This is a genomic window from Leifsonia sp. Root227 (genome assembly GCF_001428745.1).
Lineage (GTDB): Bacteria > Actinomycetota > Actinomycetes > Actinomycetales > Microbacteriaceae > Leifsonia.
In genome coordinates, this window is the sequence record NZ_LMIO01000004.1 from 223170 (window position 1) to 278852 (window position 55683).

Here is a 55683-nt window from a genome sequence, read left to right on the forward strand (position 1 = left end):
CTGCCTCCCGCTCCTCCTCCAGATGCCCGTGTTCTTCAGCCTCTTCCAGGTGCTGAACGGTGCGCAGGGCGGTCACGCCGGCGTCGGCCCGCTGAACGCGGTGCTCGCAAAGCAATTCGGCGGCGCGACGCTGTTCGGTGTCGCTCCCCTGCACCAGAGCTTCCAGGGCGCGATGAATGCGCACCCGCAGCAGGTGGCCGTCATGGTCATCGCCGCGGTGATGGTCGTGCTGATGACCGGTTCGCAGTTCCTCACGCAGTTGCAGATCGTCTCCAAGAACATGTCACCGGAGACCAAGGCGAGCCCCCAGTTCAAGCAGCAGCGCATCCTGCTGTACTTGCTCCCCTTCGTCTTCCTCTTCTCGGGTTTCGCCTTCCCGCTCGGCGTCATGTTCTACTGGCTCACCTCGAACCTCTGGACCATGGGCCAGCAGTTCCTCGTCATCCGCAACATGCCGACTCCTGGGTCGGATGCGGCCAAGGCTCGCGAGGCTCGCCTTGCTCGTAAGGGCAAGCTCGTGCAGGAAGACGGCGCCGTCGTCCTCACTGTCGAAGAGGCCCCCAAGAAGACCACGCAGCGAGTTCAGCCTGTGAGCAAGAACCGCGCCAAGAAGCAGGCCGGAAACTAGTAGGGAATCCAGAATGACCGATGTGCAGCAGACCGAATCCGTCGTCGAGCCGGTGGTGACCGAGGATTCGGCTTCCGAGGCTTCGTTCGCCGGCGCCACCGAGGGTTCGCCGGAGGCCCAGGTTCTCGACGCCGGTGCGTCCGAAGGCCGCGAATACGCGGAGCCGACCGCCGCGCAGCTGGACCAGGAAGGCGACATCGCCGCCGACTACATCGAGGAACTTCTCGACATCGCCGACATCGACGGTGACATCGACATCGACGCTCGTAACGGACGCTCGTACATCTCGGTCAACGCTGACGAGAACGCCAACCTCCGTCTCCTCTCGAAGCCGGACACGGTAACGGCGCTGCAGGAGCTGACACGTCTCGCAGTGCAGAACAAGACGGGTTCGTTCTCCCGCCTGATCCTGGACATCGCGGGTTCGCGCGACGCCCGCCAGGCAGAGCTGGCAACGCTCGTCGACCACGCCATTTCGCGCATCGAGGAAGGCGCCGCTCAGGCTGCTCTCCCGGCGATGTCTTCGTACGAGCGCAAGCTCGTCCACGACATCGTGTCGGAGCGTGGCTTTGTGTCGAACTCGCAGGGCGAGGGCCGCGACCGCCACACGGTCATCACAAAGGCGTAGTTTCACGTGGAACGGTGGGGTTCGCGGTGAATGACGCCCTCGAAGTCGAGCCGGCTGCCGCCGCTGGTCTTTTCGGTCCGCAGATTGAGGTGGCCCGCAGGTTCACGGCCAACCTGGCTTCGCAGGGTGAAGAGCGTGGACTTATCGGTCCGCTCGAACTCCCCCGTCTGTGGTCCCGCCACATCCTGAACAGCGCAATCGTCGCTCCCCTCCTCCGCGCTGGACGTGTCGGGGACATCGGGAGCGGCGCCGGACTCCCGGGCCTGGTACTCGCTATCGCGCGTCCGGATGTCTCGTTCGTTCTCATCGAGCCGATGGAGCGTCGCGTCGCCTGGCTCAACGAGCAGGTCGCGGAGCTCGGCCTCACCAACGTGGATGTGATCAGAGCCCGTGCCGAAGACGTCCGCCTGGATGTTGCACTCGACCAGGTGACCGCCCGCGCGGTGAGCGCGTTCCGCAAGCTCCTCCCCCTCACCGCTCCCCTGCTCCGAGATGGCGGTGAACTCGTCCTGATGAAGGGCGCTGCCGCTCAGGCCGAGGTGGATGGGGCGACGAAGGAGATTCGCAAGTATAAAGTGCACGAAATCCAGGTTTTGACCCTTGGTCAGGACGTTCTGGACGAGGTCACGAGGGTGATTCGCGCGACCGTTCGCTAGCTTGAGGCGCTTAGGATCGCTCCTGTGGCGCTGAAGCGTGCGAGTTTTCGGGTGTTTATACCCTGAGTATGAGCCATATGAGGGCAGTTCACTGCCCGGAATGGACGCACGGGCGGCGGTTGGTGTTTCACGTGGAACGGTTTCGGAGCGGAGGTCAGTTCATTGCTGAGGGCCGAGTTTGAATAGGTACGATTTTCGCGAATGGGCCCGAGGTACCGTTGTTGCTTCACGGTGGATCAACTCGTCCGTGCCACTTGTCGAAGCGGCGACGGTAGCTGTGTCGCATGTGGTGGCTCGGTTTTGACGCATTCGAGGCGCGCGAAAGTTAACGCAGGGCTCAACCGACCTCAATAGAGCAGCCGCATTCCCCCGCGCTCGACCGTAGCCACTCGCGCCTGCAGCCTGAATCGAGCCACCGCGTGGATCATGACGAGCTTATGTGGCAGGCGGGGTGCGCGGGATGTGTATCGCGCCGGCGACTCGTTCTGGTCAACTCGGCACATGAACCACTGCCCATCTACTGGTGGCGTTTCACGTGAAACAGAGCGTATTGGAAAAGGAACCTCGAAGTAGTCCCGCTTCTGTCGGATGAATTCATCGCCCGTAACGGCCAGCTCAACATTCGGCGTCCGGGTCGGACGCTCCCTGCGCAGTTGCCCAGCACGATTGCACTCGCCTGCGGAGATTCCGCCCTGCAGCGTGATGCCGGTTGTGGACGGCGCCGCTGCCTTCGTGCGTTCGGCCGTGCCCGCTCGGTTGCCTCTTCCCCATCCGTCTTACGGCTTGCAAGCTTTGACACAGACCTCGGACTTTGCGCAGATCTACTGTCTCTCGAATGGTACGGCGCAGTTGCAGCGGGCCTCGCCGGCCCTACCCTCGCCGGACCCTGAGCCCTATCCTGCGTCCGCAGCGGCAGTCGGCGCAGAAATCGCGCAGGTGGATCACAATCGGAGCGGACTCCGAGATGATTGAGTAACCCTTGCATCCAGCGCCGCCACAAGTCAGTTGATTGCGGGGAACGGCATCCAGCTCGGCCTATGCGCGAATGCGTTGATTGGCGCGGGCGCCAGCTCTCCGCACCAGCAAGCGTGGGGCGCGGCCGACCTGGAGTAGCGACTTCGTCATTGGACCTCGTCCGCGAGTTCGGACGCGGGCCGGGGGATCGTTCGCCTGGGCGCGGGCCGTGGATTTCAGTATGTCGGCGCGGCCTTGATACGCCGATATTGGCCCACTTTGGCCAACTTTGGCGCGGAAGGGGCGAGGAAAGGAGGAACAGCGAGCGGTATCGAAACTGCGACGAGCGCGTGGGGTGGGTGAATGAATCCGCAGGGAGGGGGCGGACGTGGAAGGAGTGGAAGGCGCGGTGATGGATCTCGAAGGGCGGGGGAATGCGGCCTGTGGAGCGTAGCGAAACTGGATGCGCCGTTTCACGTGAAACCTCGCCTGCCGCCTGCCGCCTGCCGCCTGCCGACTCCGCACTGCGGGCTGCCCACGCCGCGTATCGCGAAAGGCAACTAGTTCGCCCCCTGCTTGCTGGCCCATGTCACGCGGGCCGGGAGCGTCGCCGTCGATCTCACCTACGGAACCCACGCGAACGAGGGCGCAACTGTCCACAGGATGCAGATATCCACAGCGCGCCGCGCAGCGGATCGGAGCCAGCCGCATCCGAGATAGAGTTGATTGACGGTCGCGGAGCGCGCGGCCTCCCCCGCACTTACTCCAGACACCCGGTGCCGTGCACCACGATCGAGCGACAAGGTTTCACGTGAAACAACCGGACCAGGATGCCCAGGTCGGAACGAGCCCTGCGAGCTTCGACGCATCCACGCCGTTGGCGCAGGAGATCCACGAACTGACGCGGCGCCGGGAGGCCATCGCGTCGGAAACGCTCCCCCTGCCGTCGCGCACCCGTATCTTCACGATCTCCAATCAGAAGGGCGGCGTCGGAAAGACGACGACCGTCGTGAATCTCTCGGCTGCGCTCGCCAAATCGGGGGCACGCGTGTTGGTGATCGACCTCGACCCTCAGGGGAACGCATCCACTGCTCTCAGCGTGGAGCACCGTGAGGGCACGCCGAGTGTGTACGACGTGATCGTCAACGACAAAGAGCTGGACGAAGTCATTCAGAAGTGCCCGGAGTTCGACGGGCTCTTTGTTGTTCCGGCCACGATCGACCTGGCCGGTGCGGAAATCGAGCTCGTTTCCATGGTTGCCCGCGAACAGCGGCTCGGTCGGGCGCTCACTCGGTTCCTGGAAGAATACGACTTCGATTACGTCCTGATCGACTGCCCGCCGTCGCTGGGACTCCTGACGATCAACGCATTTGTTGCTGCCACCGAGGTTCTGATCCCGATTCAGTGCGAGTACTACGCCCTCGAAGGCCTGAGCCAGCTCCTCAAGAACATCCAGCTCATCGAGCGGCACCTCAATCCCAAGCTGCAGGTCTCGACCATCCTCCTCACCATGTACGACTCGCGCACGAACTTGGCGCACCAGGTGGCGGAAGACGTGCGGGACCACTTCCCGAAGGAAGTTCTCAAGACGATCATTCCGCGCTCCGTCCGCATCTCGGAGGCCCCCAGCTACGGGCAGAGCGTCATCAGTTACGACACGAACTCGTCGGGGTCGCTTTCCTACCTGGAGGCGGCCGCGGAGATTGCACGCAGAGGAGCACCCCGCTAATGGCAGCGAAGCGCACAGGATTGGGCCGAGGAATCGGCGCCCTCATCCCCACCACCGACCAGTCGGCGCGGCCGGTCGACGTGTTCTTCCCCGAATCGTCCGGTGTGGCGGTCAAGGAAGACCTCGTCGCGGTTCCCGGAGCGCGTCTGGCGAACCTCTCCCCCGCGGACATCGTGCCGAACGCCGTTCAGCCGCGTACAGAGTTCGACCGCGAGGCGCTCGATGAACTCGTCGCGAGTATCCGCGAGGTGGGTGTGCTGCAGCCGGTCGTGGTGCGGCCCATCCCCGGCCAGACGGACAAATACGAGCTGATCATGGGCGAGCGCCGGCTGCGCGCGACCAAGGAGCTCGGTCTCGACACCATCCCGGCGGTCGTCAAGGACACCGCGGACGAAGACATGCTCCGGGATGCGCTGCTTGAGAACCTGCACCGGTCGCAGCTCAATCCCCTTGAAGAAGCCTCCGCCTACCAGCAGCTTCTCGCGGACTTCGGCATCACGCAGGAAGAGCTGGCCTCCCGGATCGGGCGCTCCCGGCCCCAGATCACCAACACGCTGCGCCTCCTGAAGCTGCCTTCGGCCGTGCAGAGCCGGGTCGCCGCGGGCGTTCTGAGCGCTGGACACGCGCGAGCCATCCTGTCGGTCGGCGACGAAGAGGCGATGAAGCACCTCGCGGACAAGATCGTCAACGAGGATCTGTCCGTCCGTGCAGCGGAGGCGGCGGCGAGCAAGAACCCGAAGCCGGTGCGCACCAAGGCCACGGCCGGGAAGCACCGCGGCCACCTCGATGAGATCGCCGACAAGCTCGGAGACCGGCTCAATACGCGAGTGAAAATCTCACTCGGAGCACGAAAAGGCCAGATCGTGGTCGATTTTGCGACGATTCAGGACCTCAACCGCATCCTGGATGAGATCGGCCAGCCGAGCTTCAGCGGGCCTACCTTCCGCTAGCCGGGAAGGCGAACACCACTCCCCTACGCGTCCGCGATAGCTGCCAGCGCAAGCGCTGCGTAGACATCCCCCAGGTCCCGACCCGCTGCGGCGATCGCCTGCGGCATGATCGAGGTCTCGGTGAGTCCGGGGAGAACGTTCGCCTCCAGGAACCACGGCACCCCGTCCGCATCCACGATCAGGTCGATGCGCGACAGGTGCCGCAGGCCGAGCGCGACGTGAGCGGTCGTTGCAGCCTCCGCGACCGCGGCGGCGGTCGTCTCGTCCAGTCGCGCCGGGGTGTAGAAGCGCGTCTCCCCGGCGTTGTACCGGGCATCGAAGGTGTACGCCCCGCCCACCGGCTCGATCTCGACCGCGGGAAGCGCCTCGGGACCCTCTCCCGTGTCCACGACGGCCACGGAGACCTCGATGCCGGAGACCTTGCGCTCGATCAGGGCCACATCGGCGTACGTGTACGCATCCACCATCGCGCGCGGCAGCTCGTCCGCCTTCTCGACGATCGTCACGCCCTGGGCGGAACCGCCCTGCGCCGGCTTCACGACGAGCGGGACGCCGAGGCCGTCGAGCACCGTCGCCAGCACGCTGTTCGCGCCCAGCTCCCTGAACGTTTCCTTCGGCAGCACGACGGATGCGGGCGTCGCCACCCCGGCGCGCGCCACGACCGTCTTGGCGGCGGGCTTCGACCAGGCGAGACGCGACGCGTCGGTGCGCGAGCCTACGAACGGGATGCCGGTCAGTTCCAGCAGTGAACGCAGCGCGCCGTCCTCGCCGCTCGCGCCGTGCAGGGCCGGCCAGACCACATCCGGCCGGTTCTCGGAGAGGAAGGCGAGCAGAGACGCATCAGGGTCACGGAAGGTCACCCGGTGCCCGAGCGAGTTCAGCGCGTCGGCGACGCGGCGACCACTGCGGAGCGAGATGTCGCGCTCGTGCGAGATCCCGCCGGCCAGCACAACGATGTCGAGAGCGGCGTTTTGTGCCATGATCAGCTCTTTCTTTGAGAACGAAGCGGGTTTGATGTCACGTCGCGGATGCGCGCGGGCGGCGATCAGCGCAGGTCGGTGGGCGGGTTCGGACTGTTCGTCTCACGACGAGATGAGAACAGCGGGCCGGTTCCGGCGAAGGTGTCCAGCAGGTCCTGCTCGCCGTTGATCACGTTCGCAAGCCTGCGCACCCCGACCCGGATACTCTCTGGCGTCGGGTAACAGAACGACAAGCGGATGTTCTGGGCGCCCGAGCCGTCCGCGAAGAACGCCGTTCCCGGCGTGTACGCGACGAGCTCCGTGACAGCGCGCGGGAGCATCGCCTTCGAGTCAAGGTGCGACGGCAACGTCAGCCACACGTAGAAGCCGCCATTCGGATTGGTCCAGGTCAGCTCGGGCAGATACTCCTCCAGCGCGGAGATCATCGTCTCCTTGCGTTCCCGGTAAACGCCGCGGAAGGTGTCGATCTGCGCCTTCCAGTCCGCGTCGCGCAGATACTCCGAGATCACCAGCTGGCTGAACGAGCTCGGGCTCAGTACGGCCGCCTCGTTCGCCAGGATCAGCTTCTCGCGGATCGCGTGCGGCGCCAGCGCCCAGCCAACCCGGAACCCGGGGGCCAGCGTCTTCGAGAACGTGCCGAGGTACACCACGCCGTCCTGCTCCACCGAACGCATCGCTTCAGGCGGGCGCGAACCGAAATAGAGCAGGCCGTACGGGTTGTCCTCGAGGACGAGGATGTCGTTGGCCTTGGCGATCTCCAGAATCTCCAGGCGGCGCTCCCAGCTCAGGGTCACACCGGCCGGGTTGTGGAACGTCGGCACCGTATACAAGAACTTCACCTTGCGGCCCGCGGCCTTCAGGCGCGCGATGTGCTCGCGGAGCGCCTCGGGGATGAGACCGTGCTCATCCATCGGCACGTGGTCCACCTCGGCCTGGTACGAGCGGAAGATCACCATCGCGGTGACGTAGCTCGGGCCCTCGGCGAGCACCACATCCCCCGGGTCGATGAACAGCTTGCTGAACAGCTCGAGCGCGTGCTGCGAGCCGGTGGTCACGACCACGTCGTCAGCGCTCGCCTTGATGCCCTCTAGCGCCATCACGTCCAGGATCTGCTCACGCAGCGCCGGAACGCCCTGACCGGAGCCGTACTGCAGGGCCACGGGACCCTGCTCGCGCATGACCCTGTCCATCGCGCCGACGACCAGATCCTCCGGGAGCGCCGCGACGTACGGCATGCCGCCGGCCAGGGAGACCACCTCCGGCCTGCTGGCGACGGCGAACAGGGCTCGGACCTCACTGGCGGCCAGGCCGCTGGTGCGCTGCGCGTAGTGGTTGTACCACGGGTCCAGATTGTTGCCGCGTGAAAGCGGGCTGCCCTGTTCAGTCACTTGTCTTCCGTTTCTTACGCCGTTTGCCAATGCTATTTGGGTGGTGCGCCGAGCCCGAAATCGGGGGATGCGCGAGAGTGCACGACCGAGTACAAAAAAAGACCCGCCCGGCATGTGTGCCGGACGGGTCTGTGAAGAGCTGGTCGGCTACGCGAGGTAGGCGGCCAGGTCGGCTTCGAGGGCAGGCTTCGGCTTGGCGCCGATGACGGTCTTGACGACCTCTCCGCCCTGGTACACCTTCATCGCGGGGATGGAGGTGATCTGGTACTTCGCAGCGGTCTGCGGGTTCTCGTCGACGTTGAGCTTCACGATCTCGATCTTGTCGGAGTGCTCAGCGGCGATCTGGTCGAGGATCGGGCCGACGGCGCGACACGGGCCGCACCACTCTGCCCAGAAGTCGACGAGGATCGTCTTCTCGCTGTTGAGGACGTCGCTCTCGAAAGAGGCGTCCGTGACCGAACGTGCTGCAGACATTTCTAGTTTCTCCTTATGCGGTGGTGGTGAGTTCGAGATCGCCGGACTCGACCTCGACGGTCTGGTCCAGCAGGTCTTTGGGGAGGGTCGTGAGGTAGTGCTCCGCGTCGAGAGCCGCCACGGTTCCGGATGCGGCTGCCGTGATCGCCTGACGGTACGACGGGTCGATCACATCACCGGCAGCGAACACACCGGCGACCTTGGTCTTGGACGAGCGCCCGGCGACCGCGATGGTGCCCTCCGGTGTCAGGTCGAGCTGACCGTGCACCAGGTGGACGCGCGGGTCGTTGCCGATCGCGATGAACAGGCCCTGGAGCTCCAGCGTGCTCTGCTCGCCGGACAGCACATCCCGAAGGGTGACGCTCTGCACGGTCTCCTCGCCGTTGATCGCGACGACCTCGGAGTTCCACACGAACTCGATCTTCTCGTTCGCGAATGCGCGGTCCTGCATGATCTTGGATGCACGCAGCTCGCCCTTGCGGTGGATCACGTAGACCTTGTCGGCGAAGCGAGTGAGGAAGTTGGCCTCCTCCATTGCAGAGTCGCCGCCGCCGACGACCGCGATCGTGCGCTCCCGGAAGAAGAAGCCGTCGCAGGTGGCGCACCAGGACACACCGTGTCCGGACAGGCGCTCCTCGTCGTGGAGACCGAGCTTGCGGTACGCGGAACCCGTGGCGAAGATCACCGAGAGGGCCTCGTGCTTGGCGCCGGAGCCCAGGGTGACGCTCTTCACGTCGCCGGTGAGGTCGACGGACACGACGTCGTCCAGGACGACCTCCGTGCCGAATCGCTCGGCCTGCGCCTGCATCTTGAACATGAGGTCGGGGCCCATGATGCCATCGGGGAAGCCGGGAAAGTTCTCGACCTCTGTGGTGTTCATGAGTTCGCCGCCCGCTTCGACGGAGGAAGCGATCAGCAGCGGCCGGAGGTTGGCGCGCGCGGCGTAGATGGCCGCGGTGTAACCGGCTGGGCCGGAACCGATGATGATGATCTGCCGCACGGCGGGAGCTCCTTGCACTATCTGTAACGGTCCAGAACCGGACCGCTGAGGTGTAGAACACATCCTAGGCGGATGCTATTCCGTTTCACGTGTGAGTTCGGAGCGGACGCCCAAACGGTTCAGAACCGGCGCAACACCGGCCTGCAGGTCGCGCGAACGCAGGAGTGTCAGGATGCCGATGTACACCACGAGCATCACCACTCCGACGACCGCGGAGGACACGACGGCGCCGACGATCCCGCTCACGGGGAAGGCGCCGGCATCCACCCCGCCCATGATCACGAGGAAGCCGCCGCCGGCCACCATCGCCGCCAGCGCGGCCACCAGGAAGCGCCACAGCCCGCTCAGGATGCGCCGCCCGTCAACTCCCCCGGTGCGGCGGCGCAGCAGAGCGAAGGCCAGAGCCGCCTGGGCGACGCTCGCCAGCGACACCACCAGGGCGACGGATGCGGCGCGCACCTCGGCGGGCACAGCCAGGCACACGAGCACGCCGATCACGATCACGACGACCTGCGCGAGCGTGAAGAAGAACGGTGTGCGTGTGTTACCCAGTGAATAGAAGGCGCGCTGGGCCATGAACACGAGCGAGAACGGCACAAGGCCCACCAGGTACGCGATCAGCACCCACCCGAACGCCTGGTAGTCGACGGTGAACACCCGCGCCACGGGGAACGCGACGACGACCAGCGCGGCGGCCGAGAAGGTGATCAGCAGCATGATCGAGCGGGTGGCGGAGGAGAAGTCCCTTCGGAAGGACGCGACGTCCCTCTGATGAGCGTGCTCGGCCATCCTGGTGTAGAAACTGGTCACGATCGAGACGGCGATGATGCCGTGCGGGAGCATGAAGATCAGCCAGGCGTTGTTCATCACGAACGGTCCGGCGTTTCCCGTGCCGGCCGAGTTGGCGACGTTGGTCTCGACCAGGCCGGCCACCTGCGTTGCGATCAGCATGGCGAACGTCCAGCCTGCCGCTTTGCCCGCGTGGCCGAGATTCACACCACGCCAGCCGAAGTCGAACCGGAACCGCAGACCGATGCGCCGCCAGAAGAAGAACAGGATGAGGGCCTGCACGGCCACGCCGAGCGTCGCACCACCGGCGAGCAGGGCGATCATGCCCGCCGTCCAGTCGTGGCTGCGGGTGCCGCTCGGGTCGGCGCCGAACGTCATGATGAACGCGACGAGCATCCCGATCGCGATGACGTTGTTGACGACGGGCGCCCAGGTGAACGGGCCGAACGACTTGCGGGCGTTGAGCACTTCGCCGAGCAGCGTGTACAGCCCTAGGAAGAAGATCTGCGGGAGCGACCAGTATGCGAACGCGGTCGCCAGGTCGGCTTTTGCGCCGCGGAGGCCGAACAGCGCGATCAGCACGGGCGACAGCAGCGTCGCGACGAGGGCGACGGCGGCGAACACGACGATGCCCAGCGTGACCAGCTTGTTGATGTACGCCTTGCCGCCGTCCGCGTTGACCGATGCGCGCACGATCTGCGGCACCAGGATCGCGTTCAGGATGCCCTGAGCGATGATCGCGTAGATGCTGTTCGGCACGATGGTCGCCGTGGCGTACGCATTGGACGCGAACGCGACGGCCCCGATCGCCTGCAGCAGCAGCCACGCCTTCGCGAAGCCCAGGATGCGCGAGACGAGCGTCCCCGAGGCGAGCACGGCGCTGGCGCGGCCGATGCTAGCCACGGGCGCCTCCGTCTGGCGGGGTCGTGGGGTCAGTGGGGTGCGCGGGATCGGCGGGGTGCTCTGGATCGGCGGGGTGCGCGGGATCGGCGGGCTGGGCGGCCGCGTCGTCGGCGTCGTCCGCGTCGCTCTCCGCATCCCCTGCCTGCTCCTTGCGGCGCTGGTCGCGGCGCCTCAGGATGTTGCGCACGATGCCGAAGCCGAACAGCAGCACGAGCAGGATGCCGAAGATCAGCGCGCCGATGCCCTCCCAGTCCGCGTGCACATCCACCGTCACGGCGCTCGGGTCGCCGATCGCCACGCCGGTGGGGCTGTAGAGGCGCAGGGACAGCACCACCTGGCCGTTGCCCAGCTTGGCCTTGACAGGAACCAGCATGGTTGCGCGGGAGTCCTGGGGGATGCGCTTTGTCGCGTTCTGGTCGATCTCGAGCCTGCTGTTGGATGGCGACGCGGTGAGCACCAGGTTCGCAGCCTCGTCCTTCAGCTCGTTGCTGACCGTGAACGGGATGGAGCCCTGCGCGCTGACCAGGTTGACGTTCTCTGTCGGCAGGATCTTGATCGAGTGCAGGGTGTCGGTCGTCGACTTCCTGGAGGCGGCGACCGCGGCCGTCCAGTCGGTGCGCGGATTCTGCCAGGACACGGCGAACAGCGTGAGCAGCTGGGCGCGGGTGCGACCCGTCATCGTCTCCGGCTTGTCGAGGACCGTCGCGAACGCGTCGATCGACTGCTCGTCCTGCACCAGCGCCTTGATGTTGTCGGTGCGCGTCTGCGGCTCGGGAGCGTCCGTCAGGGCCAGCCCGGAGGAGGACGGAGCAGACGACGTGGACGGCAAGGTTGACGGGGTCGACCACGGCGACGCGAACAGCGACTCCAGGGTGCGGCGCAGCTGAGTGCCGCTCGACGGCCAGGAGCGGTCGAACGAGACGAGCAGCTGCTTGGACTGCGAGCCCTCGGCGCTGATGAGTTCGAGCTGGGCGTTGACCTTCGACATGGCCGTGTTCCAGGCGACATCGCTCGGCGCGGACTCCGCCTGACGGATCGCGGTCGACAGTGCCTCGTCGGAGACCAGCATCTTGCCGCCGTCGAACGACAAGGTCGCGTTGGGAGTGCTCTCCAGCGTCTTCTGGTTGGTGTTCGATCCGGAGACGATCACGCTGCGCAGCCCTGCGGCGGCGAGCGGGCCGAGATCCGCTGCGCGCACCGTGTTGTCGCCAGGCCAGCCGATGCCGGTGAGCGAGTACTTCCAGGCCACCAGCTCGTCCAGCGTCGGCAGGGTGACGTCCGTGCCGTTGGTGGGCGTGGGCGTGGGCGTCTCCGCCGGAGGGGTGGGGGTGGCCGTGGACGGCTCTCCGACCGGCGTGGGGGACGGGGTGAAGTTCTTCGGGTCGAGCGCGTATGCGAGCGAGGTCGGCGCGAGCGGGGCCGGGATGCCCGCCTGGAGCTGGCCGGTGACGTCGGCGTCTCCGAAGCCGAGCGAGAAGGTGTCGTTCGGCAGGCCGGCGAGGCGGTTCAGCCAGTCGCTCGCGGTCGGCGGCGCCGCGTTGCCGAGCGCTCGGATGGACGCGACGATCATCGGGTCGATGCCGACCGTGACCGTGCTGTGGCCGATCAGGCCGTCCAGGTCACGGGTCAGGACACCGTTCGGTGCGGTGTACGTGGTGAGGTCGGCGGCCGAGATGAGTCCGTCGGAGGTGGAGGGGCTGACGATCGGCATGACGACGCTGAGCTCCGAGCGGGTGCCTGCGACGCCGGGGTTCCAGGTGACGCTGCCCCGCGCATCCACTGTCTTGTCGCCGGCGGAGACCGTGGCGCCGATGCCGTATACGGCCGAAGCGGGGTTGGTGCCGAACGGCACGGTCGCTGCGGGCACGGTGACTCGGACGACCGTGCTGGTGCCTGGCTCGAGGACGGTGACGGGGGCCTCGCCGATGGTCGTCTTGCCGGAGACGGCCGTGGTGGAGGTGAGCCAGGAGTCGAGCGAGGCGCGCGACTTCTGCGCGGCAGGGTCGAGCCAGAGAGTGACGGAACCCGCGGCGTATGAGCTGTCGGTGGGGTTGGTGACGGTGACGGAGACGACGAGATCCTGCGTCGGGGAGAGGACGCCGCCGTTGTCTGCGGCGAGGGAGGCGGAGATGTCGTCGGTCGAGGTGGCTGCGGCGACAGTGGATGCGGCGCCGGCGGTGATGCTGCTGCCCACGGCGGTGCTGTTGCCTGCTGCGCTCGCACCCGCATCCCGCACGGCGGCACTGGATGCGCCGGCCGGCACGAGCGCGACGGCAACGGTGGCGCAGACGAGCGCGGCGAGGCCTCTCACCCTCTGAAGTCGGGTGAATCGGGGTGCGCTCATGCGACGATGCACGATCCCGACTCGGCCTCCATGTCGACGATTCTAGAGGCCGCCCGCTGTGAGACCCCGACGAGCGCGCCAGCGGGAGCGCCCCTATTAAACTGGTGCACCATGCACAGCGTCGCCGATTCCCTCGCTCGCCTCGGCGACCTCGCCCGTTCGGCGACGGTCTCGACGCTGGCCTCCGCGTTCGCCGGAGCGGGGTACGAGCTCGCCCTGGTCGGCGGTCCCGTGCGGGATGCGCTGCTCGACCGCCCGGTGCACGACCTCGACTTCACGACCGATGCCAGGCCGGACGACATCCTGCGCGTCGTCTCCCCGCTGGCGGACGCAGTGTGGGACATCGGACGCCAGTTCGGCACGATCGGCGCCCGGTTCGGCGAGGACACGGTCGAGATCACCACGTACCGCACGGACAGCTACGACGGCACGACGAGGAAGCCGGACGTCGAGTTCGGCGACACGCTCGAGGGCGACCTCCTGCGCCGCGACTTCACCGTGAACGCGCTCGCCCTGCGCATCCCTGAGGTGAAGCTGGTCGACCCGTCCGGCGGGGTGGAGCACCTGCTGAGCCGTACGCTCACCACGCCGAGCACGCCGGCCATCTCGTTCGGCGACGACCCGCTGCGGATGATGCGGGCGGCCAGGTTCACCTCGCAGCTCGGTTTCACCGTCGACGACGAGACCAAGGATGCGATGGCCGAGCTGGCCGAGCGCATCGAGATCGTCAGCGCGGAGCGGGTGCGCGACGAGCTCAGCAAACTGCTCTGCACCGACGACCCCCGGCCCGGCATCGAACTGCTGGTGTCCACGGGGCTCGCTGCGCAGGTCATCCCCGAGATCCCGGCGCTGCGGCTGGAGATCGACGAGCACCACCACCACAAGGACGTCTACCAGCACAGCCTCACCGTGCTCGACCAGGCGATCGGCTACGAGAAGGAACGGCACCCTGGGGAGGCGCCCGACCTCGTGCTGCGGCTCGCCGCGATCCTGCACGACATCGGCAAGCCGGCGACGCGCAAGCTGGAGCCGGGGGGCGTCGTCAGCTTCTACCATCACGACGTGGTCGGGGCGAAGCTCGCGAAGAAGCGGCTGACCGCGCTGCGGTTCGACAAGGCGACCATCGACTCGGTGTCCAGGCTGATCGAACTGCACCTGCGGTTCTTCGGATACGCGGACGCCAGCTGGACGGACTCGGCCGTTCGCCGCTACATCCGGGATGCCGGGCCCGAGCTGGAGCGGCTGCACATGCTCACGCGCGCCGACGTCACCACCCGCAACCGGCGCAAGGCCGACAGGCTCGGGTTCGCGTACGACGATCTCGAGGCGCGCATCGCCGAGCTGAAGGAGAAAGAGGAACTGGATGCGGTGCGTCCCGACCTCGACGGCGAGCAGGTCATGCGCATCCTGGGTCTCAAGCCGAGCAGGGAGGTGGGGCTGGCGATGAAGTTCCTGCTGGAGCTGCGGCTCGACGACGGCCCGCTCGGCGAGGAGGAGGCGACCAGGCGTCTGCTGGCGTGGTGGGACGAGCAGCACTGACGGACGGTTCTGACGGGCGGCGCCTGGCGGTTTTCCACAGTGTGCCCGCCGGGCGGGTTGTCCACGGTTCCCTGACCCGCTGTTCCAGCCTGAGCGGTTCCCCATGATGGTGGATGCATGACCAACGCACTCCTCGAAGCCCCGTCCCCTGCCGCCGACTGGCGCGACACGCCCGCGTCCGCTACGCTGGACAGGTTGTCTGGGCAGACGTATGCCCGCACGACAGATGTAGAACCCTCCTGCTACAGACCGTCTGTAGCCGCCAAGTCCAAAGGAGGTGGGTTAGTCATGCATCAGTACGAGTTGATGGTCATCCTCGATCCAGAGATCGACGAGCGCACCGTTGCTCCCAGCCTTGACAAGTTCCTCAACGTCGTTCGCGACGCAGGTGGATCCGTCGACAACGTCGACATCTGGGGCCGCCGTCGTCTCGCCTACGAGATCAACAAGAAGACCGAGGGCATCTACGCCGTCGTTCAGCTGACCTCGAACGGTGAGACCACCAAGGAGCTCGACCGCCAGCTGAAGCTGAGCGAGGCCGTCATGCGCACCAAGGTCCTCCGTGCGGAAGAGGCGATCGCTCAGGTCGCCGCCGCTGCGAAGCTCGCCGACGAGAAGGCCGCCCGCAAGGCTGCCGCTCCCGCCAAGGCTGCCGCCGCCGACAAGGCTGGCGCCTAGTCCCATGGCTGGCGAGACCGTCATCACCGTGGTGGGCAACCTCACCAGCGACCCGGAGCTGCGTTACACGCAGAACGGGCTCGCGGTTGCCAACTTCACCATCGCATCCACACCCCGCACGTTCGACCGTCAGGCGAACGAGTGGAAGGACGGTGAGGCTCTCTTCCTGCGTGCGAGCGTCTGGCGTGAATTCGCCGAGCACGTCGCCGGTTCGCTGACGAAGGGGTCGCGCGTCATCGCGCAGGGCCGTCTGAAGCAGCGTTCCTACGAGACGAAGGAAGGTGAGAAGCGCACCTCGATCGAGCTCGAGATCGATGAGATCGGCCCGTCGCTGCGCTACGCCACCGCTTCGATCACGCGCGCGCAGTCGTCTGGCCGTGGCCCTGGAGGTTTCTCCTCCGGTGGCGGCGCCGTCGAAGAGCCGTGGGCGGCATCGGCGCCCGCAGACGCCTCCTCCTCAGGAGCAGACGTCTGGAACACGCCGGGCAGCTACAGCGACGAGACTCCCTTCTAAGGGTCACCAACATTCACCAGCTCCATCGGGCTTCGATGAGAGCGGAAAGCAAAGGAAATCATGGCTGGAAAGTCGAGCGGCGACCGCCGCAAGCCGATCCGCAAGGGCAAGGACGGCAAGAACGCCGCTCCGGCGAAGTCGATTCGCGTCGGCGTCATTGACTACAAGGACGTCGCGACCCTGCGGAAGTTCATCTCGGAGCGTGGAAAGATCCGCGCCCGCCGCATCACCGGTGTCTCCGTCCAGGAGCAGCGCCTCATCGCCCGTGCCGTCAAGAACGCACGCGAGATGGCACTCCTCCCCTACGCCGGCTCGGGCCGTTAGGAGATACGGATATGTCGAAACTCATTCTGACGCACGAGGTCACCGGCCTCGGCTCGGCCGGAGACGTCGTCGACGTCAAGAACGGCTACGCACGCAACTACCTCATCCCGCAGGGCTTCGCTATCGCGTGGACCCGCGGTGGTGAGAAGCAGGTGGAGCAGATCAAGGCGGCTCGTGTCGCTCGTGAACTCCACACCGTCGAGCAGGCGCAGGACCTCAAGGCGAAGCTCCAGGCCACCAAGGTCAAGCTGACCGTGAAGGCCGGCCGCGAAGGTCGCCTCTTCGGTTCCGTCAAGACGTCCGACATCGCGGAGGCCGTCAAGGCCGCCGGGATCGGCGAGCTGGACAAGCGCAAGATCGAGATCACGTCGCCCATCAAGGTCGTCGGTGACCACGAGGCCACGGTTCGTCTTCACGACGACCTGTCCGCCGTGATCACCCTCCAGGTGGTCGCTGCCAAGTAGGCACGATAAGCAGAAAGTGTAGCGGCGGGCCGATGCCCGCCGCTACACCTGTTAACGGGCTATTTCCGCAGCTTTGTACACAGGGCGAAACGCCCGGGAAACACGTTTCACCACAAGAATGGAACTGTTTTCTACACACAGGGTGTGGAGAGAAAAAGCTCAGGTCAAAAACGATTTACGTGCCGAGATTCTTTTTTAGTCCACACCTTTCCCCACAGGTTGTGCACAAGCAGCGCGGCGTTTCGCGCAGATTCTCCCCAACGTTATCCACAGGCCGAGTTGTGGCCCGTGTGTGCGCTCCTTAGGGTGGAGCGAGGTCGGCGGAAGCCGACGACGGGGAACCCGGCAATGTCGGTGGCCACCCCCAAGATCCTGATAGCAGCGAGCCGTGCCACGCAGTGTGGCGTGAGCGAGGTTCACTGGTACCGGGATGCTCTGGATGCGCGGGGTCGTAGGCCCTGTGTCGCCCGTGCACCGTGACGAAACATGAAGAGGAGACATCGTGTCGATCGCCCATCTGGGTCTCGCAGACCAACGCGAACCGGGCGAACCACGCACGTCGGAACGAACGCCTCCGCACGACCTCCTGGCGGAGCAGAGCGCGCTCGGCGGAATGCTCCTCAGCAAGGACGCCGTCGCCGACGTGGTCGAGGTCGTCCGCGGCCCCGACTTCTACATCCCCAAGCACGAGATCATCTACGACGCGATCCTCTCCCTCTACTCCCACGGAGAGCCCACCGACGTCATCACCGTCACCGACGAGCTCACCAAGGTCGGCGAGCTCTCACGGGCGGGTGGCGCCGAGTACCTGCACACCCTCACCAGCCTCGTGCCCACCGCGGCGAACGCGGGCTACTACGCCAACATCGTCGCCGAGAAGGCGTTGCTGCGCCGTCTGGTCGAAGCGGGCACCCGCATCACGCAGATGGGCTACAAGGCAGAGGGCGAGGTGCTCGACCTCGTCAACAACGCGCAGGCGGAGATCTACTCCGTGACCGGCTCGCAGGAGACGGAGGACTACGTCCCCCTCACGGACGCGGTCACCGTCGCCATCGACGAGATCGAGGCGGCGAAGCACAAAGACGGCTCGATGACCGGCGTCCCCACCGGCTTCGCCGAACTGGACGAGCTCACCAACGGCCTCCACCCTGGCCAGATGATCATCGTCGCCGCGCGACCAGCGCTCGGAAAGTCGACCCTCGCGCTCGACTTCGCGCGAGCGGCCGCCATCAAGCACGACATGGCCACCATCTTCTTCTCCCTCGAAATGGGCCGGAGTGAGATCGCGATGCGCCTCCTCTCCGCAGAGGCCTCCGTTCCCCTGCAGAGCATGCGAAAGGGAACGGTGGACAACCGCGACTGGACGACGATCGCATCCACTCGTGGTCGCATCAACGACGCCCCGCTCTACATCGACGACAGCCCCAACATGACCCTCGTCGAGATTCGCGCGAAGTGCCGCCGCCTCAAGCAGCGCGTCGGCCTCAAGATGGTCATCATCGACTACCTGCAGCTCATGACGAGCGGCAAGCGCGTCGAGAGCCGCCAGCAGGAGGTCAGCGAGTTCTCCCGAGCCCTCAAGCTGCTCGCCAAGGAACTCCAGGTCCCCGTGATCGCCCTCTCCCAGCTGAACCGTGGCCCGGAGCAGCGAGCCGACAAGCTCCCCGCCCTGAGCGACCTCCGCGAGTCCGGCTCGATCGAGCAGGACGCCGACATGGTCATCCTCCTCCACCGCGAATCCGCATACGAGAAGGACAACCCTCGCGCCGGCGAGGCCGACCTGATCGTGGCCAAGCACCGCAACGGCCCCACGCGCACCGTGACGGTCGCCTTCCAGGGCCACTTCTCGCGGTTCACGGATATGGCGCCGGTGTAGCCAGGCCGCTTGGACCGATGACGGCACTCACTGACGTCACTTCGTACTACCCCATCCGGCGCCGAGTTCTGATCAGGACCACCGCGGCGAGGAACACGAGGAACGCGGCAACGATGACGAGCGGTAGCCACCACGGCGTGAGTGTCGTCATCTGCACGGTGTCGTCGCACGACCGGCCGCTCGGCGGTGTGGTCGCACAGGATGCCCAGAGGATGAGCGGCGACGATGTCAGCATGTCGACAGCTTGCCAGGGGATGGTGCCATAGGGAAGCCGGCAGCCATAGGGCCGTGTGCAGCAACCTACCCGGCGACGGCTCCCTGAACAGCATCCAACGGAGCTACCTCCGATCGATCGGATCCAGCCGTCGACCGACGTTCGGTGACGGGTCTGCATTCGAGACGCTTCCCGTGTCATAGGGTCAGCTCATGAGGAGCTATGCCGTTGTCGCACTGTTCGATCCGCTCGAAATCAATGCCACCATCAGCCGCAGCGAATGGCCGGCACACGTCACCCTCGCCTCCAACTTCACCGCCGCCTCGACCCTTGATCGGCTCCTCGATCTTGTTACCCAAGCGGCCGCGGCAGCCGAACCTCTGAACGTTCGCTTCGGTGAACAGGCGCTGTTCGGACCGAACCACGATGTGCGAGTCCGGCTCGTGGATTCGGAACAGGCGGTCGGCGTGCACATACGCCTCGCTGATCTACTTGAATCCCTGCCAGGTTTCGCCGCCGAAGAACCGGCGTACTGGCGGGAGGTATACCGGCCCCACCTGACCCTGGGCCCATCGGTAACGGCGGCGGAGGGCGACCGCGAAACTGCGAACTCGGTGGCGGTCGTCGAAATTCTCGGTAGCGACGCCAAGGTCCTCGCTCTGTTGCGTCTGCGGGGCGCACGCTGACCGATCCCGCCGCGCGCACTCTCGATTGCGCGTCACTTCCAATGGGTCAGTCGTGAGGAGGATCCAATGGGTCAGTCGTGAGGAGGACGTCGCAGTCGCTTGACGTCGGTGCGCCGCTTCTTCGCTTCCAAGCGTCGCTGCTTGGCCCCTCGACTGGGCCTCGTCGGTCTTCGCGGGGCTGCCGGCGGCAGGAGGGCGTCGGCCACGATGCCGGCCAGTCGAGCGCGCGCAGCCTCCCTGTTGCGCAGTTGCGCGCGATGCTCGGATGCCACGACCGTCAGCTTTCCGTCGACGACACGACCGCTCAGACGCTGGAGGAGCCGCTCCCGCTGCAGCGGAGAGAGCACGGCGGACCCTGCCACATCCCACACGAGCTCCGCGCGAGAGTCGGCAGTGTTCACCCCCTGTCCTCCGGGACCGGATGACCGCGAGAACCGCCAGGACAGCTCGGACTCGGGGATCGTGAGTCCGGAGTCGACCCGAAGGCCGGGACGGTGGGCAGCGGGCATGGGTCCATCATGCTCCGTCAGCCCGTGGACATGCCGACTGGGGCCGCGCCTCGATGGCCAGATGCCGCCTCACCCTTCCCCCAGCCCCGCCTGAAGTGCGCGGATCAGCTCGCCGAGCCGACCCCTCGCGAGCAGCCCGGGGCCGAGTGGCCCCGAGGTGTCTTCGCCGAGACGCGGCAGGCGGCGGAGGGCTGCCCTGGCCTCCGGGGAGAGGTGCGCGAGCTGCCAGCGTTGCTCGGCCTCTGCCGCGTCGGGCTGGTCGGGCGCGGCCAGACCCAAAGCGCTGGCCGCGTACGCCGCCGCTCCGAGCGCGTGCGCTCCCATGTGGGCGACGCCCGCGGCCTGCGCGCACGCGCTGGCGGCCGCCACCGCTCGCGGAGACGTGACAGCGTGCGCAGCGCGGCCCGCCACGAAACGGCGGCGGATCTCGCCTGCGGCGTCGAGCTCGCCGCGGGAGAACGCTCGCGCCCGCTCGATGGCGTCCCGCGGGCGGTCGTCGTCCGGGGCCTCCGCCTCGAACAGCGGCAGCACGCGCTCGGCGCAGTCGGCCGCCCACGCGGCCACGCGGCGCCGGTCCGTCTCGCTCAGCGACTGTGCGGACACCACGCCGTCACCGCCCCTCCGCGCGACGGGATGCGCGTGCCGCCGCCGCGTCGTGCGCCGCTCGCAGCAGCGTGGTCACCGCATCCACCGTCCGCTCTCCAGCGGTTCACCACCGAGACCCACCCGGATGCGCCGTACAGCGGGTGGGCGAAGAACGCGTCGGTCTCGGCCGGGTCCACCTCGGTAGGGCCCACGAGCCGTGCCGCCTCGTCCCGACCCACGTGGATGTTCACCCGGAACCGGCCGGGGGCGTCCAGCCGCGAGGCGTGGTCGTCCGGGTAGTTCTTCGTGATGATGGTCGCGTACGGCTGGGTGCGTTCCGGTATCAGCCCGTCCGGTGCGAAATAGAAGTACGCGTCCCCCCACGACAGCTCGGGGAAGCCGCTGTGCTCATCCGGCAGCAGCACGAGCGAACCATCGAAGGACTGGACGATGTCGACGGTCTCCTGAAACTCCATTCTTCAATCGTGGCCCTGACGTGCTTATGTGGACTTCGTGGAGGAGAAATCAGGGAAGCGACCGGCAAACCCTCAAGAGCGTGCGCTGACGACCGTGGCGATCGGCCGCCTCGCGGGCTACTCGACGCAGCAGGTGCGCGACCTCGAACGGCTCGGCGCGATTCCGCCCGCCCAGCGCAGCGCGAACGGCTACCGCCGCTACGACCACCGCCACGTCGTCGCGCTCCGCGCATACCGTGCGCTCGCCGCCGCCGCGGGGCCGGTCCTGGCCAGGCAGCTCATGCCCGTGCTGCTCACCGGGACGGTCGACGAGGCGGCGGAGCGGATCGACGAACTGCACGCCGCCATCGCCAGGGGGCGGTCGCAGCTCCGCGAAGCGCGCAGCGGGCTCGTCGCCGTGCTCGTGGAGAAGGGGGAGGTGTTCGAGGAGCGCGACGCGATGACGATCGGCGAACTCGCTCAGGCGCTCGACGTCCGCCCGTCCGCCCTGCGGCACTGGGAGCGCGAAGGGCTCGTGCGCCCCGACCGCGCATCCCCCGTGCGACACTACGGCGCCGGCGCGATCGCCGAGGCCCGCATCGTCGCGGCCCTGCGAAGCGGCGGCTACCGCATCCCCGCGATCGCGCGCATCCTGGATCAGCTCCGCAGCCAGGGGCTGACCGCAGAGGCCCGAGAGTTGCTCGACCAGCGGCTGGCCGAGCTGACCAGGCGCAGCATCGCCCTCCTGGATGCGGCCGGTCACCTGCACGAGTTCCTCAACCAGTTGTACCAAACAGCGACGGAGGCGCATCCAATCGCCTGATTGGTATGGTGGGGCTGTGAAAACTCCCACGATCACCACCCGCGTCTCCCGGGAGCTCGGCATGGCCATCAACCACGGGATCTACCAGCCGGGAACCCGGCTGCCGGGCGAGCGGCTGCTGGCGGAGAGCATGCACGTGAGCCGGAGCACCATCCGGATGGCGCTGGAGGATCTGGAGCGGCAGGGCCGCGTCGCGCGCTCGCCGCAGCGCGGCTGGTTCGTGCCGAGCCCGACGGTCGGCGAACCGCCGAGCACGCTGGAGAGCTTCACCGAGATGGCGCGGCAGCGCGGCCACACCCCCACCGCAGAGGTGCTGGAGAAGTCGGTGCGTTCCGCGACCCTGGATGAGGCCAACCGGCTCGGGATCGCGCCGGGCACCGAAGTGCTCGAACTGGTCAGGCTGCGTGGGATGAACTCGACGCCGATCTGCGTCGACAGGAACGTGCTGCCGCTCACCATCGCGCACGCGCTGCTCGACCTCGACCTCACCGACGCCTCCCTCTACGAGACCCTGCAGACGCACTGCTCGGTGAGCATCTTCCGCAGCGCGTACAGCGTCCAGGCCGAGACGCCGACCGCGGAGCAGGCCACCCTGCTGCACATCCCGCAGGGCAGCCCCGTGCTCGTCGGGCGCGAGATCGCCTACGACAGGGCTGGTGCGCCCGTGCTCCTCGGACTGAACACCTATCGCGGAGACGCGTACCGGTTCCACGCGGACCTGTACCGCGCGGAGTAGGCGCCGCCACACGAGACGAGGCCCCCGACCCTTGGATGGAGTCGGGGGCCTCTGTTCGTACTGGCTAGTGCAGCGGAGGAAGGATGTCCTTCTGCAGTTCCAGGAACTCGTCCAGCATCGCAACCGCGCGGTTGTGCGAGTCCACCACAGGGTCGAGCAGGATCGCCTGCAGCAGCTTCGCCTTCGACTGCTCCGCGTACGCCTGCACCAGCAGCTTGTGGATGCTCCCCTGCAGCCGCACCATGGCGAGCACGCCCTCGGGGAACTCCTCCAGCGGCACAGCGACCAGCTCGCCGTCCACGACGCGTCCTGGCACCTCGACCACCATGTCGTCCGGCAGGCCGGGGATCGCGCCGCGGTTCGGCAGGTTCACCGCGGGCAGGTCGCGCTCGACGCCGCAGGCCACCCACTCGATGATCGGGATGGCGAGCTCCTCGGACGACACGATCGGACGGTTCTCGAGGGTGTCCTCCAGCGTCTTCTGCGCGTGCTTCGCCGGCTGGTACGGGCGATCGGTGTCCGCGAACCGGATCTCGTAGTACCACTCGGGCGTCGTAGCGCCCTCCTGCCAGGGCGAGCCGTCGGCGGGGTCGTGGAAGTACTGGAGCTGGGCAGGCACGTAGTCCTCGGCCCAGGACAGGTACTCGCCGATGTGGTTGGCGCTCGGCGACGGCCACAGCCCGAAACGACGGAACAGGATGCGCGAGAGCCCGACCTCGTGCCAGTCCGACACCCAGTTCGCCTCGTGCTCGAGCTCGCGCAGGCGCGGGTACAGGTCTTCACCGGTCTTCCTGTCCCTGATGCGCTGGAACCAGGCGAAGTGGTTGATCCCGCCAGCGGCGAGGTCGAGCTGGTCGAGCGGCGTTTCCAGCAGCGCCGAGATCTGGCGCGCGCCCTGGAAGTAGCCGTGGCACAGCCCGACGACCTTCACAGAGGTGAGGCGCGTGATGGCCTCGCAGACCTTGTGCTCCGGGTTCGAGAAGTTGAGGAAGAGCGCATCCGGCGCCAGTCGCTCGATCGCGCGGGCGATCTCGAGCAGCGGGCCGAACTGGCGGAGGGCGTGGAACAGACCGCCTGGGCCGCCGTTCTCACCGTAGATCTGGCGGAACCCGTACTTCCTCGGCACCGTGAAGTCCTGCGACCAGTAGTGGTAGCGGTTCACCTCGATGGCGGTCACCACGAAGTCGGCGCCGGTGACGGCCTCGTCGAGGTCGGTCGTCGTCGTGATGGTCGCGGCGTGGTCGAGCAGCCTTGTCAGGTGCCTGGCGTATCCCTCCATCTCGGCGAGGGGAGCCGCGGCGATGTCCATGAGCGTGAGGTCGAGACCCTTCTTGGCGATCGGTGCGCTCAGGAGGAGGTCGCGAATGATGGTTCCTGCGAACTCCCGGCTCCCTGCTCCAATGAGTGTTACTTTCATCTGCTACTTGTCTCCGATCTGGATGGTGTTGACGTTCTGGTCCTGTGCGATCCGGCGAGCCACCGCGACGGCTCCGAGCACAGGGGGTCTGTCGAGGATGGTGAGTGCTAGTCCAGGGTGGTCTTTCTGGAGTGCGGCACCGAACGCATCCTGTAGTCGCGGCTGACGCTGGATGACCGAACCGCCCGCCACGACGCCGTCCGCGGGGATTCCGCGTTCGAGGAGCTGATGGACCAGCCAGGCGAGCTGTTCACCCGCGTCGCCGATGACCTCGTCGGCGATGACGGAACCATCGTCGGCCGCGGCGAAGACCTCTGGCGCGTGCCTGCCCCACTCCTCAGCGGACGCGGCGTTCGTGACGGCCAATGCGAGCCCGTCGCCGTCGCTCGCGGCGAAAGAGGCGAGCAGCCGCCTGCCGAGCTGATCGAACGACCCGCCCCGATCCAGATTGCGGAGCACGGCCCTCGTCGCGTCGCGGACGAGCCCGGCCGCGCTTCCCTCGTCGCCGAGGAGCCAGCCCCAGCCGCCGGCGCTGACCAGCTCGCCGTCAGCATCCCTGGCGGTGGCGATGGCGCCTGTGCCGACCACGACGCCGATCGCGCGTTCCTGGTCCATCGCCTGGGGGATGAGCTCTGAGTCGTTCATGACGGCGACGGGGCCGCTGAACCTGGCGCGCATGGCACGCTCCAGCTCGTGGCACTGGGCCGTGTTCTCGCAGCCGTGCGCGCCGACGGCGAGCGGCGAGCTCAGTGCATCCTGGCCGATGTGCTCGACCAGGAGGGCGCGCAGCCCGGTGGCGTCGGCCTCGACATCGCCGAGGCCACCGCGCCAAGAGGCGGACGGCACCACGATGTCGCGCAGCTCGGATGCGGTCTCCGCGCGCGAGTCGGAGGGAGCGACGACGATGTGCGTCTTCGTTCCCCCGATGTCCACCCCGACCACTCGGCTCATCAGTTTTCTTCCCTCGCAGTCGGTCTCGTGGTGTGGTCCACCAACGTCGGCGGCGCCTCCACGCTAATCACACGCAGCCCAGTTATGCCAGTTCGTGGGCGATTAACAACCAGATCGCGGACTGGTCCGGTTCCATCGGGCCCGTTCAGGGGGCTGTCAGGTGAGGTGTTGGAGTGTTGATGCCTCGAATGAGCCAGCCTGCCACGGAACGGCGGCCAGGGTTTACCGGACCAGTAGCCGGAATGGTTGTTATTTCGTCCCCAAGTGGACTAACTGAGCTGGTTAAGAATAGCGTTGCTCCCGCGCTGCATATCGGCGTGAACGACAGGGCGACGAGTTAAAGGAGACTCGCATGAAGAAGCGGCACCTCGCTGGAGCGATTGCTGTAGCTGCCGGATTGGCCTTGGGCCTGGCGGGCTGCGCACCGGGCGGATCCACGGCGGCGGACTCCTCCCGTCCCGTCTCGAAAGACGTGTCGGGCAAGGACGTCACCATCAAGATCCTCGACTTCTGGCAGAACGACGAAGGCAAGTGGATGGACGCCGTCGTCAAGGACTTCGAGAAGCAGCACCCGAACATCACCATCAAGCGCACCACCCAGGACTGGGGCCAGGTGATGAACACGCTCAACCTGCGCCTCGCAGACGCGAACGGCCCGGACATCGCACTGGTCAACAACGGCTGGCAGTCGATGGGCACGCTGGCCAAGGGTGGCCGCATCCTGAACCTCGACGCGTACTCGAAGCTGTACGGCTGGGACAAGGAGATCCCTGACACCATCTCCCGCCAGCTCGAGTTCACCCCGGACGGAAAGCAGATGGGTACGGGCTCGCTGTTCGCCACCCCCGCAGCGCGCTCCTCCCTGATCGGGCTCTACTACAACAAGACCATGCTCGACCAGCTCGGCCTGCCGGTGCCGACCACGCTCGCCGAGTTCGAGAAGGACGCCGCGGCGATCAAGGCGGCAGGCAAGACGCCGATCGCGTTCGGCTCCCAGGACAAGGGGTCGGCGACGTCGATCCTGTTCGCCACGCAGAACCTCTACGCCCCCGCAGACAAGATCGGCGACTTCGTCTACTCCAGCGGCAACGTGCCGATCACGGACACCGGGATCGTCGACGCGGCGACGGACGTGAAGAAGTGGGCGGACGACGGCTGGTTCACGCCGAACTACCCCGGCATCCAGTACGCGGATGCGCAGAACGACTTCCTGACCGGCAAGGCGGCCTTCCGGTTCGAGTACACCGGCTCTCTGGCGTTCTCCGAAGCGCAGAAGCAGACCTTCGGCTACGTTCAGCTTCCGCAGGTGGAAGGCGACAAGGTGGTCGGCACCGGAGCATCCGCTGCCAACCTGGCCATCTCGTCGAAGTCGAAGAACCCGGATGCTGCCGCAGCGTTCCTGGACTTCATGGCCAGCAAGACGGCCGCTCAGGAGGCGGTGGACCACGGGTTCCTTCCGCTGCTGCACTCCGACCTGAGCATCCCGAGCGGCAACCCGGAGCTCGCCAGTGAGATCACCGCGCAGCAGGCGCTCGACAAGGGCAACGGCTACGTGCCCTACTTCGACTGGTCGACCCCGACGATGCTCGACACGATCGGCGGCCAGCTCCAGCAGCTCTTCGCCGGCCAGGTCACGCCGCAGCAGCTCGGCGAGGCAGGACAGAAGGACTACGACGCCTTCCAGGCCCAGCGGGCGAAGGGCTGAGCCGATGACCTCGTCCGATCTGGTGCAGCGGCAGGAGACCCCCGCCGCTGCACCGGCGGCGCCGCGTCCCCCACGCAGCGCTTCCACGAGGAAGCGCAGGCTGTCTCCCCTCGCGCGCCGCCGCAGGTGGCTCGGCCTGGCGTTCGCTGCGCCGGCGCTGCTGTTCTACGGCTTCGTCGTGCTCGTCCCCATCCTGCAGAGCGTGAACTACTCGCTCTACAGCTGGGATGGGGTCAGCGCGGCCCGCTGGGTGGGGTTCAGCAACTACGTGTCGTTCTTCACCGACCCTGAGCTGCTGGAGTCGCTGGGGCACGTGCTGGTGCTCGTGGTGTTCTTCTCGCTCATCCCGATCGCGCTCGGCCTGATCTCCGCTGCTCTGCTCGGACGAGGGAAGACGACGGGCAGCGGCGTCTACCGCTGGCTGCTCTTCCTTCCGCAGGTGCTCACCAGCGTGGTCGTCGCCGTGATCTGGAAGCGCATCTACGGCCCGGACGGCCCGCTCAACTCCGCCCTGCGCGCCGTCGGTCTCGGCGACCTGGCCAAGAACTGGCTGGGCGACTTCACCTGGGCGCTCCCCGCCCTCGGCGTGATCGGCACCTGGACGGCGATGGGCCTCTGCATGGTCCTCTTCGTCGCCGGTGTCGCCGCCATCCCAGGCGAGCTCTACGAACAGGCCCGCATCGACGGGGCAGGACCGATCCGCGAGTTCTTCTCGATCACGCTTCCGAGCCTGAAGGGACAGGTCGCTGTCGCGCTGACGCTCACCGTCACCGGGGCGTTGCGCGCGTTCGACCTGGTCTGGGTGACAACGCAGGGCGGGCCAGGCACGTCGACCACGACCCCGGCGCTCCTGCTCTACCGCAAGGCCTTCCTGAACCCCGACGTCGGGATGGCCGCCGCGATCGGCATCATCATCGCGGTCGTCTGCCTCCTGGTCGCCCTCGTCATCACCCGACTCTCCGAGGAGAAGAACGCATGATCTCCCGCTCCGAGCGCGTGCTCAACCACACCGTCCTCATCGCGGTTTCCGTCTTCGTCCTCTTCCCCGTCGTCTGGTTCCTGTTCACCGCTCTCAGCCCGTCGCGGAGCGGTCAGCTCGACCTCCTGCATCCACAGTTCGGCAACTTCGTGACCGCCTGGAACGCCGGGGGCTTCGGCTCCGCGATGCTGGCCTCCGCCGTCATCACCATCGGCGCCGTGGTCGGCCAGACCGTGCTCGCCGTGCTCTCCGGCTTCGCTTTCGGCGTGCTCGGGGTGGCTGGCCAGAAGGTGATCTTCCCCCTGGTGCTGTTCGGCCTGATGATCTCGGCCGAGGTCTTCATCATCCCGCTCTACTACACGTTCCAGTCGATGGGCCTCACCAACTCGTGGCTCGGCCTCATCATCATCCAGATCGGGATGGGCGTCCCCTTCGGCGCATTCTGGATGCGGGCGACCTTCCGCGCCGTGCCTCCGTCGCTGATCGAGGCGGCCGAGATGGACGGCGCGCGGTCGTGGCGCGTCCTGTGGCAGGTGCTGATGCCGATCGCCAGACCGGCCGTGCTCACCCTCGCCCTGCTGTCGTTCATGTGGACCTGGAACGACTTCTTCCTCTCCCTGGTCTTCATCGCCGACCCGGCCATCCAGCCGGCCACCCTGGCGCTCGGCGTCTTCCAGGGGAAGAACACCCTCGACGTGAACCTGCTGGCCGCCGGGTCGCTGATCGTCGCCGTCCCCGTGCTCATCCTCTACGTGTTCTTCCAGCGCCACTTCATCAGCGGCGTGCTCAACGGCGCGATCAAGGAGTGAGCGGTTCCCGCTCAGCCTGATCCGTTCCCCAGACAAGGAGTCTCCATGCGCATCGCGCCCGAAATCCTCGACACCCCCGACGACGTCGGCCGTGCGGCCGCCGAGCAGATCGCCGACGCGATCGTGGCCGCGAACGCGGAGGGCCGCACGTTCGTGCTCGGCTGCCCGACCGGGCGCAGCCCGCTGACCACCTATGAGCAGCTCGCTGTCATCGTCGCCGAGCGCGATCTCGACCTCAGCACCGTGGTCATCGCCCTGATGGACGAGTACGTGGAGCAGGCGGGCGGAGAGCTGGCAGGCGAGGAGTTCCGGGCGGTCGACCCGGCTCTCGCGCACAGTTGCGTCGGCTACGGCGAACGCGACATCCTCGGCAGGCTGAACGCGGGTGCGCGGCCGGAGCACCGCATCCCGGAGCAGAACCTCTGGCACCCCGACCCCCGCGACCAGGACGGTGCGTACGACAGGAGGCTGGCAGAGGCGGGCGGGATCGACCTCTTCCTCCTGGCCTCAGGCGCATCGGACGGCCACGTCGCCCTCAACCCGGTCGGAGCAGCGGCGGACACGGTCACGCGCGTCGTCGCTCTCGGCGACGACACCCGCCGCGACAACCTCGACACCTTCCCGACGCTGGGCAGCCTCGACGAGGCCCCTCGCTACGGGGTCACCGTGGGCATCTCGACCATCCGCGAGCTCTCCCGCTCGGTGATCATGGTGGTCACCGGCGAGCACAAGCAGCCGACCGTGCGCAGGCTCGCCGCGGCGGACGCCTACGAGCCGGAGTGGCCGGCCACCGTGCTCACCCAGTGCGCCTCCCCGCGGTTCCTGGTGGACCGCAGCGCCGCCGCGCTCCTGCAGACCGCGCGCTGACCGCCGCGCGCTGATGCCAGCGCCTCACCCCTGCCCCTCGCCGCCGTCACCCTCCCGGAAGGTTCCCCCAATGCACGTCCCCCCGTTCGATGTCGACCAGGTCCTCGCCGCGCTGACCCTGGAAGAGAAGGCGTCGATGCTCTCCGGCGTCGACGACTGGTTCACGCAGACCATCGACCGGCCGGGGCTTCCGGCCGCCGTGCCGGCCATCGAGGTCGGCGACGGACCGCACGGCCTGCGCAAGGAGACCGGCGTCGACATGGTCTGGGTGCCTGCGACCGGTTTCCCGACGGCCTCGGCGATGGGCGCATCCTGGGACAGGGACCTGATGCGCAGGGTGGGCGCCGCGATCGGCGAGGAGGCCAGGGCTGAGGGGGTGCAGGTCGTGCTCGGGCCCGGCGTCAACATGAAGCGCTCGCCGCTGTGCGGACGCAACTTCGAGTACTTCTCCGAAGACCCGCTGCACTCCGGCGAGCTGGGAGCCGCATACGTCGACGGCGTGCAGTCGACCGGCGTCGGCACATCGCTCAAGCACTTCGCCGCGAACAACCAGGAGATCGAGCGGACCAGGATCTCGGTCGTCGCGGACGAGCGCGCGCTGCGCGAGACCTACCTGTCCGCGTTCGAGCGCGTCGTCCGCCGCGCGGAGCCGTGGACGGTCATGTGCTCGTACAACCGGCTGTTCGGCGTGCACGCGTCGCAGAACCGCTGGCTGCTCACGGAGGTGCTGCGCGACGACTGGGGCTACCAGGGCGCTGTCGTCTCCGACTGGAACGCCGTGCATGACCGCGTCGCCGCGTTGCGGGCGGGACTCGACCTCGAGATGCCGGGAACCGGCGGACAGACGGACGCCGAGGTGGTCGCGGCGGTCCGCGACGGCTCGCTCGCGGAGTCCGTCGTCGACGCGGCCGCCCGCCGCGTGCTGACCCTGGTCGCACGCGCATACCCGGGCGCCGGGCTGGTCGACGGACCCGTGATGTCCCTCGGCCACAGCGCCGGCGACCGGCTCACGCCGGAGCAGCTCACCGTCCTGCGGGCCGACGAGCATCATGCGCTGGCCAGGGAGGCCGCTGCCGGATGCATCACCCTACTGCGCAACGAGAACGCTCCCGGCTCGGCCGCGCCCACCCTGCCGCTCTCGGAGACGGGCGGCACCATCGCGGTGATCGGGGCGTTCGCCGAGCACGCGCGCATCCAGGGCGGCGGCTCGTCCGGGGTCGATCCGACCAGGATCGACGTGCCGCTGGAGGCGATGCGGAACATCGCCGGACAGCGCGTCGTCTCCGCTCCCGGCTACGTGTACGCGACCAAGAACGCGTACCAGGACGACAACCTCGCGATCCTGGCCGCCCACGGAGTCAGCCATGACGAGGACAAGCCGAAGGTCGCCAGGCGCTCGGCGACGCTGGCCAAGGAGCTGCAGCTCGCCGAGGCCGTCCAGCACGCCGGCAGGGGGCCGCTCTCCGAGACGGCTGAGCGGCTGATCGCCGAGGCCGTCGCGGTCGCGGAGCAGGCGGAGTCGATCGTGGTGTTCGCCGGCCTCCCGCTCTCCTACGAGCAGGAGGCGAACGACAGGGACTCGCTCGCCCTGCCCGCAGACCAGCTCGCGCTGCTCGCCGGGCTCGCCGACGTGCGCGAGCGGACGGGCGCATCCATCACGGTGGTGCTCTCCAACGGCTCCCCGGTGTCGATGGACCCGTGGCACGACAGGGTCGACGCGATCGTGGAGGCTTGGCTGAGCGGCCAGGGCACAGGGCACGCGGTCGCGGACGTGCTCTTCGGGCGCACGAACCCATCAGGCAAGCTCGCCGAGACCTTCCCGCTCGCGGTCGAGGACACCCCCGGCTTCCCGAACTGGCTCGGCGAGCGGGGAACAGTGCTCTACGGAGAGGGTGTGTTCATCGGCTACCGCTGGTACGACGCGCTCCACCGCGCCGTGCGCTACCCGTTCGGGCACGGCCTGTCGTACACGACGTTCAGCTATCGCGACCTCGACCTCGCGGTGATCGACGCCGACACCGGGCGGGTGCGCGTGTCCTGCACGATCGTCAACGACGGCGACCGTGCGGGCGACGAGATCGTGCAGCTCTACGTCGGCGATCCGGATGCGGAGGTGCAGCGGCCGGTGCGCGAGCTGCGCGGCTTCGAGAAGGTGAGGATCGAGCCCGGCGCGTCCGTGCGGGTCGACTTCGAGCTCGAGAACCGTGACTTCGCATACTGGGATTCCGCCGCGGAGCGACCGGATGGAAAGCGCGGCCTCTGGCGGCGCGAAGGCGGCGAGTTCCGGATCGAGGTGGGCGCGTCGTCGCAGGACATCCGACTGGCCACCGCGATCGAGCTGCCGGACGACCCCTCGATCCCCGCGCTGATCCGGGATGCGGATCTCATCGACATCGCCGCATCGCGATTCGTCGACGGGCACGCCGGCTGAGCCGTCCGTCACCCCGTTTGTCATTCTCCGGAATGATGCGAACGCATCCAGGAACGGCGTTGAATGGATCCATGAACGTCAACCTGCTTCCGCTCGTCCAGGGCGCCGGCGCTGTCGCGCTGGCCGTCGTGGCGTTCTCGTTCGCGCTCACCTGGCCGTCGCTGATCGCCACGATCCAGGGCTTCCGGTCGGAGCGCGCCAGGCTCGGCGCCTTCGTCGGGCTCGGCGTCGCGATGATCACGGCGGCGAGCCTGCTCTACCTCGTTCCCGGCCTGCTGCTGCGCGACGAGCTCGCCCTGCTGATCTCGTTCCCGCTCGGCGCGACCTGGCTGATCGCCGCAGTCGCACTGATCGTGCGCGGGATGCTGCTCGAAGGCGCATCCCGTGTCATCTCGTACTCGTTCGCCGTGGTGTCCGTGAGCGGGCTCGCGGCCGGCATCGTCTCCGCACTGTGCGCTCAGCACAGGATCGCCGACACGATCACCCCGACCGGGGCGTTCCTGCTCGCGCTGACCGCCGTGGCCGGAGTGGTCTTCTGGTCGAACAGCGTCGACAGGATGGCGCGGGCGTAACGCCTAGTCGCCGTCAGCGGGCAGCGGCCGTCCGCCGCGCCAGCGCCTGGACACCCACACCACGCCATAGCCGACGCACAGGATGACCGCGGCGATCAGCAGCACGTAGAACGCCACGGAGAGGTAGCCGTTGGGCGACATCTGCGGGTTGAGGAACGGATACGGGTACCAGGGCTGCTTGCCCGTCACGGGGTCGGCGCCGAACGGGGCGCGGATGAGGGTGTAGATCGCCCAGACGATCGGGAAGCCGACCACCCACCAGAGCACCCGGCGGCGGAGCGGAGCGCGGCCGGGAGCGAACAGCCAATCGAGCAGCAGATACGAAGGACCGACGACGTGCAGCACCTCGTTGGACCACTCGACGGTCTGCCCCTGCGGCAACGGGATGTTGCGCAGCAGCAGGTTGTAGACGACGCCCGTGGTCACCATGTACGTCGTGATCACCGCCCGGAGAGCCGTGAACCACTCCGGGTCGTCTCCTGTGCGTGCGAACAGCAGATACGCGCCGATCGCGAGCACCACCACGTAGCCCACGTTCGAGTCGATCGTGAAGAAGCTGAAGAAGTTCACAACGTAGCCGGCGATATTGCCGCCCTTGCCGGAGATGAAGTTCACACTCGTCGCGAACTGGGCGATGATCGCCACGATCGTCAGCAGAGCCATCGCCGCGCGGACGATCCCGAAACCGATCCGCATCCGGACCCCTTCGTCTGGTGGTGCGAGGACAGGAGACAGGGCGAGCATACCGACCCGGCAGCCGCGCACGCGGCAAACGCGCAGGCGCACCGCGACTAAACTAGCGGGGAAACCCGTACGAGAGAGGTCGCCGAGTGGCACCCGCAGTTCCTGCACCGAAGTCCAACCGGTACTGGGTCGTCCCCGCCGTCCGTGCCGTCGTCGCACTGGCAGCCACCGCCGTCATCACGTTCACGCGGGATGCGCACACCGCCGAGTTCGGACTGATCGTCTTCGGCGTGTTCGCCATCGTGGACGGCCTCGCGACGTCGGTCCTCACCGCGACCTCCGGGCTCCGCGGCACCACGCGCACCCTGTTCATCGTGCAGGGCGCCATCGGCGTCGTCGCCGGCGCGCTCGCGCTCGCGCTGATGAACAGCGGACTCGGCCTCTACCTCTACCTCGTGACCGTGTGGGCGGCGCTCACCGGCTTCCTCGAGCTCTACAGCGGCATCCGCAACAGAGGGCGGGATGCGGCCGCTCGCGACTGGCTCATCACCGGTGCGCTGACCGCTGTGCTCGCCGTCGCCTTCCTCCTCATCCCGTCCGACGCCCTGCTCTCGATCGGCCTGTTCGGCGCGTGGGCCGTGATCGTTGGCGTGTTCCAGGGGATCGGCGCGGTGTCGCTGCGGAGCGCATCCCGAGCCGTTGCCGCTGAGCAGAGCACGGGGAGCGGATCGTGACCAAGCGCGACAAGAAAGACCCTGGCGTGACCACTGACTCCCGTTCCAAGCTCCAGCCGAGCCGCAAAGACCGTTTCCTGCCGACCGAGCTGCTCGGCATCTCGGCGGCGCTCGCCGTGTTCGTCGGCCTCATCGTGCTGATCGCGACCCGCGAGTTCCTGCTCGCCGGGGTGAGCTTCGGTATCGCGTTCATCGTCGCCCTGGTGCTGATGGCCCTGTTCGCGCTCGCGTTCAAGCCCAATGCCGCCGAGGTCCACGACCTCGAGGAGCAGAACGGCGAGTCCCCCACCGACAAGCCGTCCGGCCACTAACCCTCCCCCGGCCCCGCTTAAAATCGAGTCCGAAGTTGTTCACGCCCGCGCCCGGCGCGTCGCATGAACAACTTCGGACTCGATGGTTTCAGAGGTGGTCGACGAGGGCGGACGCGAGGCCCGTGTATGTCTGGGGGGTGAGGGCGAGGAGGCGGTTCTTGGCGGCCTGGCCGATGTCGAGGCCGTTGACGAACTCCGCCAGCGCTGCGTGGTCGACGCGCTTGCCGCGGGTCAGCTCCTTGAGCAGCGCGTACGGGTCGGTGATCTGCGAGCGACCGGCGGAGACCTCCGCGCGGATCACCGTCTGGATCGCTTCGCCGAGGATCTCCCAGTTGGCGTCGAGGTCGGCGGCCAACAGGTCGCGGTCGAGCGCGATCTGACTCAGGCCGCGCTGGATGTTGTCCAGGGCGAGCAGCGAGTGGCCGAGACCGACGCCGATGTTGCGCTGCGTCGTCGAGTCCGTGAGGTCGCGCTGCAGGCGGCTGGTCACCAGCGTGGCGGCGAGCGAGTCGAGCACGGCGGAGCTCAGCTCCAGGTTCGCCTCCGCGTTCTCGAAGCGGATCGGGTTGACCTTGTGCGGCATGGTCGACGAGCCGGTCGCGCCAGGCTCAGGTGTCTGCCGGAAGTAGCCGAGCGAGATGTACGTCCAGATGTCCGTGGCCAGGTTGTGCAACACCCGGTTGGCGTGCGACACCTTGCCGTACAGCTCGGCCTGCCAGTCGTGCGACTCGATCTGCGTGGTCAGCGGGTTCCAGTCGAGCCCCAGGCTGGTGACGAACTCGCGCGAGATGCGCGGCCAGTCCGCCTCCGCGTCCGCCACGACGTGCGCGGCGAAGGTGCCGGTCGCCCCGCTGAACTTGCCGAGGTAGTCGTTGTGCTCGATCTGCTTCTGGATGCGCTCCAGGCGGTAGACGAAGACGGCGAGCTCCTTGCCCATCGTCGTCGGCGTCGCCGGCTGGCCGTGGGTGCGGGCCAGCATCGCGTCGTCGCGGTACTCGATCGCCTGCGCGCGCAGCTCGGCGATGACGGCGCGGAACTTCGGCAGCCACACCTCGTTGACGGCGCTGCTGACCGTGAGCGCGTACGACAGATTGTTGATGTCCTCGCTCGTCGCCGCGAAGTGGGTGAGCTCGGCGATGCTGTCGAGGCCGAGAGCGTGCAGGCGCTCCCGCACCAGGTATTCGACCGCCTTGACGTCGTGCTTGGTCGTGGCCTCCAGCTCGGCGAGCCTGTCGATCTCCGGCTGGCCGAACTCGTCGACCAGCGCGCGCAGCGAACGCACCTGCTGCTCGGTGAGCGGCGTGGACCCGAACATCCGGTGGCTCGTCAGATAGATGAGCCATTCGACCTCGACCTGCACACGTGCCCGGTTCAGGCCGGCCTCCGACAGGTGGTCGCCGAGACCGAGCACCGCCGAGCGGTAACGGCCGTCGAGTGGGCTCAGCGGCTGGGGAGGCAGCGCGGTCATGGGTCTCCTTGCGTGGTGGGGTCTGTCCTATTCTCCCGCATCCACGCTGTCAGCGTCGCGTGAGCGGACGGAGGATGAGCCCCATCAGCCAGGCGATGATCGCCAGTACCAGCGCGCCGAGCACGCCCCACCAGAATCCGGCGATGTAGAGGCCGAAGCCCATCAGGCCGCTGATCCACGCCACCAGCAGCAGGAGCAGGCCGTTCACGATGAACGAGATGAGCCCAAGCGTGAGGATATAGAGGGGGAACGCGACGATCCGGATGGCCGTGCCGACGATGGCGTTGACGACGCCGAAGATCAGCGCGATCAGCAGGTAGGTGAGGATCGTCGGCAACTCGCCCTCCGCATAAGGGCGGACGGTGACGCCGGACACGATCAGCGTCGTGAGCCAGAGCGCGAGAGCGTTGATGATGAGTCGTACGAGGAATCTCATGCGTCCATGTTCCCAGGTGGGGCCCCTCCGCGGCGAGGGGTCGCAGGAGAATTCCCGCCGCGGTATGCGGCCGCGGGTAAGTTAGGGGCGTGAGTACCGAACACACCCGTGGCGTGAGGCTGCGCCCCGAGATCGTCGCTGTTCCCGCATACAAGCAGGGGCGGGCCGCTCCCGCAGACGGCTTCAAGCTGTCCAGCAACGAGAACCCGTTCCCTCCTCTCCCCTCTGTGGTGGATGCGGTCGGCGCGGTCCTCAGCGACCTCAACCGCTACCCGAACGCGGGCGGCGCCGACCTGCGGCAGCGTCTCGCCGACCGCCACGGCGTCGACGTGGACCAGGTGCACCTGGGCAACGGCTCCGTCTCGCTGCTCGCGCAGCTCATCTCCGCCGCGGCGGGAGTCGGCGACGAGGTCGTGTACTCCTGGCGCTCGTTCGAGGCGTACCCCGGCCTGGTCACGGTCGCCGGTGCGACCAGCGTGCAGGTCCCCAACCGCGCGGACGGCAGCCACGACCTGGATGCGCTCGCCGCGGCCATCACGGACCGTACCCGCGCCGTCATCGTCTGCACCCCGAACAACCCGACCGGCACGATCGTGACCGCCGCCGACTTCGAGCGGTTCATGGCGTCCGTGCCTGCCGACCTGCTCGTCCTTCTCGACGAGGCGTACTACGAGTTCGTCACTGACGACGCCTCCGTCGACGGCATCCCGCTGCTCGGCCGCTACCCCAACCTCGTGGTGCTGCGCACCTTCTCAAAGGCTTACGGTCTCGCCGCGCTGCGGATCGGCTACGCGGTCGGGCCGGGGCACGTCCTCGACGCGGCGCGTTCCGCGGCCATCCCGCTGTCGGTGACAGACGCCGCCCGCGTCGCTGCGCTCGCCTCGATCGACGCGGAGGACGAGCTGATGGAGCGCGTCGCCCGCATCGCCATGCGGCGCGACCAGCTCCGCGATGCCCTGATCGCACAGGGATGGGTGGTACCGGAGGCGCAGGGCAACTTCGTCTGGCTGGCCACGGGTGAGCAGACCGCCGAAGCCAACGACGCGTTCTTCGACGCGGGCCTGACCGTGCGCGCGTTCGCTCCCGAGGGCATCCGGATCAGTGTCGGAGAGCAGGAGTCTGTGGACAAACTCCTTGAGGTGACCGCGGATATTGTGCGGAACCTACCAAATGGGCACCCCGCCAAGCGGTTAGGTTAGACAGGTGGTTGCCACGAACGATACCCCGCGCCCGGCGAACACGGTCCAGCTGCTGACAGCAGACGGCCGTTTCCAGCCGAGCGAACTCGCAGCGGAATACCTGCCGTACCTCGAGCGACTCGACGAGGACGACTACCGGCGGCTGTACCGCGACATGGTGAAGGTGCGCGCCTTCGACCACGAAGCCGCGAACCTGCAGCGTCAGGGCCAGCTCGGCCTCTGGGTGCCGAGCATGGGCCAGGAGGGCGCGCAGGTGGGCTCCGCTCACGCCGCCCGCCCGCAGGACCACCTCTTCCCGTCCTACCGCGAGCACGTGGTCGGCATGATCCGCGGCATCGACCCCGTCGGCATCATGGGACTCCTGCGCGGCACGACGCACGGCGGCTGGGACCCGACGGACCCTGCCGTGCAGAACTTCCACCTCTACACGCTGGTGATCGGCTCGCACACGCTGCACGCCACCGGTTACGCCATGGGCATCACGTTCGACGGCAAGGTGGGCACGGGCAACCCGGACACGGATGAGGCCGCGATCGTCTACTTCGGAGACGGCGCCACCAGCCAGGGCGACGTGAGCGAGGCGTTCGTCTTCGCCGCCAGCTACCAGACCCCGCAGGTCTTCTTCCTGCAGAACAACCAGTGGGCCATCTCCGTGCCGGTCACGACGCAGTCGCGCTCGCCGCTGTATCTGCGCTCCAGCGGGTTCGGCATCCCCGGCGTGCAGATCGACGGCAACGACGTGCTCGCGTCGTACGCGGTCACCGCCAAGCACCTCGACGACGCCCGCAACGGCGAAGGCCCGAGCATGATCGAAGCGCTCACATACCGGATGGGCGCCCACACGTCCAGCGACGACCCCACCAAGTACCGCACGGACGAAGAGACGGCGTACTGGGGCGAGCGCGACCCGATCCTGCGCTTCCGCACGTTCCTGGAGCAGCAGGGCGTCGGACAGGCGTTCTTCGACAGCGCGGACGAGGAGGGGGCCGACCTGGCCGCCGACGTCCGCAAGCGCACGCTCGAACTCGAGGCACCGCCCATCGCGTCGATGTTCGACAACGTCTACAGTGAGCCGCATCCGCTCATGGACGAGCAGAAGCAGTGGCTCACCGATTACGAAGCATCGTTCGGAGGTGACGCATGAGCGACGTGAGAAGCGAAGCGCCCGCGACAGATACAGACGGCGAGATCGTCGAGGCCGAGCTGGTGGATGCGCCGGAGCACGAGAGCGCGGACTACGAGTACGCTGACCGATCGGCCGGCGAGGACACCCAGGCCATCGACGTCGTCGAGATCGTGGAGAGCGAGCCGGGCTCGATCGTGCTCGAGGAGCACGTCGCGGAGCAGGAGTGGTCGCGCGAGTTCACGATCGAGGACGCTGCCCCGACCCCGACGCGGATCGACGCGCAGGAGGCGGCGGACGTGCATCCCGAGGCCGCTGCTGCGGCGGATGCGGATGCGGACGGCTCGGACGAGCCGGATGCGGAGCAGAACGCCGGCGCAGAGAGCGCCCCTGTCGCAGAGGCTGCCGCGCCTGCCGCGCCTGCGGTGCCCTCAGAGCCGGAGCCGCGCATCCAGTCGCTGCCGATGGTGAAGGCCCTCAATGCCGGCCTCCGCAAGGCGCTCGCCGACAACGACCGCGTGCTCATCCTCGGTGAGGACGTCGGCCCGCTGGGTGGCGTCTTCAGGGTGACAGAGGGCCTGCAGAAGGAGTTCGGCGCGCAGCGCGTCATCGACACCCCCCTCGCAGAGGCGGGGATCGTCGGTACGGCCATCGGCCTCGCGATGCGCGGCTACCGGCCCGTGGTCGAGATCCAGTTCAACGGGTTCATCTTCCCCGGCTTCGACCAGATCACCACGCAGCTGGCCAAGCTCACCAACCGGCACGACGGCAGGATCTCGATGCCGATCGTCATCCGGGTGCCGCACGGAGGCCACATCGGTGCCGTCGAGCACCACCAGGAAGCACCGGAGGCGTACTTCGCGCACACCGCCGGCCTGCGTGTTGTCGCGCCGTCCACCCCGCACGACGCGTACTGGATGATCCAGGAGGCCATCCAGTCCGACGACCCCGTGCTCTTCTTCGAGCCGATGAGCCGCTACTGGCCCAAGGGCGAGGTCGACCTGCTGGAGAACACGACGCCGCTGCACGCCAGCCGCGTGGTACGCACCGGCACGGACGCGACGGTCGTCGCCTGGGCCGGCATGGTCAGCGTCGCGCTGCGCGCCGCTGAGCTCGCCGCCGAGGAGGGCCGCAGCGTCGAGGTCATCGACGTGCGCTCCATCTCCCCCGTCGACTACACGCCCATCGTCGAGTCGGTGCGCAAGACCGGCAGGCTCATCGTCGCCCAGGAGGCACCCGGAAACGTCAGCGTCGCCTCCGAGATCGCCGCGACGGTGACCGAGAAGGCCTTCTACTCGCTCGAGTCGCCCGTGCTCCGCGTCGCGGGGTTCGACACCCCGTTCCCTCCCGCGAAGCTCGAAGACATCTACCTCCCAGACGCCGACCGCATCCTCGAAGCGGTCGACAGGGCCCTCGCGTACTGAGCCGGCCGCCGTCGCGCGCCGTCTCGTCCCCGATCCCGCTTACCGAAAGAAGTCGCACATGAGCGAATCGAAGTTCCTTCTTCCCGATGTCGGCGAGGGTCTCACCGAGGCCGAGATCGTCGCGTGGAAGGTCGCGCCAGGCGACACGGTGGCGGTCAACCAGGTCATCGTCGAGATCGAGACGGCGAAGTCGCTCGTGGAGCTGCCGTCGCCGTTCGAGGGCGTCGTCGGCGAACTGCTCGTGTCCGAGGGACAGACAGTGGATGTCGGAACGCCGATCATCACGGTGTCCAGTGACAGCGGCGCAGGGCAGCAGCAGGAGCAGCCGGAGCCGCCGAGCGAGGTCGAGGAAGCCGAGGCGGACGCGGCCGCGAGCGTGTCCCACGAAGTGGATGCGCCCGCCGAGAAGCCGGGAGCCGTGCTGGTCGGCTACGGTGCGGCAGGACACGGCGCCAGCCGTCGCCGGAGGGTGACCCACCCGGGGACGTCGGCGATTCCGGTGGTGGCGAGTGGTGCATCCACTGCTGCCGCCCCTGCCACAGCTGCGACTCCCGCTGCGGCCGCGCCGGCCGCTGCCCAGAGCGCGCCCGCCACAGTGCCCGTCGCTCAGGCGACCCCGGCCGCTGCCGGCCCAGCGGCCCCCGCCGCTCCGCTCACGGTGCACAGCGAGGCGCACGTGATGCCGAACGTCCCCGTGATCGCCAAGCCGCCCATCCGGAAGCTGGCGAAGGACCTCGGCGTCGACCTCACCCTGGTGACGCCGACCGGCCCCATCGGCGAGGTCACCCGCGAGGACGTGCTGCGCGAGGCGACGCAGGCGAGCGTGTTCCGCAACATCCAGACGCCGGAGTGGCCGAACGACCGTGAGGACCGCATCCCGGTCAAGGGCGTGCGCAAGACCATCGCGAACGCCATGGTGTCGAGCGCGTTCAGCGCCCCGCACGTGAGCCTGTTCGTCGACGTGGATGCGACCCGCACCATGGAGTTCGTCAAGCGCCTCAAGAACTCCCCCGACTTCATCGGCGTGAAGGTCTCCCCGCTGCTGATCATGGCCAAGGCGATCATCTGGGCCGTGCGCCGCAACCCCACCGTGAACTCGTCGTGGACCGACGAGGAGATCATCGTGCGCCACTACGTGAACCTCGGCATCGCCGCCGCCACCCCGCGCGGCCTCATCGTGCCGAACGTCAAAGAGGCGCAGGAGATGTCGCTGCTCGAACTCGCCACGGCGCTCGAACAGCTCACCCTCACGGCGCGCGACGGCAAGACCACCCCGGCGGACATGGCGGGCGGCACCATCACGATCACCAACATCGGTGTTTTCGGGATGGACACCGGCACGCCGATCCTGAACCCCGGCGAGGTCGGCATCGTCGCCCTCGGCACGATCAAGCAGAAGCCGTGGGTCGTGGACGGCGAGGTGCGTCCGCGCTTCGTCACCACACTGGGCGCCTCGTTCGACCACCGCGTGGTCGACGGGGATGTTGCCTCGCGCTTCCTGGCGGACGTCGCCTCGATCATCGAGGAGCCGGCTCTCCTGCTCGACTGACGATTGCGGCCGAAAACTGTCCGCTATCCCACCTAGCGTGGGAAGAGACAGAAGGAGAAGCCGCATGACTGAGTCGGATGGATACACCAGCGTCGCCCCGTGGATCGTCACGGACGACACGGGAGCGCTGCTCGATTTCGTGACGACGGCGTTCGGCGGGGTCGAGCTGGCGCGCGTCTTCGTGGAGGATGGAAGCGTCGGCCACGCCGAGATCCGCGTGGGCGACACCGTGCTGCTCGCCTTCGACCGGCGGCCTGGCTGGCCGGCGATGCCGTCACTCCTGCGCGTTTTCGTGCCGGATGCCGATACGGCGTTCGAGCGGGCGGTGGCGGCCGGCGCGCGCGTCGTGACGGAGCTGGCGGACAGCGCGTGGGGCGACAGGGGCGGCCGCATCCGCGACCCCTTCGGCAACATCTGGTGGGTGATGGCGCACGTCGAGGACGTGCCGCAGGACGAGGTCTGGACCCGCATGGCCGAACCGCGCTTCGCGGACGCGATGCGCGTGGCCCAGGAGACCCTCGACGCCGAGCTCTCCGGCAGCGAGAAGGGCACGGCAAGCACGCCCGTCGCGCCCGACGCGCCCGATGGTTTTGACAATCATTATCAATAAGCGTTACGGTTCTTGAGTGCCGGTCATCGGCGCATCACTCAGACAGCCGAACTAGACAGGCCCCCTATGAAGTCGCGCACCATCGCCACGCTTCTCACCATCCCCGTCGTCACCGCCCTCGCCCTCACCGGATGCTCGGCAGGCGCCTCAGGCGACACCTCCACCGGCGCAGGCGGCACGGTCTCCGTCGTCGCCAGCACCAACGTCTACGGCGACATCGCCAAGACCATCGCGGGAGGCGCGGTCGACGTCACGTCGCTCATGGACAACCCCGCACAGGACCCGCACTCGTTCGAGGCGAGCGCGCAGAACCAGCTCGCCGTCTCCAAGGCCGACATCATCATCGAGAACGGCGGAGGGTACGACGACTTCATGGACACCCTTCGGAAGTCGGCGGGCGACAAGGCCACCGTGCTCAACGTCGTCGACATCTCCGGCAAGAAGGCCACCGCGGGCGACGACCTCAACGAGCACGTCTGGTACGACTTCCCCACCATCCAGAAGTTCACCGGCAAGCTGGTGGATGCGCTGTCCGCGGCCGATCCGTCGCAGGCGTCCGTCTTCACCAAGAACGCCGCAGCCTTCACCGCCGACCTGACCGGTCTCGAACAGCGCACCGCCGATCTCAAGCAGAATTACGCGGGAGAGGGCGCCGCAATCACCGAGCCCGTTCCGCTCTACCTGCTCGACGCCATCGGTCTCGTGAACAAGACGCCGGAGGCGTTCAGCTCGGCGATCGAGAACGGCACGGACGTCTCCCCGTCCGTGCTCAACGAGATGCTGCACCTGTTCAGCGGCAACGCCGTGAAGGTGTTTGCCTACAATGAGCAGACGAGTGGACCGGAGACCGAGAAGGTCCTGGCCGCAGCGAAGAGCGCAGGCGTCCCCGTCGTCCCCGTGACGGAGACTCTGCCGGCAGGCAAGGACTACATCAGCTGGATGACGAGCAACGTCGACGCCGTGGCCAAGGCCCTCGGCGAATGACCGCAGAAGCGGTCGAGCCGCTGGAGCGCGTCCCCTCCCCCGACCATCGGCCCGTCGTGCTGCGGCTGAGGGATGCGAACCTCGGCTTCGGCGACCGCACCCTGTGGAGCGGCCTGAACCTCGACGTGCACGCCGGTGAGTTCGTCGCCGTGCTCGGTCCGAACGGCTCCGGCAAGACCAGCCTGCTGAAGACGATCCTCGGCCAGCAGCAGCTCGACTCCGGCTCGATCGAGTTCGACGGGCATCCCGTGCGGCGCGGCGACCGGCGCATCGGCTACATCCCGCAGCAGAAGATCATCGCGGCCGGCACGCCGATGCGCGCCCGCGACCTGGTCGCCCTGGGCGTCAGCGGGCACCGCTGGGGCCTCCCGATCCCCACCAGGGCCGACAGGGCCCAGGTCGAGCAGCTGATCGACTCCGTCGGCGCGCGCCGCTACGCGAACGTGCCCGTCGGCAGTCTCTCCGGTGGCGAGCAGCAGCGGCTGCGCGTCGCCCAGGCGCTCGCCGGCGACCCAGCTCTGCTGCTCTGCGACGAACCGCTCCTCTCCCTCGACCTGCAGCACCAGCGCGGCGTCAGCGAACTGATCGACAGGCGCAGACGCGACCACGACAGCGCCGTGGTCTTCGTCACCCACGACGTCAATCCGGTGCTCGGGATGGTCGACAAGGTGCTCTACCTGGCCGGCGGCCGGTTCCGCGAGGGCACCCCGGACGATGTGCTGCGCTCCGACGTGCTCACCGACCTCTACGGCACCCCGATCGACGTGATCCGCAGCCGCGGGCGCATCGTGGTGGTCGGCATCCCGGACGCCGAGACCCACGACCACCACCATCACGGCCACTCCGCGCATCCGGAGCCTGCGGCATGATCGCGCACCTCGCATCCAGCACCGACCTGTGGTCGCAGCTGTTCGACTTCGCCAACTACGGCGAACTGCTCGCGCTGGTCAAGAACTCGATCTTCGCGGGCGCCGTGCTCGGCGTCGTCGGCGGCCTGATCGGCGTGTTCGTGATGCAGCGCGACATGGCGTTCGCCGTGCACGGCATCAGCGAGCTCTCGTTCGCCGGCGCAGCGGCCGCGCTGCTGTTCGGCGCGAACGTGGTGGTCGGTTCGGTGGCCGGATCGCTGATCGCCGCCGTGCTGATCGGACTGCTCGGCGCGAAGGCCAGGGACAGGAACTCGATCATCGCCGTGCTGATGCCGTTCGGCCTCGGCCTCGGCATCCTGTTCCTCGCGCTGTATCCGGGCAGGAGCGCCAACAAGTTCGGGCTGCTCACCGGGCAGATCGTGTCGGTGGACGACCCGCAGCTCGGCTGGCTGCTCGGCATCGGCGCCGTCGTGCTGATCGGGCTGCTCGTCATCTGGCGCCCCTTGAGCTTCGACAGCCTGGATGCGGACGTCGCCGCCTCCCGCGGGGTGCCAGTGCGGTTCGTCGCCCTGGCGTTCATGGTGCTGCTCGGCCTCGCCGTCGCGGTGTCGGTGCAGATCGTCGGCGCCCTGCTCGTGCTGTCGCTGCTGGTGACCCCGGCCGCCGCAGCGATGCGCATCTCGTCGTCTCCGCTCGCTGTTCCGCTGCTCAGCGTGGGCTTCGCACTGGTCTCCGTGGTCGGCGGCATCATGCTCGCCATCGGAAGCGCTCTGCCGATCAGCCCGTACGTGACCACGATCTCCTTCGTCATCTACGTGATCTGCCGCCTCGTCGGCGGCCGCCAGGGTTCACGGCGACTCGTGAGCAGGAACGGCTAGCCTGGGCTCGTGAAGCGGAACACCTGGCAGCGAGAAGCCGTCCGAGAGGCACTGACCTCCACGGAGGGCTTCATCAGCGCGCAGGGGCTCCACCTGAGCCTGCACGAGACGGGCTCCCCGATCGGCCTCGCGACCGTGTACCGCGCGCTCGCCGACCTCGCCTCGGAGGGCGAAGCGGACTCGCTGCAGTCGCCGGAGGGCGAGGCGCTGTATCGCGCGTGCACCACGGGACATCACCACCACCTGATCTGCCGCAACTGCGGTCTCACGGTGGAGATCGAGGCGGACGCCGTCGAGCAGTGGGCTCAGGCGGCCGCCGCATCCCACGGCTTCACGCAACCCCAGCACGTCGTCGACATCTTCGGCCTCTGCGCCACCTGCTCGCGCGTCGCCTGACCATCGATTGGCGGGATGCGCATCCGTCGCGTAGTATTGATGTTTGGCTGAGTGGGCCTCTCCCGCTCAGATCGTACGTAAACCCCAACATCCTCGGATTCCTGGGGTCAACCGTGCCGACAAGTGACCTTGGGCGGAGCATTCGGCTCCGCGGTATTGGAGAAAAGACAATGGCAGCAGTGTGCCAGGTGACTGGAGCCGTTCCCGGCTTCGGACACAACATCTCGCACTCGCACCGACGCACCAAGCGTCGTTTCGACCCGAACATTCAGAAGAAGACGTACTACGTGCCGTCGCTTCGCCGTAACGTCACGCTGACCCTGAGCGCCAAGGGCATCAAGGTCATCGACGCCCGTGGCATCGAGTCCGTGGTCAAGGACCTCCTGGCCCGTGGGGAGAAGATCTAATGGCAAAGCAGCAGGACGTTCGTCCGATCATCAAGCTTCGTTCGACGGCTGGAACCGGTTACACCTACGTGACCAAGAAGAACCGCCGCAACGACCCTGACCGTCTCGTGCTCAAGAAGTACGACCCCGTAGTGCGCAAGCACGTCGACTTCCGAGAGGAGCGCTAAACACATGGCTAAGAAGTCCAAGATCGCCAAGAACGAGCAGCGCAAGGTGATCGTTGACCGCTATGCGGCACGTCGTCTCGAGCTCAAGAAGGCCCTGATCGACCCCAACGGCACCGACGAGTCGCGCGAAGCGGCCCGCCAGGGCCTGCAGAGGATCCCGCGCGACGCATCGCCGATCCGCGTTCGCAACCGCGACGCCGTCGACGGCCGTCCCCGCGGAAACCTCAGCAAGTTCGGCATCTCGCGTGTCCGCTTCCGCGACATGGCGCACCGTGGCGAGCTGCCCGGTATCACCAAGTCCAGCTGGTAACCAGCGCTTTCAGCTCCTCGAAGGGGTGTCCGGCTTCGGCCGGGCACCCCTTCGTCGTCCCTCCGGCACCTGTATGGGGTCCCCGCGACTGCTCATCTGCTCCAGAGTTTGTGAAAAACGCCGGGAATCCGCGTGTTTCCGCGGGTTTCTGATACATTCGAGGCGGTCAACCGACCAAACGTAACGGCCAGGCTTGGCCTCAACCGTTCCACACAGAAGCTGTATATCCAGCACAAGGTCCGAGGAGGACACTCAATGGCTGACAAGTCGCTGAACAAGACCGAGCTCGTTGCCGCCGTCGCCGCGTCGTCGGGTCAGAGCCAGGCTGCCGTCGGTGGCGTGCTCGACGCATTCTTCGCCACCATCGCGGAGACCGTCGCCAACGGTGGCAAGGTCACCATCCCGGGCTGGCTCGCTGCAGAGCGCACCGAGACCGCTGCTCGCACGGGCCGCAACCCGCAGACCGGCGCCGAGATCAACATCCCGGCCGGCCACCGCGTCAAGCTGACCGCCGGCTCGAAGCTCAAGGCTGCCGTCAAGTAGTCTCACCGGCTTGATCGAGGGCGGTGCCGCAGTGCGGCGCCGCCCTCGTCGTCTCTGCGGGTGACCTGCCGCTGGCCGCGCTGCCCGAGCTGCCCGCGCATCCACTGCTGTGTGCGGCCTTTCAGCGGGCGGGACGTAGGCTTGTCCGGTGCCCCGAATCGCCCGCATCATCGGCCCTGCCGTCCTGCTGATCGCCGCGATCATCTCGATGATCGCGGCCCTCGCGTTCGGCGGAGGCGCTGCTGCGCCCCTCCTGGCCGATCCTGGGGCTCTCGTGCGCTGGGGGCTCCCCGCGTCGACCCTGATCGTCAATCTCAGCGCCGCAGGCACGATCGGCGCCCTGGTGCTCGCCTGCTTCGCGTTCAGCCCGCAGAAGGACGAGTTCGGCAAGTCCCTCGACTTCGCGGCTGGTTCGGCCGCCGTCATGACCGTGGCGAGCGCAGCCACCGGCCTGTTCACCTTCGTGAGCGTCTCGAACGTGCCGTGGTCGTTCGACGAGGCGTTCAGCAACGGGCTCAGCTCGTTCGTCACCAGCGTCTCCATCGGTCAGGCCTGGCTGGGCATCACGCTCATCGCCGCGGCCGTCACGGTGCTCTGCTTCGCCGTGCGCAATCACACGGCGCTCGTCTTCGTCACGGCGCTGGCCATCGCATCCATCATCCCGATGGCGCAGCAGGGCCACAGCGCGGATGCGGCCGGCCACGACGCGGCCGTCACCTCGTTCGGTCTGCACGTCCTGTTCGCGGCGATCTGGCTGGGCGGCCTGGTGGCCTTGATCGTCGCCAGGCGCAGCCTCGAAGGCGGACGCCTCGTGCCCGTGCTCGAGCGGTACTCGTCGCTCGCGCTGATCGCGTTCATCGTCGTCGCAGCGTCCGGTTATGTGAACGCCGAGCTCCGCGTCGGCACCCTCGCGCAGCTCGCGACGCCGTACGGCATCCTGGTGCTGGTCAAGGTGGCCGCCCTCGGAGCGCTCGGCGTCTTCGGCGTGATGCAGCGGCGCATCCTGATCGGCAAGCTGAAGGCGGGGGGCAAGCGCAGCCCGTTCTGGTGGATCGTGACGGCCGAGCTCGCGTTCATGGGCATCGCGTCCGGCGTCGCAGCCGCGCTCGCCCGCACAGCGACGCCCGTCGCCGAGAAGCTCGGAGCTGCGCCGACGCCCGCCCAGATCCTCACCGGGGAGAAGCTGCCGCCCGAGCTCACCTGGGGCCGGCTGTTCACCATGTGGAACTTCGACCTGCTCTGGGTGCTCGCCTGCGGCTTCGCGATCTTCTTCTACCTCGCCGGCGTGTGGCGGATGCGCAAGCGCGGCGATGCGTGGCCCATCCACCGCACGGTGTTCTGGATCCTCGGCATCGTGCTGCTGTTCTACATCACCTCCGGCGGCGTGAACGTGTACGAGAAGTACCTCTTCTCCACGCACATGCTCGCCCACATGGTGCTCACGATGATGGTGCCGCTGCTGCTGGTGCCTGGCGCGCCCGTGACCCTGGCACTGCGCTCGATCCGCAAGCGGACCGACGGCTCCCGCGGCGGCCGCGAATGGATCCTGCTGGCGGTGCACTCCCGTTTCGCCAACGTCATCTCGAACCCGGTGGTCGCCGCCGTGCTGTTCGCCGGGTCGCTCTGGGCGTTCTATTACACGCCGCTGTTCCGCTGGGCGACCACGGATCACATCGGCCACGAGTGGATGATCATCCACTTCCTCATCACCGGCTATCTCTTCGTGCAGTCCCTCATCGGCATCGACCCGGTCAAATACCGCCTGCCGTACCCGTTCCGCCTCCTGCTGCTGCTCGGCACGATGGCGTTCCACGCGTTCTTCGGCCTCTCGATCATGCAGAGCACCGGCCTCCTGCTCGCCGACTGGTTCGGCTCGATGGGCCGCACCTGGGGAGACAGCCCGCTCGTCGACCAGCAGACGGGCGGCGGCATCGCCTGGAGCGTCGGCGAGATCCCGACCGTGATCCTGGCGATCGTGGTGGCCATCCAGTGGAGCCGCAGCGACGACCGCGAGACCAAGCGCCGAGACCGCAACGCGGACCGAACAGGCGAGGCGGAGCTCAACGCGTACAACGAGCGCCTGCAGAAGCTGGCGTCGCGCGACGGGGTCTCACGGTAGCGGCCGCTCGCTCTATCCGAGTCCGGGTCCGGGTCCGCGTCGGGGCCGATTACCGCCACCCGCGCTCAGATGTCCTTCATCGTCCAGCTCACGACCGCCGGATCGCCGAGCGTTCCGCCGACGGTGCAAATGACGACGATGCTCGCCGCGCCCTGCGTGGGCTGCGGCAGTGCGAAGCCCACCATCGCTTGGTAGGTGCCGTCGTCGTTCTGGGTCGGCGGGTGCTCGGGGTCGAATGGTTGGGGGATGGCGCCCGGATTGTCCGCCGCGTAGTTGGCGAGACCGATGGCTTCGCACGCCTGCCAGGCGCCGAGCGCGTCGATGGGGTCATCCGGCGACGGCGAGTGCACAGGAGGGGGAGGGACGACGGTCGGTGTCTCCCGGTCGTTGACGGTCGGTGTCGCGGTGGCGGTCGAGACGTCGACGGTCGACGGGCCGATCCTGACCGAGGCGCTGAGGGCATAAGCGACTCCGCCGCCGGAAACGATCAGTGCGGCGATCACCAGCGCGATGACCGTCCATACCCTTTTGCGGCTGCCGCCGCTGGCCTGGTCGGCGCGCGCGGTCTCCACGATGGCGTCTCGCCAAGCGGCGCTCCGACGATCGTCGAAGCGGATGTCGTCGTTCATCGGAGGTCTCCTTCCGTCGCGGCCAGACGGGTCGTTTCGCCGAGCAGGGCAGCCAGGCGGGCTTTGGCCCTGGACAGGCGGGATTTCACCGTGCCGAGGGCGACGCCGAGCACCGCCGCGGCCTCGGCGGTGCTGAGTTCCTCGATCACGCACAACGACAGGACGTCGAGATCCCGCCGCGGCAGTCGCGAGAGTGCGGTCCGGAGAGCGTTCCGCTGCTCGTCGGAGTCGAGCCTGTCGTCGACGGCGTCGGAGTGGTCGGGAGTGTTCGCCTGGGCGGGAAGGATGCTGAGCACGTGCGCGTAGCGGCGGCTCGACCTGGCAAGGTTCCTGCTCACGTTGTTCGCCGTGACCAGTAACCACCCGATCACCGACCCGTCGACCTCCCGCATCGACTCGCGGCGGCGCCAGGCCTCCAGGAAGACCATGCCCGTCACATCCTCAGCGTCGTGCACGGAGCGCGTCAGGCGGAGCGCGTGCCGGAACACGCGGTCCCGGTGAAGATCGAAGAGTTCGCCGAACGCCTCCGGGTCGTCCCGACGCGTCGTCGGCAACAGCGCCGGTTCGTCGGTGTCCTCGGTAGTCACGTATAGATAATGTCCGAACCCGCCGAACGGTTCCCGAAGCCGCCGCGTGTCTGCGCTCGGTCGTCGCGGGGCTCGGGTCTCGCGAACCAGAAAGACCCCCGGGCGTGCATGCGGTCACCCGCCTTCCCCGCCCAGGGGCCTTCACCGGACTCCCCGTCTAGATGTCTTTCGCGAGCCAGCTCACGAGGGTCGGATCGCCGAGGGTGCCGCCGATGGTGCAGATGATGAGAACACTCTTTGCTCCCTCCGTCGGGTGAGGAAGGGGGAAGGCCGCATACGCCTGATACGTGCCGTCGGCGTTCCTGGTCGGTGGGTGGCTGGGGTCGTAGGGGATCAGCGTCGAACCAGGGTTGTCGGCCGCGTAGTTCGCCAGGCCGAGCACAGCGCACGCATGCCACGCGGTCAGCGCGTCGACAGGATCGTCCGGCGACGCCGCTCGGGGCGCAGGGGTCCGGGCCGGCGTCGCCGTGGTGGCGGACACGGAGACGGCCTGCTGGCGAGGCGATGCATTCGGATCGGACGCCGCGCATCCGGACAAAGCCCCCAGCGCGGCCAGAACGATGACAGATGCCGAGAATGCCGGCCTTCCCATGAACGTGCTCTTCTTCACGATTCCCCCCGAGTTCGTACCGTGCCTGCGATCCCGGGATCGGGATCCACTCGGGTAATGTCCGCAGCAGCGAAACGGTTCCCGGCGGGCGGCGCCCCGTCCCTACTCCGCCATCACCAGGTCGATCCCGCCGTTCTCGCGCAGGGTGATCTTCGACACGGACAGGACGAACGGCTCGTCCGTCTCGCGCTGCGACACCGAGCCGTCGAACAGCGACTGCACGGTCACGGACAGGTGCGCTGCGCCAGCGGCGCGCGGCACCACCCAGCCGGTCTCGCCCGCCTGGATGCGCACGTCAGGGTACTGCGCGATCGACCAGGCAGGCAGGCCCTGCACCCTGTCGTCGATGACGGCGCCGAACGGGCATCCTGCCGGCTGCAGCACCTGTTGCTTGGCGCAGTCGTCGAGGAAGTCGTGGAGCTGCTTCTGCACGACGCTGACGAACGCGGTGTCGGGTTGCGCATCCACTGCCACTTGCACCCGCTGACCCGCGGCGGCGGCGAAGGTCACCGGCGTGGTCGTGAGGTAGCGCGAGCTGTGGCCGAGCGTGTAGTCGGACGGCGCGAACATCAGGTAGTCGGCGGAGACGGAGAACGCATCCGCCGGCTGCTTCTGCGCTGCCCGAGGTTCGAGGGTGTGGCCGGCGATCGTGAACGTGTCCGCGTGCTGGACCTGGACGTGCGCGACCGTCAGCGGTGTCTTCGCGAACTCCCAGAGCGGCAGGAAGCCGAGCACGGAGCCGGCCTGGCGGACGGTGAACTTCGCCGTCACAGGATGCCCGTCGGAGAGGGCGGCGACCTCCACCAGATGGTCTCCTGAGGCGAGCAGGTCGTCGCCGACCACGCGGATGCCGGTGAGGCGGGGAAGCACATCCGGCCGCAGGAGCTCGTGCGACGGCCGGGAGGGCAGGCCCTGCTTCGAGAGGGACGCAGGGGTCGGATTCGCGCCAGGCATGGCCAGCGCGGCGCGCACGTCGTGGGACGCGAGCGACTGCACGTACGAGGTGGCGAAGCCGGCCGGACTGTAGAACGCGCGCTGCACCGCCCCGACCGAGGCGACGAACGCGAGCACGAGCAGAACGGCGATGCCGGACCAGAGCAGGATCACGCGCATCCTGGGGCTGACTGCGGCGAGCGGGTGCGACGGTGCGCTGCCCGACTCATCCCCACTCATGCCGCCATCCTATGGGCCTGTGGAGAACCGTCGCCCGAGCCCACGGCCGCGTTAGAGTAGTTCGGCAGGTCGCGCGACGGAAGGGATTCGGATGGGCCGACTCTCCCTCACGCCCGAACAACAGCGAGTGTTCGAGCTGATCGAGCACACCCGCGAGCACGTCTTCGTCACCGGCCGCGCCGGCACGGGCAAATCGACGCTGCTCAACCATCTCTCCTGGAACACCGAGAAGTCGCTGGTCATCTCCGCGCCGACCGGGGTCGCGGCGCTGAACGTCGGCGGGCAGACCATCCACTCGCTGTTCCGCCTGCCGATCGGGGTCATCGCCGACCACGACATCGAGCAGAGCGCCGAGCTGCGCAAGCTGCTCAACAGCATCGACACGCTCGTGATCGACGAGGTCTCGATGGTCAACGCCGACCTGATGGATGCGGTCGACCGCAGCCTGCGGCAGGCCAGGCAGCGCAACAAGGAGCCGTTCGGCGGGGTCCAGGTGGTGCTCTTCGGCGATCCGTACCAGCTGGCGCCGGTGCCGGGCGACCCGGAGGAGCGCGCATACTTCGGCGACACCTACCGGTCGATGTGGTTCTTCGACGCCAAGGTGTGGGATGAAGCAGACCTCAAGATCGTGGAGCTGGTCGAGGTGCACCGCCAGCACGAGTCCGACTTCAAGTACATGCTGAACGCGGTGCGGCACGGCCAGGTGACCAAGGAGATCGCCGACCGCCTCAACGAGATGGGCGCGCGTCCGGCCCCGGACGATGGCACGATCACGCTGGCCACCCGCAACGACGCGGTCAACCGCATCAACGCGGAGGCGCTGCGCCGCCTGCCAGGCAGAGCCCTCACCGCGAAGGCGGAGGTCAGCGGCGACTTCGGCGGCCGCACGTACCCGGCGGACGAGACGCTGGAGCTGAAGGTCGGCGCGCAGGTGATGTTCCTCCGCAACGACGTCGGCCAGGGCGGGGAGGGCCCGCGCTGGGTCAACGGCACCATCGGCACGGTCACCCGCATCGACTCCAACGTCTATGTGGAGGTGGACGGCGAGATCCACGAGGTGGAACCGGCGATCTGGGAGAAGTTCAAGTACTCGTACTCCGCCGCCACCAAGAAGCTCACCAAGGATGTGGTGGCCGAGTTCACGCAGTTTCCGCTGCGGCTGGCGTGGGCTGTCACCATCCACAAGTCGCAGGGCAAGACGTACGACTCGGCGGTGGTCGACCTCGGCCAGCGGGCGTTCAGCCCAGGGCAGACGTACGTGGCGCTCAGCCGCATCACGTCGCTGGACGGCCTGTACCTGTCCCGTCCGCTGCGGCCGAGCGACATCATGGTGGATGCGGACGTCGAACGATTCATGCGCACGAGGCCCAGGGAGGGCTGAGACGCGCGCTCACGGTGGAACTCACGCGACAGGAGACTGACATGGCGGTGACCTTCGTGCTCGACTTCAGTGACGGGCAGCATGTGGAGACGAGCGGTAATGGTGTGATCGGGCGCAACCCTGCCGCCCACACGCCGGGGACAGAGCTGGACGACCCTGCTCACGCCGAGCTGATCACGGTCGAGGACGACGCCAAGTCGATCTCGCGGGCGCACCTGGCGTTCGGGCAGTACGACGGGATCTTCTGGGTGCTCGACCTCGGGTCGGCGAACGGCACCACGATCGTCTACCCAGGCGACGGCGCGTACGCCTGCGACCCGAAGACGCGCCACGAGGTGGATCCAGGGTCGACGGTGCGCTTCGGCACAGGATCGTTCAAGCTGACGCGCCGCTGACCAGCCGCTGACGTGCGCTGACCGGCCGCTGACGCGGCGGCGGGGTGACGCGAGACGACGCTTCAGGCCGCGAGCTTGGCGGCCGCCAGGTCCTCGAAGAGCGCCGTGTTGAACGCGTATGCACGGATGACCTCGTCGATGACGCGGTCGCGCTCTGCGTCGTCCCAGTCGACCGCGTCGAGCTGGGCGCGGTAGACGTCCTTGAACTCGCGCGGCTTGGCGATCTCGGCGAACAGGTAGAAGCCGACGCCGTTCGTCTCGAAGCCGAACTGACGCTGCATCAGCGTGCGGATGATCTGGCCGCCTGACAGGTCGCCGAGATAGCGCGTGTAGTGGTGCGCGATGAAACCGCCTGGCCAGTCCTGGCCGACCTCGTGGATGCGCGCCACATACCGGATCGTCGTCGGCAGCGGGGCGATCTGGTCGCGCCAGTCGTCGCCGAGCAGGAACGCCAGGTCGGCCTCGATGGCCGGCAGACGCGTGAGCTTCGGCGTGATGAACGCGGCCGCCACCGGATCGGCGGCCATGCGTGCCGCGACCGCCTCCAGGGCGTCGTAGATGAAGTAGTGCTGGGCGACGAGAGCGATGTAGTCGTCCCTGCTGCCCTTCCCCGACATCAGGTCCTGCATGAAGCCTGCACCCTCGCTTGAGCCGTGGTCGGTCCTGGTCCGTTCGCGGAGTGCCTGGGAGAAGGGGATGATTGCTGCCACGATGCTCCAGCCGGTCGGTGATCTTCAGGAGTTAGGGTTACCTAACGAAGGGTGCCCTAAGTGTATGGCAGCGACCAGGGGAAAAGCCACCCGGGTCAGTGATGCCCCTCGTGCTGGAGGTGCACATCCACTGCGGCGACACCCGCATCCGTGAGGCCGAGGGCCGGGATGGTGACCGCGCAGACGGCCGCAGCGCTGAGCAGCAGGGCCAGCACGAAGCGGAGCGCTCCTGCGTTGGCGGTGACAGGCTTCGCGCGGCGGAGCACCACGGCGATCGTGCCGGCGACCGCGACGTCGAGGAGTGCGGCCACGCCGAGCGGCAGCGGGGACAGAGCCAGGATCGTCCCTGCCTCCGAGGTGGCCCCGACGGTCGCGACGACCGCCCAGGCTCCGACGGGCACGAGCGCGGCGACGAGGGCCGCGCGGAAGAAGGGCGGACGGTCGCGGAGGAAGGCCGCGACCGCCCACCCGAGCTCCGCGGCCGCGAACGTCGCGAGGACGATCGCGGCCGGGAGGGGTGCGCTGGCGGCCAGCGCTGCGTGCAGCAGCCCGGCCCCCAGCGCCGCCACGGCGAGCCAGGCGCGGGTGACCGCCGAAACGGGCACACCCGTGGCCTCCCCCACAGCTACCCCGGTCATGGTGCTCACCGTGGCGCGTCGGTCAGGCGACGGCCGAGGACGAGCGCACGGTCTTCTCGGCGCCGAGACCGACACCGAGGAGCACGATCGCGCTCACGAGGTGCAGGAAGTGGTCCGGCGTGTTCAGGGCGAGGATGTTCGCCCCGGTACCGACCAGGAAGAAGCCGACGATGCCGAGCAGCAGGTACACCGCGCCGACCGTCGTGTTCACGGCCTTGGCTGCCGCCACCCTGGTGAGTCCGGCGATGAGCAGAGCCGCGCCGATCAGCAGGTGGGCGATGTTGTGCAGCGGGTTGACCTCGAAGATGCCGAGGATCAGTCCGCCCTTGGTGGCGACGAAGCCGACGCCTCCTGTGTATGCGAAGCCGAGCAGGCCGACGACGAGATAGACAGCGCCGAAGATCGTCGCGACCAGGCGGTTGGGTGATGTGCGCATTTCGTTCCTCCTAGTGGGCGGCGCGGCTGTCGCAGCGCCTCATCCACGTGTTCGGAGGGTGCGGAGGAACGGATTGGTCGCGCTATTCGGAGCGCGGCTCGATGCCGAGCGTGCGACACGCCGAACGGTAGAGCAGGACGACGGCTTTCCGGATGTCCGCACGCTCGGCCACCGGGATCGTCCACGGGATGCGCAGCTCGATGGCGGTGGCGGAATCGGCCGTGCTGACGCTCCACACCCCGCCGTCCGCATCCAGTGCCGTCATGGTTGCTGCTGCCGCGTCCGGCGCGCCGTTCGCGCGCACGATCACGAGGTTGTCGTCCGTGTGGTCGCTGTTCATGTGGCGGAGGACGGCG

Annotated in this window: 61 protein-coding genes (2 of these 61 running past the window's edge); 38 read left to right on the forward strand and 23 right to left on the reverse strand. The window is 67.7% G+C overall.

The genetic code is table 11. From position 1 onward, the window contains the following. The 5 genes from yidC to ASE16_RS15765 all read left to right on the forward strand — a co-directional run. On the forward strand, positions 1-628 hold the 3' portion of the coding sequence (yidC, locus tag ASE16_RS15745; RefSeq protein WP_055897196.1) for a membrane protein insertase YidC. It extends 335 nt beyond the left edge of the window; only the last 628 of its 963 coding nucleotides appear in the window; the start codon falls outside the window, past its left edge; its stop codon occupies positions 626-628. Positions 629-641: 13 nt separating this feature from the next. Further along, positions 642-1256, forward strand: coding sequence for a protein jag (locus ASE16_RS15750; protein WP_082581514.1), 615 nt, complete (start codon positions 642-644; stop codon positions 1254-1256). 26 nt (positions 1257-1282) lie between these two features. Continuing rightward, positions 1283-1912, forward strand: coding sequence for a 16S rRNA (guanine(527)-N(7))-methyltransferase RsmG (gene rsmG, locus ASE16_RS19505; protein ID WP_082581592.1), 630 nt, complete (start codon positions 1283-1285; stop codon positions 1910-1912). Between the two features lie 1765 nt (positions 1913-3677). Then, positions 3678-4595 carry a ParA family protein gene (locus ASE16_RS15760; protein ID WP_055897202.1) on the forward strand — a complete coding sequence of 306 codons (918 nt, stop codon included), beginning with the start codon at positions 3678-3680 and terminating at the stop codon, positions 4593-4595. Beyond that, positions 4595-5545 (forward strand): ParB/RepB/Spo0J family partition protein, encoded by a 951-nt coding sequence (locus ASE16_RS15765; RefSeq protein WP_055897205.1) that lies wholly within the window; start codon positions 4595-4597, stop codon positions 5543-5545. Before ASE16_RS15760 ends, ASE16_RS15765 begins: the two co-directional genes overlap by 1 nt. Before the next feature lie 23 nt (positions 5546-5568). Here the strand turns inward: ASE16_RS15765 and ASE16_RS15770 are convergent, their stop codons facing one another. From ASE16_RS15770 to ASE16_RS15795, 6 genes are all read right to left on the reverse strand, one after another. After that, on the reverse strand, positions 5569-6525 hold the full coding sequence (locus tag ASE16_RS15770; RefSeq protein ID WP_055897209.1) for a D-alanine--D-alanine ligase: 957 nt from the start codon (positions 6523-6525) through the stop codon (positions 5569-5571). Between the two features lie 65 nt (positions 6526-6590). Continuing rightward, positions 6591-7913: a PLP-dependent aminotransferase family protein gene (locus tag ASE16_RS15775; RefSeq protein ID WP_055897213.1), complete on the reverse strand. Its 1323-nt coding sequence runs from the start codon at positions 7911-7913 to the stop codon at positions 6591-6593. A gap of 147 nt (positions 7914-8060) precedes the next feature. Further along, positions 8061-8387 (reverse strand): thioredoxin, encoded by a 327-nt coding sequence (gene trxA, locus ASE16_RS15780; RefSeq protein WP_055897216.1) that lies wholly within the window; start codon positions 8385-8387, stop codon positions 8061-8063. 13 nt (positions 8388-8400) lie between these two features. After that, positions 8401-9387 carry a thioredoxin-disulfide reductase gene (gene trxB / locus ASE16_RS15785; protein WP_055897219.1) on the reverse strand — a complete coding sequence of 329 codons (987 nt, stop codon included), beginning with the start codon at positions 9385-9387 and terminating at the stop codon, positions 8401-8403. A 75-nt stretch (positions 9388-9462) separates the two neighbouring features. Then, positions 9463-11079, reverse strand: a complete 1617-nt coding sequence (murJ, locus tag ASE16_RS15790; RefSeq protein ID WP_055898868.1) for a murein biosynthesis integral membrane protein MurJ — start codon at positions 11077-11079, stop codon at positions 9463-9465. Next, positions 11072-13423, reverse strand: coding sequence for a DUF6049 family protein (locus tag ASE16_RS15795; RefSeq protein WP_157480424.1), 2352 nt, complete (start codon positions 13421-13423; stop codon positions 11072-11074). Before ASE16_RS15795 ends, murJ begins: the two co-directional genes overlap by 8 nt. Before the next feature lie 111 nt (positions 13424-13534). On the opposite strand from ASE16_RS15795, the gene ASE16_RS15800 reads away from it, so the two are divergent. The 6 genes from ASE16_RS15800 to dnaB all read left to right on the forward strand — a co-directional run bounded on the left by ASE16_RS15800 (position 13535) and on the right by dnaB (position 18818). After that, positions 13535-14962: a CCA tRNA nucleotidyltransferase gene (locus ASE16_RS15800; RefSeq protein WP_055897222.1), complete on the forward strand. Its 1428-nt coding sequence runs from the start codon at positions 13535-13537 to the stop codon at positions 14960-14962. A 288-nt stretch (positions 14963-15250) separates the two neighbouring features. Continuing rightward, positions 15251-15640, forward strand: coding sequence for a 30S ribosomal protein S6 (gene rpsF / locus ASE16_RS15805; RefSeq protein WP_055897225.1), 390 nt, complete (start codon positions 15251-15253; stop codon positions 15638-15640). A 4-nt stretch (positions 15641-15644) separates the two neighbouring features. Continuing rightward, the gene (locus ASE16_RS15810) at positions 15645-16154 is read left to right on the forward strand and encodes a single-stranded DNA-binding protein (protein WP_055897229.1); all 510 of its coding nucleotides are present in this window, start codon (positions 15645-15647) and stop codon (positions 16152-16154) included. Positions 16155-16214: 60 nt separating this feature from the next. Then, on the forward strand, positions 16215-16478 hold the full coding sequence (gene rpsR / locus ASE16_RS15815) for a 30S ribosomal protein S18 (RefSeq protein WP_055897232.1): 264 nt from the start codon (positions 16215-16217) through the stop codon (positions 16476-16478). An 11-nt stretch (positions 16479-16489) separates the two neighbouring features. Beyond that, positions 16490-16942 carry a 50S ribosomal protein L9 gene (gene rplI / locus ASE16_RS15820; RefSeq protein ID WP_055897235.1) on the forward strand — a complete coding sequence of 151 codons (453 nt, stop codon included), beginning with the start codon at positions 16490-16492 and terminating at the stop codon, positions 16940-16942. 502 nt (positions 16943-17444) lie between these two features. Continuing rightward, complete coding sequence (gene dnaB, locus ASE16_RS15825; protein WP_055897239.1) at positions 17445-18818, forward strand: replicative DNA helicase; 1374 nt, start codon at positions 17445-17447, stop codon at positions 18816-18818. A gap of 46 nt (positions 18819-18864) precedes the next feature. Here the strand turns inward: dnaB and ASE16_RS19820 are convergent, their stop codons facing one another. Further along, positions 18865-19053, reverse strand: coding sequence for a hypothetical protein (locus ASE16_RS19820; protein WP_157480426.1), 189 nt, complete (start codon positions 19051-19053; stop codon positions 18865-18867). Positions 19054-19244: 191 nt separating this feature from the next. Here ASE16_RS19820 and ASE16_RS15835 point away from each other — a divergent pair, with 191 nt between their 5' ends. Next, a complete protein-coding gene (locus tag ASE16_RS15835; RefSeq protein WP_055897245.1) occupies positions 19245-19718 on the forward strand; it encodes a 2'-5' RNA ligase family protein in 474 nt (157 codons plus the stop codon). 71 nt (positions 19719-19789) lie between these two features. Here ASE16_RS15835 and arfB read toward each other — a convergent pair whose 3' ends face one another. The 3 genes from arfB to ASE16_RS15850 form a co-directional block, all read right to left on the reverse strand. Then, positions 19790-20227: an alternative ribosome rescue aminoacyl-tRNA hydrolase ArfB gene (gene arfB / locus ASE16_RS15840; RefSeq protein ID WP_055897249.1), complete on the reverse strand. Its 438-nt coding sequence runs from the start codon at positions 20225-20227 to the stop codon at positions 19790-19792. A 69-nt stretch (positions 20228-20296) separates the two neighbouring features. Further along, entirely contained in the window at positions 20297-20833 is a 537-nt protein-coding gene (locus ASE16_RS15845; protein ID WP_055897253.1) for a putative immunity protein, read from the reverse strand. Continuing rightward, positions 20812-21288, reverse strand: coding sequence for a DUF6194 family protein (locus ASE16_RS15850; RefSeq protein ID WP_235500534.1), 477 nt, complete (start codon positions 21286-21288; stop codon positions 20812-20814). Before ASE16_RS15850 ends, ASE16_RS15845 begins: the two co-directional genes overlap by 22 nt. Before the next feature lie 94 nt (positions 21289-21382). Here ASE16_RS15850 and ASE16_RS15855 point away from each other — a divergent pair, with 94 nt between their 5' ends. Both ASE16_RS15855 and ASE16_RS15860 read left to right on the forward strand, forming a co-directional pair. Then, complete coding sequence (locus ASE16_RS15855; RefSeq protein WP_235500535.1) at positions 21383-22090, forward strand: MerR family transcriptional regulator; 708 nt, start codon at positions 21383-21385, stop codon at positions 22088-22090. 16 nt (positions 22091-22106) lie between these two features. After that, positions 22107-22826: a GntR family transcriptional regulator gene (locus ASE16_RS15860; RefSeq protein WP_055897257.1), complete on the forward strand. Its 720-nt coding sequence runs from the start codon at positions 22107-22109 to the stop codon at positions 22824-22826. A gap of 64 nt (positions 22827-22890) precedes the next feature. On the opposite strand, the gene ASE16_RS15865 is transcribed toward ASE16_RS15860, so the two are convergent. Together ASE16_RS15865 and ASE16_RS15870 are read right to left on the reverse strand one after the other, a co-directional pair. Next, positions 22891-24243, reverse strand: a complete 1353-nt coding sequence (locus ASE16_RS15865; protein ID WP_055897260.1) for a hypothetical protein — start codon at positions 24241-24243, stop codon at positions 22891-22893. A 3-nt stretch (positions 24244-24246) separates the two neighbouring features. Then, the gene (locus tag ASE16_RS15870) at positions 24247-25194 is read right to left on the reverse strand and encodes an N-acetylglucosamine kinase (protein WP_082581516.1); all 948 of its coding nucleotides are present in this window, start codon (positions 25192-25194) and stop codon (positions 24247-24249) included. A gap of 352 nt (positions 25195-25546) precedes the next feature. Here ASE16_RS15870 and ASE16_RS15875 point away from each other — a divergent pair, with 352 nt between their 5' ends. The 6 genes from ASE16_RS15875 to ASE16_RS15900 all read left to right on the forward strand — a co-directional run bounded on the left by ASE16_RS15875 (position 25547) and on the right by ASE16_RS15900 (position 32557). Beyond that, a complete protein-coding gene (locus tag ASE16_RS15875) occupies positions 25547-26899 on the forward strand; it encodes an ABC transporter substrate-binding protein (protein WP_082581517.1) in 1353 nt (450 codons plus the stop codon). A 4-nt stretch (positions 26900-26903) separates the two neighbouring features. Next, complete coding sequence (locus ASE16_RS15880; protein ID WP_082581518.1) at positions 26904-27878, forward strand: carbohydrate ABC transporter permease; 975 nt, start codon at positions 26904-26906, stop codon at positions 27876-27878. Next, on the forward strand, positions 27875-28687 hold the full coding sequence (locus ASE16_RS15885; RefSeq protein ID WP_055897271.1) for a carbohydrate ABC transporter permease: 813 nt from the start codon (positions 27875-27877) through the stop codon (positions 28685-28687). Before ASE16_RS15880 ends, ASE16_RS15885 begins: the two co-directional genes overlap by 4 nt. A gap of 45 nt (positions 28688-28732) precedes the next feature. Next, positions 28733-29554: a 6-phosphogluconolactonase gene (locus ASE16_RS15890; protein ID WP_055897274.1), complete on the forward strand. Its 822-nt coding sequence runs from the start codon at positions 28733-28735 to the stop codon at positions 29552-29554. A gap of 70 nt (positions 29555-29624) precedes the next feature. Beyond that, positions 29625-31985 (forward strand): beta-glucosidase family protein, encoded by a 2361-nt coding sequence (locus ASE16_RS15895; RefSeq protein ID WP_055897278.1) that lies wholly within the window; start codon positions 29625-29627, stop codon positions 31983-31985. Between the two features lie 71 nt (positions 31986-32056). Beyond that, positions 32057-32557 carry a hypothetical protein gene (locus ASE16_RS15900; RefSeq protein WP_055897281.1) on the forward strand — a complete coding sequence of 167 codons (501 nt, stop codon included), beginning with the start codon at positions 32057-32059 and terminating at the stop codon, positions 32555-32557. A gap of 3 nt (positions 32558-32560) precedes the next feature. On the opposite strand, the gene ASE16_RS15905 is transcribed toward ASE16_RS15900, so the two are convergent. Further along, complete coding sequence (locus tag ASE16_RS15905) at positions 32561-33253, reverse strand: Pr6Pr family membrane protein (RefSeq protein WP_055897286.1); 693 nt, start codon at positions 33251-33253, stop codon at positions 32561-32563. 134 nt (positions 33254-33387) lie between these two features. Between ASE16_RS15905 and ASE16_RS15910 the strand changes: the two genes are divergently transcribed. Then, positions 33388-33975, forward strand: coding sequence for an HdeD family acid-resistance protein (locus tag ASE16_RS15910; RefSeq protein WP_055897288.1), 588 nt, complete (start codon positions 33388-33390; stop codon positions 33973-33975). Next, positions 33972-34286 (forward strand): hypothetical protein, encoded by a 315-nt coding sequence (locus ASE16_RS15915; protein ID WP_235500536.1) that lies wholly within the window; start codon positions 33972-33974, stop codon positions 34284-34286. Before ASE16_RS15910 ends, ASE16_RS15915 begins: the two co-directional genes overlap by 4 nt. An 88-nt stretch (positions 34287-34374) precedes the next feature. Here ASE16_RS15915 and purB read toward each other — a convergent pair whose 3' ends face one another. Next, a complete protein-coding gene (gene purB / locus ASE16_RS15920; RefSeq protein WP_055897292.1) occupies positions 34375-35754 on the reverse strand; it encodes an adenylosuccinate lyase in 1380 nt (459 codons plus the stop codon). Positions 35755-35803: 49 nt separating this feature from the next. Further along, a complete protein-coding gene (locus tag ASE16_RS15925; protein WP_055897295.1) occupies positions 35804-36190 on the reverse strand; it encodes a phage holin family protein in 387 nt (128 codons plus the stop codon). 89 nt (positions 36191-36279) lie between these two features. On the opposite strand from ASE16_RS15925, the gene ASE16_RS15930 reads away from it, so the two are divergent. The 14 genes from ASE16_RS15930 to ASE16_RS15995 all read left to right on the forward strand — a co-directional run bounded on the left by ASE16_RS15930 (position 36280) and on the right by ASE16_RS15995 (position 48768). After that, positions 36280-37389, forward strand: a complete 1110-nt coding sequence (locus ASE16_RS15930; RefSeq protein WP_235500537.1) for a pyridoxal phosphate-dependent aminotransferase — start codon at positions 36280-36282, stop codon at positions 37387-37389. Positions 37390-37393: 4 nt separating this feature from the next. Beyond that, the gene (gene pdhA, locus ASE16_RS15935) at positions 37394-38533 is read left to right on the forward strand and encodes a pyruvate dehydrogenase (acetyl-transferring) E1 component subunit alpha (protein WP_055897300.1); all 1140 of its coding nucleotides are present in this window, start codon (positions 37394-37396) and stop codon (positions 38531-38533) included. A 443-nt stretch (positions 38534-38976) separates the two neighbouring features. After that, positions 38977-39936 carry an alpha-ketoacid dehydrogenase subunit beta gene (locus ASE16_RS15940; RefSeq protein WP_055898881.1) on the forward strand — a complete coding sequence of 320 codons (960 nt, stop codon included), beginning with the start codon at positions 38977-38979 and terminating at the stop codon, positions 39934-39936. Between the two features lie 58 nt (positions 39937-39994). Further along, complete coding sequence (locus ASE16_RS15945; protein WP_055897303.1) at positions 39995-41485, forward strand: dihydrolipoamide acetyltransferase family protein; 1491 nt, start codon at positions 39995-39997, stop codon at positions 41483-41485. Positions 41486-41549: 64 nt separating this feature from the next. Continuing rightward, the gene (locus ASE16_RS15950) at positions 41550-42095 is read left to right on the forward strand and encodes a VOC family protein (RefSeq protein WP_055897306.1); all 546 of its coding nucleotides are present in this window, start codon (positions 41550-41552) and stop codon (positions 42093-42095) included. A gap of 66 nt (positions 42096-42161) precedes the next feature. After that, on the forward strand, positions 42162-43079 hold the full coding sequence (locus ASE16_RS15955) for a metal ABC transporter solute-binding protein, Zn/Mn family (RefSeq protein ID WP_055897309.1): 918 nt from the start codon (positions 42162-42164) through the stop codon (positions 43077-43079). Beyond that, complete coding sequence (locus ASE16_RS15960) at positions 43076-43948, forward strand: metal ABC transporter ATP-binding protein (RefSeq protein WP_055897312.1); 873 nt, start codon at positions 43076-43078, stop codon at positions 43946-43948. Before ASE16_RS15955 ends, ASE16_RS15960 begins: the two co-directional genes overlap by 4 nt. Continuing rightward, positions 43945-44826, forward strand: coding sequence for a metal ABC transporter permease (locus tag ASE16_RS15965; protein ID WP_055897315.1), 882 nt, complete (start codon positions 43945-43947; stop codon positions 44824-44826). Before ASE16_RS15960 ends, ASE16_RS15965 begins: the two co-directional genes overlap by 4 nt. A 9-nt stretch (positions 44827-44835) precedes the next feature. Continuing rightward, positions 44836-45222, forward strand: a complete 387-nt coding sequence (locus ASE16_RS15970) for a Fur family transcriptional regulator (protein ID WP_055897318.1) — start codon at positions 44836-44838, stop codon at positions 45220-45222. 170 nt (positions 45223-45392) lie between these two features. Continuing rightward, a complete protein-coding gene (rpmB, locus tag ASE16_RS15975) occupies positions 45393-45629 on the forward strand; it encodes a 50S ribosomal protein L28 (RefSeq protein WP_018188988.1) in 237 nt (78 codons plus the stop codon). Next, positions 45629-45796: a 50S ribosomal protein L33 gene (gene rpmG, locus ASE16_RS15980; RefSeq protein ID WP_027692168.1), complete on the forward strand. Its 168-nt coding sequence runs from the start codon at positions 45629-45631 to the stop codon at positions 45794-45796. The genes rpmB and rpmG overlap by 1 nt, the downstream gene beginning before the upstream one ends. Before the next feature lie 4 nt (positions 45797-45800). Continuing rightward, positions 45801-46106: a 30S ribosomal protein S14 gene (gene rpsN / locus ASE16_RS15985; RefSeq protein WP_055897321.1), complete on the forward strand. Its 306-nt coding sequence runs from the start codon at positions 45801-45803 to the stop codon at positions 46104-46106. 255 nt (positions 46107-46361) lie between these two features. Next, positions 46362-46649: an HU family DNA-binding protein gene (locus ASE16_RS15990; protein ID WP_055897324.1), complete on the forward strand. Its 288-nt coding sequence runs from the start codon at positions 46362-46364 to the stop codon at positions 46647-46649. Positions 46650-46857: 208 nt separating this feature from the next. Then, a complete protein-coding gene (locus tag ASE16_RS15995) occupies positions 46858-48768 on the forward strand; it encodes a cytochrome c oxidase assembly protein (protein ID WP_200949696.1) in 1911 nt (636 codons plus the stop codon). Between the two features lie 65 nt (positions 48769-48833). Here ASE16_RS15995 and ASE16_RS16000 read toward each other — a convergent pair whose 3' ends face one another. From ASE16_RS16000 to ASE16_RS16015, 4 genes are all read right to left on the reverse strand, one after another. Beyond that, positions 48834-49397 (reverse strand): hypothetical protein, encoded by a 564-nt coding sequence (locus ASE16_RS16000; protein ID WP_055897327.1) that lies wholly within the window; start codon positions 49395-49397, stop codon positions 48834-48836. Next, positions 49394-49984 carry an RNA polymerase sigma factor gene (locus ASE16_RS16005; protein WP_055897331.1) on the reverse strand — a complete coding sequence of 197 codons (591 nt, stop codon included), beginning with the start codon at positions 49982-49984 and terminating at the stop codon, positions 49394-49396. The genes ASE16_RS16000 and ASE16_RS16005 overlap by 4 nt, the downstream gene beginning before the upstream one ends. Before the next feature lie 157 nt (positions 49985-50141). Continuing rightward, a complete protein-coding gene (locus tag ASE16_RS16010; RefSeq protein ID WP_157480427.1) occupies positions 50142-50465 on the reverse strand; it encodes a hypothetical protein in 324 nt (107 codons plus the stop codon). 231 nt (positions 50466-50696) lie between these two features. Further along, positions 50697-51767: a hypothetical protein gene (locus ASE16_RS16015; RefSeq protein ID WP_235500539.1), complete on the reverse strand. Its 1071-nt coding sequence runs from the start codon at positions 51765-51767 to the stop codon at positions 50697-50699. A gap of 91 nt (positions 51768-51858) precedes the next feature. On the opposite strand from ASE16_RS16015, the gene ASE16_RS16020 reads away from it, so the two are divergent. After that, positions 51859-53148, forward strand: coding sequence for an ATP-dependent DNA helicase (locus ASE16_RS16020; protein WP_055897337.1), 1290 nt, complete (start codon positions 51859-51861; stop codon positions 53146-53148). Positions 53149-53189: 41 nt separating this feature from the next. Next, a complete protein-coding gene (locus ASE16_RS16025; protein WP_055897340.1) occupies positions 53190-53543 on the forward strand; it encodes an FHA domain-containing protein in 354 nt (117 codons plus the stop codon). A 62-nt stretch (positions 53544-53605) separates the two neighbouring features. On the opposite strand, the gene ASE16_RS16030 is transcribed toward ASE16_RS16025, so the two are convergent. The 4 genes from ASE16_RS16030 to ASE16_RS16045 all read right to left on the reverse strand — a co-directional run. Then, positions 53606-54253 (reverse strand): heme oxygenase (biliverdin-producing), encoded by a 648-nt coding sequence (locus ASE16_RS16030; protein ID WP_055897342.1) that lies wholly within the window; start codon positions 54251-54253, stop codon positions 53606-53608. Between the two features lie 95 nt (positions 54254-54348). Further along, the gene (locus ASE16_RS16035; RefSeq protein WP_055897343.1) at positions 54349-54891 is read right to left on the reverse strand and encodes a hypothetical protein; all 543 of its coding nucleotides are present in this window, start codon (positions 54889-54891) and stop codon (positions 54349-54351) included. Between the two features lie 22 nt (positions 54892-54913). Beyond that, entirely contained in the window at positions 54914-55327 is a 414-nt protein-coding gene (locus tag ASE16_RS16040) for a DUF4383 domain-containing protein (RefSeq protein WP_055897345.1), read from the reverse strand. 82 nt (positions 55328-55409) lie between these two features. Then, on the reverse strand, positions 55410-55683 hold the 3' portion of the coding sequence (locus tag ASE16_RS16045) for a DUF2470 domain-containing protein (protein ID WP_055897348.1). 29 nt of this gene lie beyond the right edge of the window; the window shows 274 of its 303 coding nt (coding positions 30-303); its start codon lies off the right edge, out of view — the gene reads right to left on this strand; its stop codon occupies positions 55410-55412.

Coding starts and splice junctions, on each gene's coding strand:
- ASE16_RS15750 (WP_082581514.1), top strand. CDS start 642: ATGACCGATGTGCAGCAGACCGAATCCGTCGTCGAGCCGGTGGTGACC.
- ASE16_RS15765 (WP_055897205.1), top strand. CDS start 4,595: ATGGCAGCGAAGCGCACAGGATTGGGCCGAGGAATCGGCGCCCTCATC.
- ASE16_RS15770 (WP_055897209.1), bottom strand. CDS start 6,525: ATGGCACAAAACGCCGCTCTCGACATCGTTGTGCTGGCCGGCGGGATC.
- trxA (WP_055897216.1), bottom strand. CDS start 8,387: ATGTCTGCAGCACGTTCGGTCACGGACGCCTCTTTCGAGAGCGACGTC.
- ASE16_RS15795 (WP_157480424.1), bottom strand. CDS start 13,423: ATGAGCGCACCCCGATTCACCCGACTTCAGAGGGTGAGAGGCCTCGCC.
- ASE16_RS15800 (WP_055897222.1), top strand. CDS start 13,535: ATGCACAGCGTCGCCGATTCCCTCGCTCGCCTCGGCGACCTCGCCCGT.
- rpsF (WP_055897225.1), top strand. CDS start 15,251: ATGCATCAGTACGAGTTGATGGTCATCCTCGATCCAGAGATCGACGAG.
- ASE16_RS15810 (WP_055897229.1), top strand. CDS start 15,645: ATGGCTGGCGAGACCGTCATCACCGTGGTGGGCAACCTCACCAGCGAC.
- rpsR (WP_055897232.1), top strand. CDS start 16,215: ATGGCTGGAAAGTCGAGCGGCGACCGCCGCAAGCCGATCCGCAAGGGC.
- rplI (WP_055897235.1), top strand. CDS start 16,490: ATGTCGAAACTCATTCTGACGCACGAGGTCACCGGCCTCGGCTCGGCC.
- ASE16_RS19820 (WP_157480426.1), bottom strand. CDS start 19,053: ATGCTGACATCGTCGCCGCTCATCCTCTGGGCATCCTGTGCGACCACA.
- ASE16_RS15835 (WP_055897245.1), top strand. CDS start 19,245: ATGAGGAGCTATGCCGTTGTCGCACTGTTCGATCCGCTCGAAATCAAT.
- arfB (WP_055897249.1), bottom strand. CDS start 20,227: ATGCCCGCTGCCCACCGTCCCGGCCTTCGGGTCGACTCCGGACTCACG.
- ASE16_RS15850 (WP_235500534.1), bottom strand. CDS start 21,288: ATGGAGTTTCAGGAGACCGTCGACATCGTCCAGTCCTTCGATGGTTCG.
- ASE16_RS15865 (WP_055897260.1), bottom strand. CDS start 24,243: ATGAAAGTAACACTCATTGGAGCAGGGAGCCGGGAGTTCGCAGGAACC.
- ASE16_RS15870 (WP_082581516.1), bottom strand. CDS start 25,194: ATGAGCCGAGTGGTCGGGGTGGACATCGGGGGAACGAAGACGCACATC.
- ASE16_RS15875 (WP_082581517.1), top strand. CDS start 25,547: ATGAAGAAGCGGCACCTCGCTGGAGCGATTGCTGTAGCTGCCGGATTG.
- ASE16_RS15880 (WP_082581518.1), top strand. CDS start 26,904: ATGACCTCGTCCGATCTGGTGCAGCGGCAGGAGACCCCCGCCGCTGCA.
- ASE16_RS15885 (WP_055897271.1), top strand. CDS start 27,875: ATGATCTCCCGCTCCGAGCGCGTGCTCAACCACACCGTCCTCATCGCG.
- ASE16_RS15890 (WP_055897274.1), top strand. CDS start 28,733: ATGCGCATCGCGCCCGAAATCCTCGACACCCCCGACGACGTCGGCCGT.
- ASE16_RS15895 (WP_055897278.1), top strand. CDS start 29,625: ATGCACGTCCCCCCGTTCGATGTCGACCAGGTCCTCGCCGCGCTGACC.
- ASE16_RS15900 (WP_055897281.1), top strand. CDS start 32,057: ATGAACGTCAACCTGCTTCCGCTCGTCCAGGGCGCCGGCGCTGTCGCG.
- ASE16_RS15905 (WP_055897286.1), bottom strand. CDS start 33,253: ATGCGGATCGGTTTCGGGATCGTCCGCGCGGCGATGGCTCTGCTGACG.
- purB (WP_055897292.1), bottom strand. CDS start 35,754: ATGACCGCGCTGCCTCCCCAGCCGCTGAGCCCACTCGACGGCCGTTAC.
- ASE16_RS15925 (WP_055897295.1), bottom strand. CDS start 36,190: ATGAGATTCCTCGTACGACTCATCATCAACGCTCTCGCGCTCTGGCTC.
- ASE16_RS15940 (WP_055898881.1), top strand. CDS start 38,977: ATGGTGAAGGCCCTCAATGCCGGCCTCCGCAAGGCGCTCGCCGACAAC.
- ASE16_RS15945 (WP_055897303.1), top strand. CDS start 39,995: ATGAGCGAATCGAAGTTCCTTCTTCCCGATGTCGGCGAGGGTCTCACC.
- ASE16_RS15950 (WP_055897306.1), top strand. CDS start 41,550: ATGACTGAGTCGGATGGATACACCAGCGTCGCCCCGTGGATCGTCACG.
- ASE16_RS15955 (WP_055897309.1), top strand. CDS start 42,162: ATGAAGTCGCGCACCATCGCCACGCTTCTCACCATCCCCGTCGTCACC.
- ASE16_RS15960 (WP_055897312.1), top strand. CDS start 43,076: ATGACCGCAGAAGCGGTCGAGCCGCTGGAGCGCGTCCCCTCCCCCGAC.
- ASE16_RS15965 (WP_055897315.1), top strand. CDS start 43,945: ATGATCGCGCACCTCGCATCCAGCACCGACCTGTGGTCGCAGCTGTTC.
- rpmB (WP_018188988.1), top strand. CDS start 45,393: ATGGCAGCAGTGTGCCAGGTGACTGGAGCCGTTCCCGGCTTCGGACAC.
- rpmG (WP_027692168.1), top strand. CDS start 45,629: ATGGCAAAGCAGCAGGACGTTCGTCCGATCATCAAGCTTCGTTCGACG.
- rpsN (WP_055897321.1), top strand. CDS start 45,801: ATGGCTAAGAAGTCCAAGATCGCCAAGAACGAGCAGCGCAAGGTGATC.
- ASE16_RS15990 (WP_055897324.1), top strand. CDS start 46,362: ATGGCTGACAAGTCGCTGAACAAGACCGAGCTCGTTGCCGCCGTCGCC.
- ASE16_RS15995 (WP_200949696.1), top strand. CDS start 46,858: ATGATCGCGGCCCTCGCGTTCGGCGGAGGCGCTGCTGCGCCCCTCCTG.
- ASE16_RS16000 (WP_055897327.1), bottom strand. CDS start 49,397: ATGAACGACGACATCCGCTTCGACGATCGTCGGAGCGCCGCTTGGCGA.
- ASE16_RS16015 (WP_235500539.1), bottom strand. CDS start 51,767: ATGAGTGGGGATGAGTCGGGCAGCGCACCGTCGCACCCGCTCGCCGCA.
- ASE16_RS16020 (WP_055897337.1), top strand. CDS start 51,859: ATGGGCCGACTCTCCCTCACGCCCGAACAACAGCGAGTGTTCGAGCTG.
- ASE16_RS16025 (WP_055897340.1), top strand. CDS start 53,190: ATGGCGGTGACCTTCGTGCTCGACTTCAGTGACGGGCAGCATGTGGAG.
- ASE16_RS16035 (WP_055897343.1), bottom strand. CDS start 54,891: ATGACCGGGGTAGCTGTGGGGGAGGCCACGGGTGTGCCCGTTTCGGCG.
- ASE16_RS16040 (WP_055897345.1), bottom strand. CDS start 55,327: ATGCGCACATCACCCAACCGCCTGGTCGCGACGATCTTCGGCGCTGTC.